The organism is Mesorhizobium sp. LEGMi-168a, from assembly GCF_058312955.1.
On the sequence record NZ_JBZEGV010000008.1, the window covers coordinates 54,030 to 109,060 of the forward strand.

A 55,031-nucleotide genomic window follows, 5' to 3' on the forward strand; every position below is an offset into this window, starting at 1 on the left:
ACGCTGAGCCGAGCAGCCGGTGTTTCGATGTGCGGGTCTCCGTGTGAGCTTCCGTGTGAGCCATTTTGCTCTCCCGTTCCAGATGACGGTCCGAGCTTGTCACACACGCGATTTGCGGCTGTTCGGCCGGGCGTGAACCATTTCGGCAAGTCCGGCGGACCGCCGTTAAATCCGCGTTAAATCGACCGCCGAAGGTGCTATTCTGCCGGCGCGTTCGAAATCTGGAGAGGGGTCGTGCGTATACGGCTGCTTGGCGGTCTCGAGGTGACATCCGCAGACGGCCAGCCCGTTCGCTTCGCAACGCGCAAGTCGGCGCTTCTTTTCGCCGCCCTGGTCCTGGCGGGCCGCCGCGGCCACCCTCGCGAACGGCTCTGCGAAGGGTTTTGGTCGGGACGAGGCGGTGCGCAGTCGCGCAACAGCCTGCGCCAGGCGCTGGCCGATATCAGGCGGTGGTTTCCGGCCGCCGGCAATGCGGCCATTTCCATCGATGGAGATCAGGAGACGGTAGCGCTGACGGCCGGCCCGGACGAAGCCGATATCTGGCTCTTTGAGCGCAAGCTCGCCGAAGGCAAGACGGCGGACCTCGCCTTTGCGGCCGATCTCTACCGTGGCGATGTGCTTGCGGGCGAAGCCATTCCCGACGGACTGGACGAATGGTTCGGCCCTTATCAGGCGAAATACCGGCAGAAGGCGCAGCAACTGGTGGAGCGTCTGAGCCTTGCGCCTCCCGAAACGGGATCAGCGGTTGAAGCCGCTTGCGAAGGGCTGGCGGAAAGGCTGCTTGCCTCGGATTCGACCGCGGAGCCGGCGCATCGGGCATTAATGCGCATCCATGCCGCGAGGGGCCATGAAAACGCGGCCTTGCGTCAGTTCGAGAGCTGCCGCGCGCTGCTGAAGAAGCATCTGGGCGTGGAACCCGAGGCTCAGACGCAGTCGCTGGCGGCGTCGCTGCAGATGCGGGATGGAAATCGCCAGACGGCGTCGACGCTCGGTACCGCCCAGCCGGCCCAGCCCATCGCCGCGTCGGCGAGGCCGCATGACCAGCCGTCGGTGGCGGTGATGCCTTTCGACAACCTTGGCGGTGCGGATGACGAGTATTTCGCCGACGGCGTCGTCGAGGAGATCACCGCCGCGCTTTCGCGCATCCGCGACTTCTTCGTCATCGCGCGCCAGTCCGCTTTCACCTACAAGGGGCGTTTCGCCGACGTGCGTGAGGTCGGCCGGGAGCTCGGCGTCAACTACGTGGTCGAAGGCACCGTGCGGCGGGGCGGCGACCGCCTGCGCATTTCCGTGCAGCTGGTCGATGCCGAGACGAGGACACAATTGTGGTCCGAGCGCTACGAGGGCGCGACCGTGGACGTTTTCGACTTCCAGGACAGGATCGCGGCGCAGGTGGCCGGTGCCATCCATCCGGCCATCCGCGGCGCCGAGATCGAGCTGGCCAAGCGCAAGCCGCCGGCCAGCCTGCGGGCCTATGACCTCGTCATGCGGGCCTTCCCGAACCTTTGGGGCCGCCGCAAGGACACCAACGACCAGGCGATAGAGCTGCTCAAGAAAGCGATCGCCATCGATCCGGCCTATGGCCGCGCGCATGCGCTCCTAGCATGGTGCCACGCCTCGAACGCCGCATATCTGTGGGCCGAGCAGCCGGAAAGGGAGCTGGAAAAGGCGCTCGCGGCGGTTGAGGCTGCCGGGTCGATCGGCGACGATCCAACCGCGTTGACCGCCGCCGGCTCGGCATTGAGCATGGCCGGCGAACAGGAGCGTGCCGCCTCCTTTATCGAAAAGGCCCTCAGCCTTGACCCGAACAACGCGTGGGCATGGGCTCGCCATGGCTGGATCGCGATCTACAAGGGTGAAGCCGCTCAGGCTTGGGAACGATTCCAGCGGGCGATGACACTAAGCCCCATGGACCCTCTTACATTCAACATGAGGCTGGGAATGGCCACCGCCATGGCCAAGACAGGTTCCCTTTCCGAGGCTGTCGCGATCGCCCGCGAGGTCGTCGCCGCCCATCCCGACATCATCATGTCCTATCGATATCTCGCCGCCTGGTCGGCGATGAGCGGCGACCTGGAGACAGCCCGCTGGGCCGCGCAAAAGTTGCTCGCCGCTCAGCCGGGCTTCACGATCGAGCGGTACCGGGCATTGCCTATCTTCCGGAACACGCCGGAATGGGCGGACCAGGTGGTCGAAGCCTTGATCTGGGCGGGATTGCCCAAACGCTGATCGCCGCATGCATGACCTGTAAGGAGCGATCGCAATCGCGGCCGGCATCCGGGGCTGAAGAATACTGTCGCGACCAAGGCAGCCGCGCGCCGGGCAGGGTGCGCGGCGGTCCGTAACTGCGCCGCGCACGATTGGGAGCAATCAACCCTGTCAGATGACCAATCTGCGCTATTTGCGCTGTTTGTTCGCCGCGGCTCGAGATTTCTCAATTGCTTCCGCGTTGAGGGAATGCCGCGCGTCGCAGCAAGATCCCGATCGGCAAGGGGTGCGTGACCGTGGCGAATCCGTGCGCGTCGCCGTAGTCAGGCGTCTTTATAGGTTTGGCCGGGTCGTTCACGACAACCTGCGTTCACGGTCTCCCGCACGTTAGCCGCACTCGCTCGGCGATACCAAAGCGACCGCACGAGTTTCCTCGCCTGCAGGAAATTCCCCCATATGGACCGGACTACAACCCTCCTGCGTCTCAGGTCGCATCGTTCTCTTTCCAGAATGGATCCACCGAGTTCGAAGCTTACTTCGTCGACCAGATTGGGAGAAGTCGACCACACGCGCATGGAAAACTCCCACGGATGAGAAAAGTCCTCATCGACAGGCCTGAACAAATGACGGCGATGTAGAAGCGATTGAGCTGCCTGCCTGTTGATCAGATAGGCTACCGCACCCGAGGCCGGGTATTTGTATCCGACCAACTGCGTTGCTCCAATCTTGACCGACTCAACTACTTTCTTATGGTTGAAATCGAAGAACTTTACGATGCTCCATACGTCTCGGCGAGAAATGGCATCGTTTATCGCCAGAATGAATTGCTCGTCATTACAGATCTTGAAATCGTCCTCAAAAATCAACGCGAAATCCAGCCCTCTGGACATCGCTTCCTGCCAGATCTTCCGATGTCCGAGATAGACGGAAATCTCGCCCCTCGTAAGTGAGCGCTTGTGAAGAGCCAAATTCAGAAGGCGTGAGTATGCCCGGTCAATGTCGGCGCTGTTTTGATCGATGCCCTGCACGAAATCAAAGGAAATGCCGACGCGGTCCAATTCGTTGGCGGCGTGCGTCCTGCGGGTCCCGCCTGGCGGCTCTACCGTAAGAACGAATACGCCCAGGTTGGGAAAGTCGATTGCACGAAAAGAAGAGCTATCCATGGTCTTTGGCCGCCGACGCCTTCAGAGCCCTTAGCTTTTTCCTTGCGGAGGACGCATAGAGCGAGCGGGGAATTTCGCGAATTTTGGCAAATAGAGATCTGAATCTGTAAGCGCCCGTTGTTTCTCCGAATTTCTGATGGGCATATATTTTCCCTGACCCGGTGTATTTTCGACCAAGGAAATGCTCTGGAATAAGGGTGTGAGACGGCCAGATAACAATCTCGGGGCGGAGTTCTTCTATGAGCTCAGCAACGAAAAGGTTGCCTGTTTGGCGCCAAGGATGATCAAGCTGCTGCGGCGGTACTTCTGACAGACGGTCGATGATTTCCTTCAGGAAAGGATGGTTTGGCGCTGACGCCACGATGGGGGCAACCAGTTGTCCCCTTAGAAACTCGTTCTCATAGACGGTGTAGAGTTTGCCACCGTCGTCGAACAAATCATCGATGGGATTAACACAAATACTGTCTGCGCCGGCGACGTATCCGCCATATTTATACAGTATTTCATACCGCAACAAATCTGCGGCACCCGCATACCATCCCCGCTTCATGTACTCGTTGATCTGAGGCCGAGTCCTAAAGGTCCCGCCGCTCAAGAAAACATTGTCGTATCGCGTGTAGTTCCAGTTGGGGTGCCTGTCGATCCACGTCTGCATCCACTCTACCGGAGCGACCTTGGGCCCAATCCAGATGTGACCGAGATTCCTGGGTACATTCATGGCACAATATTCACCTTCTGATCCGCCCTTCTGCGAGGTGGAGCGGCCGCTATTTCGCCAAGCGGGATCTTCTCGTTCGCCATGGCGCAGCGGTGATCGGCAGGTTTGTGCCAAAGAGGCAGTATCTCCGTCGCCCAGGCGCCGGGTCGTCGGATGACACGCTTGTCATGTAGCCGGAAGACGGAGGGGGCATCCCCGGCGTCCCACTCGACAAATGTTTCGTCGAAGCCGCAGACCGCACGTGCATCGGCTTTCCGGCGCGCGAGATTGCAGCCCTTGAGACGCCGCCAAATGAATGAGCGACGGTCCGGCAGTTGATGCGAGTGTAGGCGTACGAACGACGCCGCAACTTTCGCTAAGTCGATAAATTGTACTGCATCGCGCCAAAAAATGGCACGATCCGCCCCCGCAGGCATTTGCTTTGCCACCACCCCAAATTAATCCCCGCTAAATCAATATTGCCGACGGCAGCTGCAGTCAACCGGCGGTTGGTTATTTAGGCATTGCAGCATGCATCAAAACAAAGGCCTAAAGCGCGTCGCCTGAATCCGTTTTCAACGCCACGCGCTTTAGCCGTCAGTCGAGCGAACGCGCCATAAGCTGCTGAAATCCTTAACGTGATTTTCATTCCGCTCCATTAGCTATTTGGCATTATGAGACATTCCAAGCAGCCTGGCCCGGGTTCCACGCCCAAGGGGCAAAGCGAATCCGTGGAAGCGGGAATCCTGCGGGATCAGTTCGCTGATCTGAGGATGGGGCTGTTTATCTCGATGCCCATCGGCACAGTGCTCTCGGTCCTGATCCTGGCCGTTCAGCTGCTGTCTGGCGCCGGCCTTGCGGCGGTGCTGTGGTTTGCAGCGGTCAGCGTCATAAATGGCACGCGCATAGGACTTGCCATCGCCCAGTCCGACATTCCCGCCCAGCCGGACAATCCCGACAATCGGCTGAAGCCGGTCGCCGCCCGACTTTCTCTTTACGGGCTGTTGGCTCTGGCGTCCGGCATCGCGTGGTCTTTCCTGGCCGTGCTGTCGGATGGCTACACCACGCCCCAGGCGCCGCTCTATCTGATCGTTCTCGCAGGCCTGTCGGCCGGTTCGGTCACCTACGGATCATCATACGCGCCGGCTTCGATCAACTTCATGACGCTGCCGCTTCTGCTCGCCGCCGGATGCGTGTTGGCGAAGGGCAATGTTGAAAATTACGTCCTTGGCTTCACCATCCTGCTGTTTCTCGCAGGAATGATCAGAAGCTCGCTTCTCGGACAGGCCCGCTTCTGCGAGACGAGCCGCCTCAAATACGAGGCGAGGGAATTCGCTGCCCGGATGGAACTGAACTCCAGGCGCGATCCGCTGACGAACTTGCTCAACAGGTACGGGCTCGAGCAGGCTATCGGTCAGCTCGGGCATTCCGATGGTCCGTTCGTGGCCATGCTGATCGACCTCGACGGCTTCAAATCCGTCAACGACACCTATGGCCACAATATCGGCGACGACCTGCTGGTTCGGGTGGCGCGCAGGATAGAGAACCGTGCGCCGCCGGGGGCAACGATCGCGCGCATCGGCGGGGACGAGTTCGTGCTGCTCTTTCCCGCCAGCGGGTCCCGGCATTCGACCGACGGACTTGCATCCTTGATCATTGCGGCCATCGCGGATCCGGATCCGGCGCTGAATTCGGTGCGCGTCGGCGCGTCGATCGGTATCTACGTGTCGGAGAAACCGCAATTGACGGAGATGCTGCTGCGCGCGGATTTCGCGCTTTATGCGGCCAAGCGCAGCGGCAGGAACGAATACTGCCTCTTCGATGCCGAACTCGATCACGGGCTCGAACGCAAGCACTGCATCGAGCGCGATCTGCGCGGAGCCGTCGAAGCAGGCGCTCTTTGCTCATGGTTCCAGCCCATCGTGCGGCTGGACACGCATGCAGTCGTCGGCTTCGAAGCACTGCTGCGCTGGCGACACCCGGTCCATGGGGCCATTCCCCCGCCTGAGATCGTCACGGCGGCGCGGGAAACCGGTCTGCTGTCCTTGCTGACCGAGACCGTATTTCTCAATTGCTGCTCGATGATCGAAGAGCTCGCGAAGAGCGGGCGCCAGGATGTGCGCGTTGCGATGAATCTGTCGCCGCGCGAACTCGAGGCAGGCAGTGTTGATGATTTGATACTGGACATCTTGAAGACGAAGAATGTTCCAGCCGCCATGCTCGAGATCGAGATTACGGAAGAGGCGCCCGTGGATCGCGACCGGGTTGACGAAAAGCTGGAGCGCCTGGCGGACGCGGGCATATCGATCGTGCTGGATGATTTCGGCACCGGCTTTTCGACCCTGGTTTCACTGAAAGACAGCCGTATCCGCAAGATCAAGATCGACAAGGACTTCGTTCGCGATCTGGCCAAGTCCGTCGAAGATCAGGCTCTCGTCAGAGCCGTCATCGATCTCGGGCGAACGCTGGGAATAGAGGTGATGGCGGAAGGGGTCGAAACCGACGCCGATCGCCTGATCCTGCGCTCGCTCGATTGCACGATCGCGCAGGGTTTTCTCTTCTCGGCAGCACTTCCCATGCATGATGCGCTTGCCTTCGAACCGAGGCATTTCGAGAGTTCTGCCGCCAAAGCCGACCTTGATCCCGCGCGGCTCCCCTCGCGCCGAACCGGCAGCGCTGCCTGAGCGATCAGACCGGCAACCCGAGCTGCTTTCGCAGGCTTTTGTCGAATGCGGATGCGGGGACGAAACGGCGCAGGACACTGACCTGGCGCGCCATCTTTCCCGCCGCATAGCGCCGCTTCGGGCTGGGATCGGTCGCGGCCGCCAAAACGGTGTTGGCCACTACGTCGGGCGTGTCGCCTTTTTCCATCGCCTTCCGCACGGCTATGGCCATGCCGGCGCGCGCGGCGTCATAGATATCGAGCAACCGGTCCGGCCTGACGAGATTGTCTTCGAACGATGTGTGGGTATAGGCCGGCTCGACCAATGCGACGCGAATTCCGAACGGTCGCAGTTCGTGGTCAAGCGATTCCGAATAGCCTTCAACGGCATGTTTGGTCGACGAATAGAGCGCGAAATAGGGGGCGGGGATGAACCCCTGCACCGAGCTCAAGTTGACGATTCTGCCCTTTCCTTGACGCCGCATCGTCGGCAGCACCGCGTTGATCATCCGGATGACGCCGAAGACGTTCACGTCGAACAGAGCCTGGGCCTGTGCGGTCGAGGATTCCTCCGCACCACCAAGCAGGCCCATGCCGGCATTGTTGACGAGCAGGTCGATGCGCCCGGCCTCGGTCAGCACCTCGTCGACCAGTTTTGATACGGACGCGTCGTCGGTCACGTCACAGGTCAGCATCGTAATGCCGTCGGATTTTTCAGGGACAGCGCGACGGCTGGTTCCGAAAACACGAAAGCCCGCGCTGCTCAGTGTGTTGGCCGTCGCGCGCCCGATGCCGGAGGATGCCCCCGTGACGATGGCGACGCCAGGATTGGTCTTGCTCATGGAAATCACTTCTCTCTTTGGATTGGAGTGGGACGAAGTGCGAAATGTTGGAGCGGAGGCGTCAATCATGTGACGCTGGCACTCGCGCGATCGGCATGTTCATCCCAGCGTCGGAACAAGGCGCTGGCGTTGACGCCGCCGAAGCCGAACCCGTTGGCGATGGCGTAATCCGTCTCAATTGGCCGCGCCTGGTTAGCAACGAAATCGATTCCGTCACCGGCTGGATCGGGAGCGCTCAAATTGAGAGTGGGTGGTGCCACCTGGTCCCGAAGCGCCAGGATGGTGAAGATCGCGCCAAGCCCGCCGGCGGCGCCGAGCAGGTGTCCGGTCGCCGACTTCGTCCCGCTGACAGCTATGGTGAAATCTGTGCCGAAGACGCTTTTGATCGCCTCGATTTCTCCCAGATCGCCGACCGGAGTAGAGGTTGCGTGCGCATTGAGATGGCCAATCTCACGCGGTGAAATGCCGGCCTGGGCAATCGCGGTCTCCATGGCCCGGCGCGCGCCATCACCATCTTCGGGACCGGACGTGACGTGATGAGCATCCGCCGATGTGCCATAGCCGACGACCTCGGCGAGCGGCTTCGCACCGCGCGCGAGCGCATGGCTCAATTCCTCGATGACCAGGATGCCGGCTCCTTCGCCCATGACGAAACCGTCCCGCGATATGTCGAACGGACGAGAGGCCTGATCAGGACGGTGATTGAAGGAGGTCGAAAGAGAACGAGCCGCTGCAAAACCGCCAAGACTGACGACATTCATGCATGCTTCCGCTCCGCCGCATGTGGCGATGTCGGCTTCGTTGGCGCGGATAAGACGAGCCGCATCGCCGATCGCCTGGATACCGGCCGCGCACGCAGTCACCGGCGCGCCGAGCGGACCTTTGAAGCCGTAACGAATCGAGATGTGGCCCGCCGCGAGGTTCACCAGAAAGGATGGCACCGTGAACGGTGAAAGACGGCGAACACCGCGCTGGTCGACCGTTCGCACGGCTTCGGTTATGGCGGGGAAGCCTCCGATGCCTGATGCAATGATCGTCGCGGTGCGGACCCGATCATTTTCTGAGGCCGGCTTCCATCTCGCTTGAGCAATTGCCTCTTCCGCCGCTGCCAGGGCGAAGAGAATGAAGCGGTCCACTTTACGCTGGTCCTTCGGCGCCAGGAAAGCATTCGGATCGAAGCCGGCTTCGGGGTCTTCTTCCAGCGAGGGAACCACGCCGCCGACCTTCGCGGGGAGGTCTCCCACCATTTCGTCAGGAAGCCTGCGGATGCCCGAACGACCGGCCAGCAGGCGCGCCCACGATGTTTCGACACCTGCAGCCAGGGGCGTGACCGCACCCATGCCTGTAACAACAACCCGTCGCATCGATACTCCTGTTTGGTATTCAGTCGCGGCTGGCGAGGCCGGCGCCGCAGCTCCATTTCGTGCGGACATCACTGCCTTGCGCGCAAGATCAGGCAGGTCGACGTGCCATGAGCGTAGAGCCTGCCTTGCGAATCCTCGATCCTGCCCGCCAGCGTGATGACGGTCCGGCCGCGCGAAACGACATGGCCGATGACGCACAATACGCCGGAATCGACGGGTATTGGGCGGACGAACTTGGCGGAGGTTTCGTGCGACGGGCACAATTCGCCAGGGGCGAGGGTCGTCTGCGCGGCAAGCGACATGGCGGTATCGAGCATCGTCATGGTCCAGCCGCCATGGATGCTATTCGTCAGATTGCAAAAACGCGGCTCGGGGGTGACCAGAAGCTCGACCTTGCCTTCCTCCGGCGGAAGCAAGGTGAATGGGAGCGCCTCCGCCATTGATGGGCGGCGGATACTCCCGTCGGCCAGCCCGGCAACAAGCTCGAACCCGGAGCACCCCGTCAACTCGGTGATGGAGGTTGGAGGACCCATCGTCATTGGGGTGGCTCTTGTCGGGCATTGCCGGCGGACGACATCATCAGCACACCGTCAGCGGCCGCATCCAGGAACTGCTTCGACAACTGCTCGTCGTTGACCGCGCGCGAGAGGACGACCGCGCCGACCATCATCGAGAGAATGGCCTTGCCCTTGGATTCCTCGCCGTCGGCCTGGCCAACCCAAGGGCCCAGCATCTCGAGATATTCCCTGATTCCGGCTTCGAATGACGCCTTCACCTCGACGCCCTGTCTGGCCGCATCCGAGCCGAGCGCCACGACCGGGCAGCCGTCCATCTTTTCTTCGCGATGGCCAGTGCTGAGATAGAAGTCGATCACCGCGCCAAGCGGATCCTCAGGTTTCTGAGCGACCGCAGCCGACCACCGGTTCGCGGCGCTCTGCAATGCCCGCCTGGATGCCTGTGCAGCCAAGTCCTCCTTGGATGCGAACTGCTTGTAGAAAGCGCCTTGGGTCAGTCCGGCGCCTTTCATCAGATCCTTAAGGCCGATGCCATCAAACCCGCGCTCCCGAAAAAGCCGGCTTGCGACATTGATCACGGTTTGGCGGTTCTCCTCGGCTTGGGTGCGACTTACGCGCATATCGGTCTCCTTTTAGATTTCGTTCGACATCTTAGAGCACATATAGAAGTCGAATGCAATCTATCAAGGGGAGATGATCAGCAGGACCTTAGCTCTCGCTGTTCCCAGCGACGCTGGCTTTGCCCGAGTCATCATCGGGCACTCCGTTGAGGCGGAGTCGCCTGCCGAAGGGGTTTCCCACGTCGATCACGTTTTCGTGAACTGCCTGTTTTAGATTGCGATCGAAATCTATATGGCGCATATAGATGTCATCCATAATCTATTGAAGGAGAAAACGATATGATCCGCATGACCCTGGGCGCGCTGCTCCTGGCCGCGCCGTTTTTGACGACCCCGGCCGTTGCCGAGGAAGCCACCATTGGACACCCCATCCAAGCCGGCAGCCTTCATAAGGGAAACCTTGACATGGTGGCCTACTACGTCCCCGCCGACGGCGGCCTATTAGAGGTCACTGCCACGCTGGCGCCGAAGGGGGGAGGCGATCCGCTGCGCGTCGTCATGGCCCTCGCCGACCGCGACTCCGTGGCCTTCTCAATGCCCGGCTACCAGGATTCGCTCTACGCCTTCTCGAGGTCCGGCGAGAAGGTGACGGTGTCGACCGAGACCGCCACGCATCTGCGAGAGGTGCGCTACTGAACTGCTGTGCAAACCGCGGCCTGCTTGCTGCCGGCCGACGCTCGTGTCGGCAGCGCCGGCCCGGGGCAGGGACCGCGGCCTGAATGGAACCGCAATCGAAGGCGACGGGCATGAAAAAGAGACTTGTTATTGGGCTAGGGAGCATCCTGCTCGCGGGGTTAGGGGTGGCCGCATTCGTCGCGCTTCCTATTCGCATGCAGGCAACCGCTGCCGCGGGTGACCCGAGGCAGGACCCACCGATCGTCAGGCTGGTGACGGCAGCGCGGGTGACCGGTTCCGAACGTGGCTTCACCGGCATCATTGGGGCGAGGGTACAAAGCAGCCTCGGTTTTCGCGTGCCAGGCAAGATCGTTCAGCGCCTTGTGGATGTCGGTGAGCAGGTCAAGGCGGGCCAACCCCTCATGCGAATCGACGAGACCGATCTGCGGCTGGCGCTCACGGCGAAGCGCAACGCCGTCGCTGCGGCGCGCGCCGTCCTGGTTCAGGCGAGCGCGGACGAAAAGCGCTATGCGGTTTTGGTAAAAAACGGACTGGCCGCAACCCCGCAGCGCTACGAGCAGGCGAAGGCCACGCTGGACACTGCCACGGCACAGCTTGCCGCCGCGGAAGCGGACGCGAAGGTCGCGGAGAACGAGGCGACCTACTCGGTCTTGGTGGCGGACGCGGATGGAACGGTGGTCGAAACGCTTGGCGAGCCGGGACAGGTCGTTTCCGCCGGCCAGACAGTGGTTCGGATCGCCCAGGCCGGTCCCCGCGAAGCGGTGGTCGCGCTTCCCGAAACAATCCGACCGGCGATCGGCTCGGCGGCCGAAGCCGGGGTATACGGGGCCGACAGGCGCTATATGGCGCATCTGCGGCAGTTGTCGAACGCCGCCGATCCCCAGACCCGTACCTATGAGGCCCGCTATGTGCTCGATGGGGAAGCCGCGGCAGCACCGCTGGGCGCGACCGTCACTATCCGGATTGCAAGCCAGGCGAGCCAACCGGAAGTCCAGGTGCCGTTGGGAGCGGTGCTCGATGACGGTGGCAAGACCGGCGTTTGGGCCTTGGATCGCGCTACCTCGACCGTCCATTTTCGGCCCGTCAACCTGGTTCGTGTGACCAGTGAAACCGCCGTGATTTCGGGACTGAGCACTGACGATTCGATTGTTTCGCTCGGCGCTCATCTCCTGAAGGAGGGCGCTCGCGTGAGGACTGCTTCCGAAAGCGGGAGCAACTGACCATGGACCTCAATCTTTCCGCGATCGCGGTCCGCGAACGGGCCGTCACACTGTTCTTCATCCTCCTCCTGGTCGCCGCTGGCGCCTACGCCTTTGTCATGCTCGGACGGGCGGAAGACCCCAACTTCACCATCAAGACACTCACGGTCACGACAGTGTGGCCGGGCGCAACGGCGCGCGAGATGCAGGACCTCGTCGCCGAACCATTGGAAAAGCGACTTCAGGAGTTGACCTGGTACGACCGTGTGGAGACGACCACACGGCCAGGCTATGCGTATTTGACGGTCACGCTGAAGGACAGCACACCGCCGTCCAGCGTGCAGGAAGAGTTCTACCAGGCCCGTAAGAAGCTCGGGGATGAAGCCCGCAACCTGCCGCCTGGTGTGCTCGGCCCCTTCGTCAACGACGAATATTCGGATGTGAGCTTCGCCCTCTATGCCCTCAAGGCCAAGGGCATGCCGATGCGGGAACTGGCGAGGCAAGCCGAGACCATTCGCCAGGACCTTCTCCATGTGCCCGGCGTCAAGAAGATCAACATCCTCGGTGAACGTCCCGAACAGATATTCGTCGAGTTTTCCTATGCCAAGCTGGCGACCCTCGGCGTGTCGGCGCAGGATATTGTCGCCGCCTTGCAACGGCAGAACACCGTCACACCGGCTGGCTCGATCGACACGCGGGGGCCTCAGATCTTCATCCGGGTTGACGGTGCCTATGACAGTGTCCAGGCGATCGCCGACACGCCGATCGTCGCCGCGGGACGAACGCTGAAGCTCTCCGACGTCGCCGAGGTCCGGCGCGGCTACGAGGATCCTGCCACCTACGTCATCCGACACCAGGGCGAGCCGACCATCATGCTTGCGGCGGTGATGCAGGAGGGCTGGAATGGTCTGGAACTCGGTAAGGCGCTGCAAGAGAGGTCCGCAGCTATCGCACAGACGCTGCCGCTAGGAATGACGCTGGCCAAGGTCAGCGACCAGGCCGTCAACATCTCCTCGGCGGTGGACGAGTTCATGATGAAGTTCGCGATGGCACTCGGCGTGGTGCTGCTGGTGAGCTTGCTCAGCCTCGGCTGGCGCGTCGGCATCGTCGTGGCGGCTGCCGTCCCTCTGACGCTTGCCGTCGTGTTCCTCATCATGCTGGAAAGCGGCCGGTTCTTCGACCGCATCACGCTCGGCGCCCTCATCCTGGCGCTTGGCCTTCTCGTGGACGACGCCATCATCGCCATCGAGGTTATGGTGGTGAAAATGGAAGAGGGCATGGACCGCATCAAGGCGGCGGCCTATGCGTGGAGCCACACCGCCGCGCCGATGCTGTCCGGCACGCTCGTGACGATCGCCGGTTTCGTGCCGGTGGGCTTCGCGCGCTCGACGGCCGGCGAATACGCCGGCAACATCTTCTGGGTCGTGGGGTTCGCCCTCATCGTCTCCTGGATCGTCGCGGTGGTCTTCACGCCCTATCTTGGCGTGAAGATGCTGCCCGCGATCAAACCGGTCGAAGGCGGCGTCCACGCCATATACGACACACCGAATTATCGGCGCCTGCGACGGTTCATCACCTTTGCCGTGCGCCACAAGTTCGTAACCTGCGCTATCGTCGGCATCGTCTTCGCGCTTTCGGTTGTCGGCATGGGCGGTCTCAAACAGCAGTTCTTCCCCACATCCGACCGCCCGGAAGTGCTGGTCGAGGTTCGCCTGCCGGAAGGCACCAGCATCGAGACGACGACCGCTACGGTCGAGAAGCTGGAACACTGGCTGGGCGCTCAGCCAGAGGCCAAGATCGTGACGAGCTATGTCGGTCAAGGCGCTCCCCGCTTTTTCTTCGCGATGGCGCCAGAACTGCCTGATCCCGCCTTCGCCAAGATCGTCGTGCTGACGCCAGACGCGGAGGCGCGCGAGGTGTTGAAGCACCGTCTTCGGGAGGCGGTATCGCAAGGGCTCGCGCCCGAGGCCAATGTACGTGTCACTCAGCTCGTGTTCGGACCCTACTCGCCGTTCCCGGTCGAGTTCCGGGTCATGGGACCTGATCCTGTGCAACTGTACGCCATCTCTGAAAAGGCTCTCGACGTGATGCGGGGCGTTCCGGACGTGCGGCAGGCCAACCGCGACTGGGGCAACCGCACGCCCGTACTCCGCTTCATTCCGGATCAGGATCGACTGAACCTCATCGGGCTTTCGTCAGCCGAGGTGGCCCAGCAGCTCCAGTTCCTCCTCACCGGCATCCCCGTCACGCAGGTCCGCGAGGACATTCGTAATGTCCCCATCGTGGCACGCAGTGCCGGTGGTGAGCGGCTGGATCCGTCGCGCCTATCGGATTTCTCGCTGATGAGCCGGGATGGCCGCCAGATTCCACTCGACCAGATCGGTCACTCGGAAATCCATCTGGAAGAGCCGATCCTGAAGCGCCGCGATCGCACATCGGTCATCACGATCCGCTCGGATATCAACGAGGCAACCCAGCCTCCAGAGGTCTCCAAGCAGATTATGACGGCCCTTCAGCCGCTGATCGCATCCCTTCCGGCCGGCTATCGCATTGAAATGGGTGGATCGATCGAAGAAGCGACCAAGGCCAATACCGCGCTCGGTAAAGTCTTCCCGGCCATGATCGCGGCCATGCTGATCGTCATCATCCTGCAGGTGCGATCCTTTTCAACGATGGCCATGGTCATGTTGACGGCACCGCTCGGGCTCGTCGGCGTCGTGCCGATGTTGCTCACTTTCAACCAGCCCTTCGGCTTCAATGCCATTCTGGGCCTGATAGGGCTGGCTGGCATCCTGATGCGCAATACGCTGATCCTGACCGAGCAGATCAAGGAGAACCGTGCTGCCGGCCTTGACGACTATCACGCCGTCATCGAGGCCACGGTGCAACGGACGAGGCCGGTGATCCTGACCGCTCTTGCCGCCGTGCTGGCCTTCATCCCCCTGACGCACTCCGTGTTCTGGGGATCGATGGCCTATACGCTGATCGGCGGCACGGCTGCCGGCACGGTGCTGATCCTGCTCTTCCTTCCTGCTCTCTATGCCGCGTGGTTCCGGATCAAGCCGACTGCAGATGTGACCCATGAGGCTTCGACGGAAGAACCGGAATTGCAAACAGCGATGGCTGCCGAATAGGGCGCTGTTGTCGGAGGAGAGGTTCAACTTCGTCTGCTGGCTTTGCCTGACGTAGGCAAGGCCAGCTGCGCGACCTTACCGCCTACCGATCGTTCGCGCGAGCCCGGCAGGTTGGATTCATCAGTTCTGGAGATATCCATGAATCGTCCGGTCAGAACGCGAACTGATCCCGACGAGGTGCGCGCGCGCATTCTGGAGGTGGCGGAGGAGCGTTTTCGCCGCATCGGTTACCATAAGACGTCGGTGGCCGATATCGCCTCCGACCTCGGCATGAGCACGGCAAACGTCTACCGTTTCTTCCCCTCCAGGGATGCGATCAAAGAATCCGTCTGCGGGCGAGTTGTGAACGAGGTTGCTGACATCGCCCTTGCGATCGCACACACGAACGCGCCGGCCATGGAGAAACTCGGCCACCTCCTGACTGCCGTTCACCACCACAACAAGATGATGCTGGTCAGGGAAAAGCGCATGCACGACCTGATTGTCGCCGCTACGCAGGAGAACTGGGCGATCATCAAGGCGCACATCGAGCAGATGGTGACGATCTTCGAGGCGATTATCCGCGAGGGCATCGAATCTGGTGAATTCAAGGTCGAAGATCCCGCGGAGGCGGCGCGTGCGGTCAACACCGCGTTCATGCCGTTCCTCCATCCGATTCTTATCAAGCACTGCCCTCAACACGGCGAAGACAGCGAAGCGGGCCTGCGCGCGCAGATTCGATTTAGCCTGAAAGCTCTCGGCAAGGCGGACTAAGATGCGACGTGAGAGGCTTCAGCCAATTCCGATCGTTTGCGATGTTTCACCGAAAACGAACGCGGCTGACGACCTGTCCGCGACCTGTCAGAATCCTTCCGTCGTGGAACTGGGCCGAAAAGCGCGTTTCCACTGGCATCTCAGCCCCTATGCCGCAGCGCGTCGACGACCACCGCCATCGCCGGGGAGAGCTGCCGCCGGCTTGGGTAATAGAGGTGATAGCCCGGGAAGGGCAGGCTCCAGTCGTCGAGCAATAGCCTCAGCCGCCCCTCCGCGACGTGGTGGCTGACGAGGTCTTCCGGGACGTAGGCGATGCCGTAGCCGTTTAGCGCCGCGTCGACCATGGGAATGGTCGTGTTGAACGTGAGCTGGCCTTCCACCCGGACCCTAAGCTCGCGGCCCTTTTTCTCGAACTCCCAGGCATAAAGCCCGCCGAAGGTGGCCTGCCGCAGGCAGATGCAGTCATGTCCGACCAGATCCTGCGGTGTTCTCGGGGGAGGGCGGCGGGCGAAATACTCTGGCGAGGCGACGGCCACCAGCCGCCAGTCCGGGCCGATCCGCACCGCGATCATATCGCGGTCGACGCTTTCGCCGAGACGCACGCCGGCGTCGAAGCGCTCCTCGACGATGTTGCGCATGCCGTTGTCGCTGTAGAGCTCGATGCGGAGATCCGGATAGTCGCAAAGCACCGGCTCAAGCTTCGGCCAGACGATCATCTGCAGCGCGTGGTCGGACAGCGTGATGCGCACCGTGCCCGCCGGTTTGTCGCGGAAGGCGACCAGGCTCGACAGGTCGGCCTCGATGCCTTCGAAACGCGGGAGGAGCGACTGGTAGAGCCGCTCGCCCGCTTCCGTCGGCGCCACGCTTCGCGTCGTGCGGGTGAGCAGCCGCACGCCGAGTCGTGCCTCGAGCTGCTTGATGGTGTGGCTGAGCGTCGACTGCGAGGTGCCGAGCTCGGCCGCCGCCTTCGTGAAGCTGCGCTCCCGCACGACCGCCAGGAACCACAGCAAATCCTTCAGATCCTCGCGCTGCATGGCAACGTTCCCAGTTCACGCCAATTCATATCAAGAATGGATAAGTCCATGCAGATTGCAACGGCTAATCGAGATAGTGCCGGTGATTTATATAGCCGCCAGTGAAACGACTGGAGGGCTCGACGGCGGGCCGGAACACATGGATACAACCTACGACAGCCAGTTGGTGAGAGCGCCAAGCGCCTGGGGAGCGGTGACGTGCCTGTCGCTGCTCACCTTCGTGCTGGTGGCGTCGGAGTTCATGCCGGTCAGCCTGCTGACGCCCATCGCCAATGAACTGGCCATCTCCGAGGGGCAGGCCGGCCAGGCGATCTCCGTCTCTGGCTTCTTCGCGGTCCTCACCAGCCTGTTCGGCAACGCGCTGCTGTCGCAGCTGGACCGGCGCACGGTCGTGCTCGTCTACACCGCCGTCCTCGTGGTCTCCGGATTGGCGATTACTTTCGCGCCGAGCTATCTGGTCTTCATGCTCGGCCGCGCCCTGATCGGCGTGTCGATCGGCGGCTTCTGGTCGCTGTCGACCGCCATCCTGGCGCGCATCGTGCCCGGCGCCGACCTACCCAAGGCGATCGCCATGCTGCAGGGCGGGACGGCTTTCGCCTCGGTGATCGCGGCGCCGCTCGGCAGCTTCCTCGGCGGCCTGATCGGCTGGCGCGGCGCCTTCTTCAGCGTCGTCCCGATCGGACTTGCCGCGATCGTCTGGCAGCTTGCCGTCCTGCCCAGGATGCCGGCTGGGGAGCAGGCCTCGGTCGGCAAAATGGTCGGCCTGCTCGGCAATCGCGTGTTCGCCGTCGGCATGGCCGCCACCACGCTCGCCTTCATGGGCCAGTTCGCGCTCTCCACCTATCTGCGTCCCTTCCTCGAAGGCGTCACCGGCCTCGATGTGAACACGCTGTCGATGGTCCTGCTCGGCCTCGGCCTTGCGGGCCTGGTGGGCACATCGCTGGTCGGTTTCGTTCTTCGCACGCATCTCGGCGCCGTGCTAATCGGCCTGCCGACGGCGCTGGCGATCATCGCGCTCTCATTGATCGCGCTCGGTCCGTTCGCAATCGCAACCGCGGCCCTGCTGATCCTCTGGGGCCTGTTCACCACGCCGATCCCGGTCGCCTGGAACACCTGGATGACCAAGGTGATCCCGAACGATCTCGAGGCAGGCGGGGGGCTGCAGGTGGCGCTGATCCAGTTCGCCATCACCTTCGGCGCGTTCGCGGGCGGACTGCTGTTCGACAGCGCCGGCTGGTGGAGCCCCTTCGCGCTCGGCGCGCTGCTGCTTCTTGGGTCGGCGCTGTTCGCCGTCGCGGCGACGGTCCGCGGCAGCCATCAACGCATTTGACGAACCAAAAGGAGATCACCATGGACATTCTTCGTGCAGGCACGAGACCTTCCGGCAGGGGACCCGCGGACTGGTTCACGGGCACGGTCCGCATCGATCCGCTCTTCAACCCCTTCGACGCCGCGCGGGTGCAGGGCGCGCAGGTGACTTTCGAGCCGGGCGCCCGCACCGCATGGCACACCCATCCGCTCGGGCAGACGCTGATCGTCGTCTCCGGCCTCGGCCGCGTGCAGCGCGAGGGCGGTCCGGTCGAAGAAATCCGGCCGGGCGACGTCGTCTGGTTCGCGCCCGGCGAAAAGCACTGGCACGGCGCGTCACCCGGTACCGCAATGGTCCACATCGCCGTCCAGGAGACCAAGGACGGCAAGGCGGTGGACTGGCTGGAACTTGTCAGCGACGCCGACTACAGCGCCTGACCTTTCTCCCGCCTGACCTTTTCCCGATTGAATGAAAGGAAGCAAAAATGCTCGCAACCGTTCTTCACAAGCCCGGCGACATCCGCTGCGAGGAAGTCGCCGACCCGAAAATCCTGCGCCCGACGGACGCCATCATCAAGCTGTCGGCCAGTTGCATCTGCGGCTCGGACCTGTGGCCCTACCGCGGGCTGCAGCCGGTCGACGGCCCCATGCATATGGGTCACGAATATTGCGGCGTCGTTGTCGAGGTCGGCGCAGAGGTGCGCACGGTCCGTCCCGGCCAGTTCGTCGTCGGCTCCTTCTGCCTCTCCGACAACTCTTGCCCGCATTGCCGCTTCGGTTTCCAGTCCTCCTGCGAGCAGCGCGAGTTCATGAGCGGCGCGCAGGCGCCTTACGCCCGCGTGGCGCTGGCGGACGGCACCCTTGTCGCCACCTCCGAGGTTCCACCCGCCGAGCTGGTGCCTGACCTTTTGGCCGTCTCCGACGTGCTCGGCACCGGCTGGTACGCGGCCGACGCGGCCGAGGTCCGCGAAGGATCGACGGTGGTCGTCGTCGGCGACGGCGCGGTCGGCCTGATGGGCGTCTTGGCGGCCAAGGAAATGGGTGCGGAGCGCATCATCGCCATGAGCCGGCACGCGAGCCGCCAGAAACTCGCCCGCGAATTCGGCGCCACCGACATCGTGGCCGAGCGCGGCGAGGAAGGCATCGCGCGCATCAAGGAGCTGACCGGCGGCGTCGGCGCGGATTCGGTGCTGGAATGCGTCGGCACGGCCGAATCCTTCGACCAGGCGCTGGCTTGCTCCCGCCCCGGCGGCACGATCGGCTATGTCGGCGTGCCGCACGGCGTGAGCTTCGACGGCCAGCGCCTGTTCTTCGGCCAGAAGCGCATGCTGGGCGGTCCCGCGCCGGTGCGCCGCTTCCTGCCAGACCTGATGGATCGCGTGCTTCAGGGCAGGATCAAGCCCGGCAAGGTCTTCGACCTCAAGCTGCCGCTGGCCGAAGTGGCGGAAGGCTACCGCGCCATGGACGAGCGCCGCGCCATAAAGGTCATGCTCGAGGTGTAGCATCTGCAAAGGAGAGCCGGCGGCGGAGCTGGCAATCTCCCCCCTTGAGGGGGAGATGTCGCCGAAGGCGACAGAAGGGGGTCGCCGCGCGTCAAGCGCCAACCTCTTTTTCATTCCCACAAGGCGTCGGCGCTCTATGTGAGACGACCCCCTCTGGCCGCTTTGCGGCCATCTCCCCCTCAAGGGGGGAGACTACGCACTCTGCCGCTTTCGCCATTCTTCGGCGTTGCAAAGAGAGCGCCGCCGACAAAGCTGCCAATCTCCCCTTGTGGGGAGACCGAAGCTGGACGCTGGCGGCGCTCTTGCTTCGCCGCAAGGTGCAAGCGACAGGTCCGGGAACAAAGCGCGCCGCCGCTGGTTGAGCACGATCAGCAATCAAGGGGCGGAAAGGTCTCGGGCATGCCAAGACACGCGAAACTTGCGGAACTTGTCGAGAAGCGTGAACCGCTCACCTTCCGCTTCGCCGATGACGGCCTGGTGCCCAACCATCCGCGCTGGCCGATCATCGTCTACCCCGGGGCCGTGACGCTACCGGACGATGTCGATCCGGCGTCCGTCTTCGAGGATCTCTTCAGCACGAATGGCTGGGGCGACGGTTGGCGCAACGGCATCTACGATTACGTCCATTACCATTCGCGCATCCATGAAGTGCTGGGTATCGCGCGCGGCACGGCCGAGGTCCGCTTCGGCGGCGACAAGGGCGAGGTGCTTAACGTCAAGGCCGGTGACGTCGCGATCCTGCCGGCCGGCACCGGCCACCAACGCCTGTCCTCGTCATCCGATCTCCTGGTCGTCGGCGCCTATCCGCCTTTCGGCACCTACGATCTGTGCACGCGCGCCGAGCAGCACGCCGAGGCGTTGCGCACCATCCCCAAGGTCGGCCGTCCGGAGAAGGACCCGGTCTATGGCAGCGAAGGCCCCCTGCTTGCCGCGTGGCAGGAAGGCTGATGGCACGGATCGTCGCCATCGAGCATCTGACGCTGGACGGTGTGTACCAGGCACCGGCGCGCGCCGATGAAGATACGCGCAATGGTTTTGCCCATGGCGGCTGGGGCAACCCGGGCAGCGACCCCAAGATGCAGGAGGTCATTGGCCACGCCATGGCCGGCGGATGGTCGCTGCTCGCCGGCCGGACTACCTATGAGGACCTCTACGAAGGCTGGGTCGTCCGCCAGCCTGCCAGTCCGATGACCAAGGCGCTGACCGACGTGCGTAAGTTCGTCGTTTCGCATGATCAAGATTACGTGCTTCGCTGGGAAAATTCGACGCTGCTTGCCGGCGAGGCAGCCCTGCGCCAGCTCAAGCAAGCTCATGACAAGTCGCTGGTCATGTTCGGCAGCGGCAAGCTGCTCCGCGCGCTGATGCGGCACGGGCTTGTCGACGAACTGGTGCTGATAGTCCACCCGCTGGTGCTGGGCGAAGGTTTTCGCCTTTTCGAGGCGGGGCAGGCGCCCTCGACGCTGAAACTGTTGAGCCAGGTCGCGACCGAAACGGGCGTGGCAATCCTCACCTACGCCTTCGACAAGAAGGCTGCACGGCCGCAGTAGGGATTGGAACGCGCAGCCACCCGCTTATGGATACTGCGCCTTCTTTGGCGCGTAGATTGCCGGATCGAAATCCAGTTCCTTCGGCAATGGCTGGCTGGAGCACTGCAGATGCATCTGCCGGGCGAGAAGCCGTCGCTGCTGCTGCTCATGCTCCTTGACCGCCGCTACCATTCCCATGCTGTACGGGCCGAGCAAGACGCCGAAACCCCAGCCGGGGTGCTCTTTTTCGCGGGCGGCGTAGTCCGAGGCCGCCATACGGGCTTGCTGGCACTCCGGCGACGCCCATTTCGGGTCCTGCCGCGAGAGCGACGTTCCGTAGTCGACCGGAGAGCTCACGCATCCAGCCACCACCGCGCTCAACGCCACGACCATTGCAATTCTCATCCTCAAGATTCTCCTAGGTATGCCGGAGAAAACACAGAACTCTGCTTCCGGCAAGGAGACAGCTAGGAGGGGTATACCCGAAAGGACCGGCCAATTCCGGATACCGGCTTCCGGTCTGGTAGACGCGTTGTGCGTGCCGCTCAAAACCTGTGGCTGAGATAGAACGAACGGCGTCAGCCGTGTCAGTCAGGTTCTTCGACGATCGCCTCGACTGGAAGATCGAGCGCTGCCGCAAGCTTCAACAATTTCCAGACGCCCGCAGTCCGTTTGCCGTTCTCGATCTCGGAAAGATAGTTCTGCGTGATGCCGGCCTTCTTTGCCAGCTCGGTTTGCCTCATGCCGCGGTAGCCTCGCCAGAAAGCGAGCGGCGACACGGCATTGACCAGAGCGCGTGCTTCGTCGGGGGTGAGGCCGGGAATGCGGCCGGCGCGATAGTCCGCGACATCACGCGCATGCTCGGCGGCCTCAAGGGCCTCTTGCAGCGCTTCGAATTCGCGACGCGGCATAATCGCCAGTTCCTCGCCGCCCGGCGTCGTAAGAAAGGTCATCGTGCTGCTCTTACCCATGTGTCCAGCCTTTCCACGTCAGTCGTAGACGGAGCCGCGCGGCCCGATCTTCGTGACGATAATCTCGGTCTCCGTTTCCTCAAACACCACTCGGAAATCGCCGACACGAAGCCGCCGGGCGGTCGAGCCCTGCAAAGTCTTCACGTTGTTGGCCAACGTTGCCGGGTCGGCCGCATACGCTTCGATCTTGTCGAGAATGCGCGCGCTGTCGGCGGAATGTTTGCGAAGGGCCTTACCTGCAGCGGGGAGGAGGATGACCCGTTTCATGAGGGAAAGTATCGCAAATAGCGATATCTTCTGCAAGATAAATCGCAGCAAGCGACAATGTGGAATCGTAAATTGCGATCTCTCCGGCTTACCTGCCTTTGGGGGCAGCGCCAAGTTGTCAGGGCATCGCCGGCACCTCGCTCAAAACTTCCGGCTGAGATAGGGCGATCCGCCAAGACCGAACCTCCACTCGGCTTCCACGCCCCTGGAAATCCCGATCCTGCGTCCGCTGAGGATCGCGGCTGGATTGGTTTCGGAGCGGGCAAATTCGAAGGGCGGCGCGATCATCGACAGCCCGTTGTGCGAACCATCGATGCCGAGCGCCTTGCAGAGCTTGCCCGGACCGGAGCAGAGCAGCCTGTCGTCACCGGTTCCCCGCCTGCCGCGCATCGCCGCGATGCCGGATTGCGGCTGGATCGCGCGGATCAGCACCGCGCTGCCCGGCAGGCACACGGCGTTCAGGCACCAGTGCAGGCCGTAGGACCGGTAGACATAGGCGGTGCCGGGCGAGCCATACATCGCCGCGTTGCGCGGCGTGCGGCCGCGAAAGCTGTGCGAGGCTGGATCGTTGGCCAGATAGGCCTCGGTCTCGATGACGATGCCGCCGACGCCGTTGAGCCCAAGCCGCACGCCGATCATCTCGCGCGCCACGGCTATGGCGTCGCGCGCGAAGAAATCGTGCAGCGGAACAGTCAGCTGTCCTTCCCCGCAAAGCCGGCATCCGGGACGGCAACCTTCCCGGCGACGATCAGCGCCCGAACGGACTCCTGGATCGCCTCGAAGCTCGTATACCGAGGCTTGTAGCCGAGGCGCTGCCGGCTTTTCTCGATCGAGTGGCATGAGCTGCGGATAACATGCCCTCGGGAGCCCACGGCATCGTCGCCGTCCAGATCGAGGATCCATTCGTCGAAGGGTTTGAACGCGATGCGCGGCTCCTTGCCGAACCAGCGATAGACGGTTTCGGCATAACCCCGCAGGGTGACCGCTTGCTCGGAAACCGTGTTGAATGCCTCGCCGATCGAGGCCGCGCGGTTTTCGATCGCGCGGATGATCCACTGGGCGACATCGTCGGCGTGAACATGGTGCACCGTCTCAAGCCCCAGATTGGGCAGAACCAGTTCGTCGCCACGGGCGATCAACGAAAAGACAGCCGGATTGGCATTGCCGATCGGGTTGATCGGGTTCCATCCCTCTCCGACGATATGGCCGGGCCGGAAGCAGGTCGCCGGAAAGCCAGTCAGGCGTGCCTGCCGCAACAGCCAGGCCTCGATCGCGGCCTTGTTCGTCCCGTATGTGTCGATGGGGTTCGGAGGATCAGCCTCGGTCGACGGGACCGTGAAGAAGCGGCCGTACACCCAGATCGAGCTGCAGAACAGATAATGCTCGATCTTGCCGCGCAGCGCCTCGACCAGCTGTTGCGTACTCGGCAGATCGAATGAGATCATGTCGATCACGACGTCGGGACGCAGCTCCGCGATCCTTGTGCCGAACCGCCCCGTCTTCTCTTCGGCGGCGCGATCGATGGCGATGTTCTCGATTGCGCTCCAGGCGAAATGGGGGCGATAGGGCACCGCCCTGCCACGGCTCACATTCACGACCTCATGCCCGAGCTCGACGAGCCGAGGCACCAAATAGCTCCCGACGTGACCACTGCCTCCAATGACGACGATGCGTGCCATGGCCTGCTCCTTGTTACGCTGAAATTCGGGACGGAAAACCGCTACACGCTTTTCCTGGAATTGCGCCTCGCTGCTCGCACGATTGCTGAAATTTGAACGTCCTCCGAAGAGATGTTTCGGTCGGTCGCAGGAGATGCTCGCGCTGCCGCGTGAGAGTAGGAATGGCGGGCAGCGCAGGCAAGACCGTTGGCGTTGCTGCCCGTCGTCGCCGAAAGTCAATCGCTGGCAAGCCCTAAACCTTTGGGCTTGGAGGACGATCGCGGTTGCCTGGATTGCGGGCGCGCGGCCCTGCTGGCGACGGCAAAGACAATTCGTCCTATGGCAATCCCCATCAAGCCGGCCGCAGCTTTGACGAGGGCATCTTGGAGGCGGGCATGTCGGCCGGGATCGATCGCCTGGAGCAGTTCCAATACGCCGGCCACGGTGCAGACAAACAACATTGCCTGCACCAGGCGGGCGCGGAATCCAAAGGCCAGGGCAAGGCCGAACAGGGCATAGGCCAGGGCGCGCTCCAGATTGGCGTCACCGAGGTGCGGCCGCATTTGGATCGGCGAGAGCGTGGCGAATGCAATGGCCGCAAGCAGGACGAGCGCGGCAAGACGGGAGATCGAGGTCATCCCCGCTCATACAGGCGGTGAGGCGGCATAACAATACAGGCGCGCTGGCGGCACGCGCGGAGCGCGCCGGGTCGGTGGCGGCGAGAGGTGTCCGCCCGACCCTCACGCACTAGATGAGAGGCATGGATACGCTCTTTGCCTTGCTGCTGTTCGCAGCGGCCATCGCAATCATCTTTCTCGCCGGCAGATGGAACACCTCGGATGCCGACCACTATTTGGGCTTCGACAATCTCCGCAGGCCCCGCAGGAAAGCTCCGAACGGCGGCAAGGATGCGAAAGAGGAGTGAGCGCCGCGCTTTTCCTTCAAGCTCTCAACCGAGAAGATTGCGCGCCGTGCGCATGAAAATCCTCGAGCCGATCGGGATCAGGTCGTCCGGGAAATCGTAGTCCGGATTGTGCAGCGCCGGGTAGCGCTCGCCCGCGCCAAGGAAGAACATCGCCGATTTGGCATTGTGCCCGAAGATGCCGAAATCCTCCGAGGCGCGCATCGGTAGCGCTTCCTCGCCGCGCGGCACGCCTTCCTCGTCCAGCGCCCGGTTCAGATGCTCCACCGCGTCCGGCGCATTGACGCTGGCCACGAAAATCTCGTGATAGTCGAAGCGCACGGAAAGGCCATGCCCGGCCGCGATCTTCGTGCCCAGCGCTTCAGCGGCGGCGACCAGCTCCGCCATGCGCTCGTCGCGCCTTGTGCGCAGCGTCGCCCACACTTGCGCCGAGCCGGGCGCGATGCCGAACACAGCTTCGCCCATCGCGGCATGGGTGACGGTGACCATGCTGAAATCATCGTCGGCGAAAGTGCCGCGCCCGAGCGCCGGCAGCTGCGGCATCAGCCGGCTCACCGCCAGCATCGGCGACACGCCGGTTTCGGGCATGGAGGAATGCGCGGTCTTGCCCTCGAGCATGATCCGCATGCCGCGCGAGGCGCAGTTGACCACGCCGGCCTTGAGCCGCACCTCGCCGAAAGGCACGCCCGGCAGATTGTGCAGCGAGAAGGCGAAGTCCGGCGCGATCTCTGAAAAGCGCGGATCGGCGACGACGCCGGCGGCACCATTGCCGGTTTCCTCCGCCGGCTGGAACATCAGCACCACGCGACCGCGCGCTGGCCTTTGCCGCCCAAGCTGGCGGCCGAGCGCGGCCAGGATCGTGGTGTGCCCGTCATGGCCGCACATATGCGACTTGCCCGGCACCTGCGAGGAATGCTCGACGTCCGAAAGCTCATGGATCGGCAACGCGTCGAGCTCCGAGCGGAACAGCACCGTCGGCCCTTCCTGCCCGCTGTCATAGACCGCCGCCACGCCATGGCCGCCCAATCCGGTCAGCACTTTGTCCGGGCTTGTATCGGCGAGGAAGTCGACGACCTCCTTCGCGGTCTTCTCCTCCTCGTTGGAGATCTCCGGCTGCCGGTGCAGCTTGCGTCGCCATGCCGTCAGTTCGACGAGGTCTCGATTGGTCAGGGTCATGGTGTTCGGCTCCGCTTGTGCTTGCAGCTCACACAAACACAATAGGGTTTTGGCCGTGCCGTGCCATGCCGATCAATTCAAATAGTCCATGGAGTGAATTCTCTCCAGCGCCTGCGTCGGGGCCGGACATTGCCCCGACCTCAAACCCGGTGGGCTGCCGCGCCGCCAGCGCGTCCGCGCTGGCCGGAGCTGGCGAGCTAACGCGACATTAGATTAACGGTTGCTTGGCTCGGGTCGGCGAAGGCGCGTTGCGGATCTTGGCGAGTTCGTGACCATATGCGCAAATAATGATATAGTCTGTATTGCCGTTACTTAATACGTTTGCCCATGGACGCGGGGACAGGCCGTCATGGATGTCGAGCTGCTTAAGGTCGTTGGACAAATAGCCGGTATCGGCGGGCTTGCCTTGGGGGTGTTTCTACTGCTTTTCCGTGAGATTATTCGCAAGAAGATCTTTCCCATGCTCCCGCCAGCACAGGCCTATCGGCTTTTGCAGATGATCATCGTCGCAGTTTGGTCAGTGGCAATTCTGGGAATTGCAGCCTGGGTCTATGTCGGCCAAGGGGCCGCGATATCCGCGGAGAACAGCGGCATCGCCATCGGCGGGGATGTATCCAGTTCAACCATCAGCAATTCAGGCAGTAGCGCCACCAACAAATAGGTTGGTTATGCGAAGCGCAATCTCGGGCATGGCCGTCACGATTTGTTTCTGTTTGCAGCCAGGCTTTGTTCCGCCTGCGGCCGCGCTAGAGGACAATGAAGCGAAGAACTGCGCGATTGCGATTTCCGGCTCTGTCGGTGCCAGCCAGATTTCGAATGTCTGCGGCGTTCCGCCCGAGCTGCTTGCAACGATTGTCGAGGAGTTCAAGGAGGCAAGAAAGGCATACCTGACCACCAACGAAACGCTTCGGGAACTGGCCAACGAGCGCGAAAGGACCGTCGAGAATGTGCGGCAAACTCTCGACCTGACCAACGGTCAGATACGGGCCGTCTTCGAAATCCTCGGTGAGAAAAACATCCCGCCCGAGCAGCTTGCCAGCAAGCTTGTCGAGATAGCAATAAGGTTCAAGGAGTTGCAGGCGGTCGCCGCAGCCAAGCCAGGCGATACTGCGGAGATCGCCTCGCTCAAGAATGACGCCGAGGCGGCGGTGAAGGCTGGCGAGCTCGACCGGGCCGATACCCTGCTCGCCGAGATCGAGGACAAGCAGGCCCAGGCGCAGGAGAGTCTGGCGATCAGCCGTGCGGCGACCCTTGCCAGCCGCGGCGACCTGGCGCTTGGCCGTCTGCGCTATATGGACGCCGCAAAACATTTCGCGAGTGCGGCGCAGGCGCTTCCCTCGACCGATAAACAGTCCGGCGCGAGGCGGGATTACCTCAAGAAGGAGGCTTCAGCGCTCCGTCAGCAAGGGGACGAATTCGGAGACAATGCCGCACTCAAAACTGCGATCGAACGATGGCGGCGCCTGCTCGATCTCACTCCTCGCGCTCAACTACCGCTCGATTGGGCCGCGACACAGCATGGTCTCGGCGTTTCACTTCGACTCCTTGGCGAGCGGGAGAGGGGGACGGTGCTGCTGGAGGAAGCCGTCGGCGTGCTTCGTGCGGCGCTTGAAGAACGGACCCGGGCGCGGGTGCCGCTCGACTGGGCCGCGACGCAGATCAATCTGGGCGTCGCGCTGGCGAGGCTCGGCGAGCGCGAAAGCGGCACGGCGAGGCTTGAGGAAGCCGCCGACGTCTTCAGTGCCATTCTCGAAGTGTGGACGCGCGAACGGGCACCACTCGACTGGGCCGCCACGCAGCTCGATCTCGGCAGCGTGCTTCTGACCCTCGGCGAGCGCGAAAGCGGCACGGGTCGGCTGGAGGAGGCGGTCGCAGCTTACCACGCCGCACTTGAGGAGCAGACCCGCGAGCGAGCGCCGCTCGACTGGGCGATGACCGAGATCAATCTTGGCAATGCTCTACATGTGCTCGGCGGGCGGGAGCGTGGCACGGCGCGCCTGGAGCAGGCCGTCGCTGCCTACCGCGCAGCGCTGCAGGAATCGACCCGCGAGCGCGTGCCTCTGCTGTGGGCGACCACGCAGGTCGGCCTCGGGAGCGTGCTTTTGACGCTCGCCGAGAGAGAAAGTGGGACGGCGCGGCTGGAGGAAGCCCTCGCCGCCTATCGCGCCGCGCTGCAGGAAGAGACCCGAGAGCGCGTGCCCCTCGATTGGGCGACGGCACAAGGCGGTATCGGACACGCGCTTCTGGAACTCGGCAAGCGCGAGGCCGGCGCAGAGCGGTTGCAGGAGGCCGTCGCCGCCTATCGCGCCGCCTTGGAAGAGGAGACCCGCGAGCGGGTGCCGCTCAGATGGGCCGTAACGCAGAGCAACCTCGGCCACGCCCTTTCGACGCTAGGCGAGCGGGAGAGCGGCACGGAACGACTGGAGGAGGCGGTGGCCGCCTTCCACGCTGCGATCGAGGAGCAGACGCGCGAGCGAGCGCCGCTCGACTGGGCCAACACGCAGTGCAACCTCAGCGCCACGCTTCTGGCGTTGGGCTGGCGTGAAAGCGGCACCGCGCGGCTGAAGCAGGCCGCGGCCGCGGCCGACGCCGCGCTGCAGGAATCGACCCGCGAGCGGGTACCGCTCGATTGGGCAACGGCCCAGAACAATCTCGGCAACGCGTATTTGGGACTTGGTACACGCGAAGCCGGCACAGGCAGCCTGGAAAGGGCCGTAGCCGCATATCGCACAGCCCTTGAGGAGCGGACACGGGAACGCGTGCCGCTCGGCTGGGCGCAGACACAATACAACCTCGGCATCGCACTCCTGATGCTCGGAGTGCGGGATAACGACACGGCGCGATTGGAGGAGGCCGTCGCCGTCTTCACCTCTGTTCTCGACGTGTGGACCCGCGAACGTGTGCCGCTCGACTGGGCCAAGACGCAAAACAATCTCGGCGTTGCGCTTGAAGCGCTCGGCAAGCGTGGGGGCGGCACCGAGCGGTTGCAGGAGGCAATCGCCGCGTATCGAGCTGCGTTGGAGGAATGGACCCAGGAGCGGGCGCCGCTGGACTGGGCGAGAGCGCGGAAAAATCTGACCGAGGCGCTCCAGGATCTCGACAGGCAGGAGGATGGGACGCTCCAGCCCACAGGGCGCTCTCTTCCGTCATCAAGCATCTCAACGACGGTTCGGTGAACGCAATCGCCGGTCAGTGGCAAGCAAAACGGCCGGTTGGCCCGTGCCGTTTTCAGGCTGGCCTGCTCTGGGCTCTTTGTTTTCCGGCCGCCGCAACCAGAAATTCCGCAAGCCGTCGCGCATCCTCCGATAGGGACGACTGGTCGTCGCGGCAGAGGTAGTATCCTCTGTTGGTTCGCAGGATATCCTTCGACAAAAGCACGAGGCGCCCGGCCTGCAGTTCGGATTGCAGCAGCCCGACGCTTCCCAAGGCGATGCCGTTGCCGCGAATGGCTTCGCCTATCGTCTGGGAGTAGGTGCTCATCATTTCCACCCGCCAGTCTTTCAAGCTTCCTACGGAAAGCGAACTGAACCAGACGCGCCAGTCCACCCAGTCGGGCGCGCCTCGCGCATAATTCAGGATCGGCGGCCCGTCCTTGGACCGAAGCGACGAAAACGAGGCTGTCGGATCGGCGTTCAGTTTTCGCGCGAGTTCCGGGGATGCCATCGGCGCCATCTCCTCATGCAATAGCAGCGTGGTCTGCCATCCGGGGATCACACCGTTGCTGTAGACCACGAGCAGGTCGTTCCTGGCCGCGAGCAGGCCGTTGGTGTTGTCGGAGGTCGTCAGGCGCGTCGGGCATGCGTCGCCGGACAGGCCGAAAGCCTGCAGTTGGGGCGCTAGCCAGAACATGCCGACAACGGTGTTCGCGGCGATCGACAGCGGCCTGCGCGCGTTTTCGCGCAGGTTCTCAAGGCCAAGGCGCAGAAACTCCAGCGCCGTGCCCACCGATTGATAGAGCTGGTCGCCGCTCTCGGTGGTCTGAAGCCGCCTGCCGTTGCGGATGAACAGCGGCTCTCCAACCCACTCCTCGAGCTGGCGTATGCGTTTGCTGACTGCTGCCTGCGACACATGCAGTTCGGTCGCGCAGCCGGTGAAGCTGCCGACGCGGTGGGCGGCCTCGAAGAAGATGAGCAGGTCGAGCGGGGGAAGGGCGGTCCGATATTTCCTCATAACCAGAGGTTATTAGAGAGGCCGAGTTTTTTCAACGTTTTCAGCCTGATGTCCCGGATGCATCTTTCGTGGTCAGATAGCTCTCGCGGAAGGGCGACAGACTTTGATCGGCATCACCGGAGATAAAATCAGATGACGGCTTTCCCTCGTGTCGGATTCGTCGGACTGGGCAACATGGGTGGCCCCATGTGTCAGAGGCTGGTGAAGGCGGGTTATCCGGTCACTGCTTTCGACCTCAATCCGGCCGCCCTCGAAAGAGTGGTCGCCGCGGGTGCCAAGGCCTGTTCCTCGGCGGCGGACTGTGCCGCGCAAGCCGACATCTTCCTCACCTCGCTTCCGCGACCGGATCACGTCGAAGCCGTCATGGCCGGCGACAGCGGCGCGCTGAAGAGCCTGAAGGCGGGAAGCCTTTGGATCGACCTCACCACCAACCGCAACGAACTGGTCTTCCGCCTTGCCGCCGAAGCACCCGAAGGCGTGACGATCGTCGACTCTCCGGTCACCGGAGCGGTGGACGGCGCAAGGAACGGCAAGCTCACCTTGTTCGCCGGCGGCGACCAGGCATCGTTCGACCGCGCCGCGCCCGTCCTTGGCCATCTCGGCACGGTCATCCATTGCGGCGCGCTCGGGACCGGCAATGTGGTGAAGCTGGTCACCAACCAGCTCTGGTTCATTGCCGCCGCGGCCATCGGCGAAGGCTTCGCGACGGGCCTCGCCAACGGCGTCGAGCTCGGTACACTGTGGCATGCGATCCAGAACAGCGTCGGCGACAGCTTCGTGGTCCGGCACGACGCGCCTTCGATCTTCGCCGGCCATCACGACCCGTCCTTCTCGCTCGACCTGTGCCTCAAGGACTTGCGACTGATCCAGGAATTGAACCGCAATGTCCGGTCAGCACTTCCCATGACGACCGCGGCCGAAGGCGCCTTCGCTCTCGCGGCGAGCCGCTATGGCGCCCAGGCGGCGGAGCTGCATGTCGCGAGACGCATCGAGGATGATTCCGGCCTCTCGATGCGCCTCGATGGCGATTGGGTTCCGCCATGGGAACAGTAAGCGATAAAATTTGGAGGAGAGGAAAGCGATGAAGGTTGGGTTCATCGGCCTTGGAACCATGGGCCGGAACGCCGCGCTGAACGTTGCGCGCGCCGGTTTCGAGATGGTCGTTTACGACGTCAGACCGGAAGCTCTGAAACCGCTTGTCGAACGGGGCGCCAAGGCAGCAGACAGCCCGGCCGATGTGCTCAGCCAGGTCGATGTCGTGGTGACGATGGTGTTCGGCCCGAAGGAGATCGAGGCCGTCCTCCGGGGCAAGGATGGTTTTCTGTCGGTCGATTGCCGGGGCAAGTACTGGATTGATCTCACGACCAGCAGCCCGGACCTGATGCGCGCGCTCGGTGCGGATTTCCGCGCCAAGGGCGGCGCGCCGGTCGACGCGCCGGTGACCGGTTCCGTGGACTCGGCGATCCGCGGCGACATGATCATGTTCGTTGGCGGCGAAGATGCCGACGTCGAGCATGTGCGGCCGGTGATCGAGGCGATGGGGGAGATCCGAAAGGTCGGCGGGCACGGCAATGGCTATGTCGCCAAGCTCGTCAACAACCAGCTGTGGAAGATCCACGCCGCCGCCATCGGCGAGGCAATGGTCGCTGCCAAGCTTGCCGGGTTGGATCCCGACGTCTGGTGGAGCGCGATGAAGGGCGGGGCGGCCGACAGCTTTGTCATGCAGCATGACGTGCCCTCGATCTTCGCGGGGCATTACGATCCATCCTTCCCGCTGGCGCTTTGCCTGAAAGACCTCGGCCTCATCGAGGAATTGATGACGGCCACCGGCACCCGCAACGAGCTGACGCGGGCAACACACGACCGGTTCAAGGAAGCAGCCTCGCGCTACGGCAAGGAGGCCGGCGAAATGACCGTCTGCAAGGTCATCGAGGACGATGCGGGCGTTGAACTGCGCGTCGCCGGCGATTGGGTGGCGCCGTGGGAGGTGAAGGCTCCCGCCGCCTGATCACTTGCGAGCCCTGGCTTGCGCAAGGAACGAATGCGCAAACTCAAAGACGGAGCTATATCTTAGCGGCTTCGCCCGATTGAGCTCGTGCTCATAGGCGCAAAGAAGCACGCCCATCTCATCGTGAGTTTGCCCACCCGATTGGTCGGCACCAACATCTCGCAGATATGGTATCGGTCGTCCGGGGCAACTTGGACGCGCTCTTTGGGAATAAACCATTCCCCTGTTGGCGGCTCATTGCGATAGTAAGGCTGAGGTTGCTTGACGTAGAAGCCGCCCCCCTCGGCCGGCCTTACGTCGTCGGCATCGAGCGGATGGCAATCTCGATTTCCGCAACATTTCCAATGCAGAACAGGGTCAGTCTTGTCGGTGTACCAATCGTGGGCGTCTGCCTCGACGATCAGGATAAACCATATCAACGAAGCAATGCCTGTATGCGAATGCTTCATGGGGAACCCCTCGCACTCGCTTATAGCATATTAGTGTATTCTAAAATATGTTTCAGCGGTCGAGATGACGCGGCCGGACAGCTGGTTAGCGCCCGCCGTCGCGCAGACCGACAGCTTCGGCGGCCGAACCACGACGGTGACCAAGTGTCCAGATAGCCCGGCCTGCTTTGGCGGATAAGATCGGCACATGGCAGCAAGCCGGGCTGTGCGCCGGCGTTGGGCTGGGGGCGGGGTAGCCGGCGCAGGGGGAAGGTGTTCGTTTGCCGGCGATTCGGCAATTGCAACAGAGGTCTGTTATCTCTGAGCAATGGTCTTAGCGCGCGACGGACGAATATCTTGATTGTCGTGGTCAACCGTACGGCGCAGTCACCGCTTCCGTCGCGTGTCCGATGAGAAGTTAATCGCTCCCTTCAGTAAAAAAGGCCGTCCCGGACGGATGGAACGGCCTTCTCATGCTACAGCGGAGTCTCAATAAGATGTTTTGGGCGCTGCCGTTGCGGGAGCTGCCGTCTTGGCCGCGGCCTTGGCAGCGTGCTTCTTGTGCTTCACCGGGCACTTGTGCGTCTTGGTCACCTTGCAGACCTTCTTGGCGGCAACCTTCTTCGGGGCGGCCTTCGCCGGAGCGGTGGCAGCCGGAGCGGCGGTCGTGGTGGCGGCTGCGTTGCCGAGGACCGGCATGGCGAAGGCGAGAGCAACAGCCAGACCTAGGGCGGAAAGGAGGGACTTTTTCATGGCTTTTTCTCCTTACTGTGCAGGTCGGTTTTGGGTGTCACTGCATCCGGGTCGATCGGTGTTACTCCAAGCAGCTTCAGAGCATTCGCGAGCATCCGGATTCCCTGTGCCTGCTTCTTGTTGGCGCAGAACCGGTTTCCCTTTCTTTGCAGTGCTTTCGCCGCGGTGACCTGCGTTGACGCGGCATGCGTTTCGAGGGCTTCGTCAACTTGGCGGCTGAGATTGGTGCAGCGCTCGGTCCGGGTGGTCGCAGCCTTTGCCCCGCCAGCTTCAACCGGGCCGGTGATGAGCGACATGCCGAGCAACGCACCCATCAAGCTGATCGAGAACCTTTGCATCGCTTGTCGCCAATCCGAACAAGTGCTGCAGTGCTGCAGCCGATGAACGACCCTCTCGCGTCAATTTTACGCCCGAACGATTTCTGGAGTTTTTCTGAAGTGTTTCTGGAGTGTTTCTGAATTGTGTCTGAGGCGCCGGCTGAGCGCCTTTGCCGAGCTCATCGCTCATTAGCCCCGAAGCCGCGAGACCGCGCGGTGAAGCGGGCCTGCTGTTGATGGAGAAGCAATCTCCAGGAGAAGGCGGCGTCTTACGAAATCCGCTGCCCGCTCTCGTCGAGCAGAACGCAGCCGCCCGGATCGAACCCGACCTCGATGGTCTCGCCCTCGCGGACGACGCGGCCGTTGATCGGGGCGTTGGCCCGCACGCTCGTCTTGCCGCCGATGTCGATCTCGTAGATGGCGCTGCCGCCGAGATAGGAGGTCGACACGACGCGGCCGGACAGCCGGTTGGCGCTCGCTGCCGCACCGACCGACAGTTTCTGCGGCCGGACCACGACGGTGACCTTGCTTCCCTGCGCCAGCGGCCGCGGAGACGCCACATGGACTGTCTGGCCAGCGGCAAGCGTGACTGCTGTCGGCCCGTCGGACTTGCTGACGGTGCCGGCAAGCATGTTGGCCTTGCCGAGGAAATCGGCGACGAAGGCGGTGGCAGGCCGCTCGTAGACCTCCTCCGGCGTGCCGATCTGCTCCACCGAGCCTGCGTTCATCACCACGATGCGGTCCGACATGGAGAGCGCTTCTTCCTGGTCATGCGTGACGAAGATGGCGGTGATGCCGGTTGCCTTCTGGATCTTCTTGATCTCGACGCGCATTTCCTCGCGCATATTGGCGTCGAGCGCCGACAGCGGCTCGTCGAGCAAAAGCACCTGCGGCTCGAAGACGATGGCCCGCGCCAGCGCGATGCGCTGCTGCTGCCCGCCCGACAGCTGCGAGGGCAGTTTCTTCTCGCTGCCCGGCAGCCGCACCATGTCGAGCGCCTGGCCCACCTTGCGCGCGATCTCGGGCTTGGGGACGTTGCGGTATTTCAGGCCGAAGGCGACATTGTCGAACACGGTCTTGTGCGGGAACAGCGCGTAGCTCTGGAACACCAGCCCGATATTGCGCTTGTAGATCGGCACATCGTCGACCCGCCGCCCGTCGATCATGATCTGACCGCTCGAAATGTCGACCAGCCCGGCGATGGAGCGCAGGATCGTCGTCTTGCCGCAGCCCGACGGCCCGAGCAGCGTGACGAAGCTGCCCTTGCGGATCGACAGCGAGAAATTGCGCACCGCGACGAACTTGCCATAGGCGATGTCGATGTCGCGGAACTCGACCGCCGGCTTTTCCGCGCCCATGCCGAAGGCAGGTCCGCCGGCGGCGGGGGAGGGTGCCCCGGCCGAGACCGGCCGGGGATCTGATGACGACACGCGGCTGTCAGGCACCTTTCGCGATCCTGTCCCACTGCTTGGTCCAGGCGTCCTCGTTGGTCGCCCAGTAGACCGGATCGGCGAAGGTCAGCGCCTTCATCGAGCCGGTCTTGTCGAAGGCCGGCAACTTCTCGATCTTCTCGGTGAGCTTGACCTTGGTCGGGTCGAGCGACGGCGGATAGCTCTGGCCCTCGGCCACCGCGATGGAAGTCGCCGGATCGAGCATGAAATTGATCAGCTCCTCGCACTCGGCCATCGGCGAGCCTTTCAGGATCAGCATGTCCTCCATCCAGGCATAGGAGCCGGCCGGATCGAGATAGCCGATCGGATGGCCCTGGTCCTGCAAGGCGGCGACGCGGCCCGACCAGGCATCGGTCACCACGATCTCACCCTTGGAGAGCAGGTCCATCAGCTCCGCACCGGAGCTCCAGAACTTCTTGGCGAGGTCGCGCGTCTCGCGCACCTTGGCCCAGATCGTGTCCATGTCCTTGATGTTGTTGGGGTCCTGTCCGGTGGCCAGAGCCGCGTACCAGACGCGCGTGGTCATGTCGGCATAGCCGCCGACCTTGCCGGCATATTTCTTGTCGAGCAGCAGGCCGGCGCCTTTTTCCTTCGCCTCCTCCGGCGAGATCACCTTGGTGTTGTAGGCGATGCCGGTGGTGCCGTAGTCGTAAGGCACGGCCGAGAGCTTTGGCGTCAGCTTGCGGAACGGCTCGATCATCGGCTGCAGCACATTCGCCATGTTGGGAATGTTGGCCTCGTTAATCTCCGAGTTCATGCCGGCATTGATGTATTTGATGTAGTAGTTGACGCCGGACGAATGCACGATCTGGAAGTCGCCGGGCTTGGCCGTCTTGATCTTGGTGATGATCTCGTTCTCGTCGCCGAACGTGCCTTGAACCACCTTGATCTTGGTCTTGGCCGTGTAAGGCTGGAAGGCATATTTGTCGATCGCGTCCTGCACCGTTCCGCCCCAGCCGTCGAAGCGGACCTGTTCGACCGCGGCGAGCGCCCGGCTCATCCACGGCATGGAGAGACCGGCCGAGGCCGCGGCGGCGGCAGTGAGAGACAGGAACGTGCGGCGGCTGAGATCGCCGTTGACGTAGCGGTCGTGCAGCCGTTCCAGCCGCTTGGTGGTGGTCAGTTTCATCGTGCTTCCTCCTTGGGTTCGCCGCGTCTTTTCAATCTGGTCAGGCTTTGCAGGATCAGGCCGCCGATCAGCGGGATGCCGACGGTCACCAGGATCATGACGGTGCCGAGCGCGTTGATCTCCGGGCTGATCGAGATTTTCAGCATCGAAAGGATCTGGGTGGGCATGGTCTCGACGCCGGCCGGCCGCCAGAACAGGCTGGCCGAGGTGTTGTCGAACGAGATGGTGAAGGCGAGCAGCGCGCCCGCCACGACCGCCGGGATGAGCAGCGGCAGCGTGATCTCGCAGAAGGACGAGAAGCGCGAGGCGCCGAGCGAAAGCGCGGCCTCCTCATAGACGCGCCGGATGCCGACCATGCGCGCCTGGGTGATCAGCACCACATAGGGCACGGCAAGCAGGATATGGCCGAGCACCAGGAGAAGCAGGGTCCTCGGCTGGTCGACCGCCTTGATCAGCACCAGGAGGCCGACGCCCAAAATGGTTTCCGGCACCAGCGCCGGCAGGATCACCAGCGTGCTCAGCGTCTGCTTGCCGGGGAAATCGAAACGCACCAGCGCGAACGACGTGACGACGCCGATCGCGGTGGTGGCGACCGCGGTGACCAAGGCGATCCACAGCGAGGTGCGGAAGGCGGCCAGCACCGCTTCGTTGGCCATCAGCTTACCGTACCATTGCAGGCTGAACCCGGTCATCGGGAAGCCGCCGAACATCGAGGCGTTGAACGACAGGATGACGGTCGCCACGATCGGCGCGAACATGAAGATGTAGACGCAGAGCGTGACGAAGCTTGTGAGCCGCCACGCCCATTTGCCTTCCTTGTTCGGCCTCGCAGGCTTCATCATCCACCAAGTCCTTTGACGATCTGCGACATGCCCATGTAGCGGGTGTAGATGGCGGCGAAGAAGCCGAGAACGACGAACAGCACGATCGAAAGCGTTGCGCCCATCGGCCAGTTCAGCTCTCCCATGATGGTGTCGTAGATCAGGTTGCCGAACAGCGCGTCGCGGCCCGAGCCCAGAAGCTGCGGCGTCACATAGCTGCCGGCCGCCAGCACGAAGCAGAGCAGCAGGCCCGCCGCCAAGCCCGGCAGCGAGAGCGGCAGCGTGACCTCGCGGAACGCCTGCGCGCTGGTGCAGCCCATCGAACGCGCCGCCGCAATCAGCGTGCGGTCGATGCTCTCCAGGCTGACATAGACGTTGAGGATCATGTAGGGCAGCAGGAAATGCAGCAGCCCCATGATCACCGCGCCCTCGGTGTAGAGCATCGGCAGCGGCTCGCTGATGATGCCCATTTTCAAGAGCGCGACGTTGATGACGCCCTGTTCGCCGAGGATGTTGATCCAGGAAAAGGTGCGGATGGTGAAGCTGATCCAGAACGGCACGATGAGCAGGAGAAGCAGCAGCCATTTGTGCTTGAAGCTGGTGGCCCAGATGAAATAGGCCGGAAAATAGCCGAGCACGCCACAGAGCAGCGCCGTCATGGCGCCGACACGCAGCGTCTTCAACAGGAAGCCGTGATAGTAGCTGTCGGTGAGGAATTCGTGCCAGTTGGCGGCCGTCAACGCGCTGGTCTCCACGCCGGCGGTGACGAAGGTGAAGAATGTATAGACCGCCATCACGGCGATCGGCAGCACCAGGAAGAAGATCAGCAGCAACAGCACCGGCGCGATCAGCATCCAGGCCAGCCGTGGATCATACAAGGTCCATCGATTTTTCATGCGCACCCGAAGGTCCGCGCTTTCTTCGAAGCGCTTGGTGTTCCCGCAGTGAAGATTGTTTCATTGCCGCCGCGATGTCCACAGGCGGCGGTCCAAATTCCATTCTGCCAGACGGGTGCTCGCGATTGCGCCAAAGGCCGTGCAGGGGAGCCGGGGCAGATCATGCCGCCAGCGGCTCACCTTGGCAAATCGGGTTCATCAACGACGAACGGAGCGGCGGCCCTTACCTCAGCCCGATGCTCATGCCGCTGAGATCGGCGTTGACCTGCAGGCCTACCTGCCGGCCGGTGAGTTCGAGTCGGGCGCCCTTGTCGTTGGTCATGACGATCACCTGGGCGCCTCTGCCGATCGCGCCGCCGCCGCCGGCTGCGCCATACACCCCCGTCACGTCTCGGACGCGGCGTATGTTGCGCACGGTGCCTTTGAAATAGGTTTTGGAGGCACCGAAGGCGAGGCCGCCCGAGATGCCGCCGATCGAGATCGGATAGTGGCGGCCATGGAAGGTCAGCGTGCCCTCGCCACCCGAACCGCCGATGAAGAAGGCCGCCTTGTAGACAGAAAAGCGGATCGAACCGCTGTCGGCATGCGCAACACTGGCAAGGCTAACGCCAGCGGCCGCGATGACGGCAACCGCGACTGAACGAAACCTGGATGAAAACTTCATGGTGAAAGACTCCTCAGAAGCGCCCGCGTGCGCAACCGGCCGGGGGCGTCAGCGTCGTATCAAAGCTATAGCTGAACAGTCTCGCACGTCTTTAGTTCCAAGGCTCGCGGACTGAATCCTGCCGCGAGAAGACCGCCACGAAACGAGGCCGATGGCGAACACGGTCTTGGCTGTGAGAACGGTGGCCAGCGGCTTGTCGCTGCGCCCACCGCTCCGTGAACGCCCGCGCAAAATAATCCAACATTGCCAGGCGACGTGCTGGAAGAAAGTCCGGTCGACGGCTCAGCTATCAGCCACCCAATTCTGCAATGTGCGCCTTCACGAGGTCCGCCATGCTGTCGAAGCGGAAATCCACCTTCGGCATGTCGCCGGGGTGCATCGTGGCGCCAAAACCCTGGTCGGCGTGACGGCGATAGATCCAGCACGACGCCAGGCCAATGCGGCTGGCGGGAACGTGATCATGGAACATGCTTTCGGCCGTGTGCAGGATCTGTCCCTTCGCGACGCCGATGGTCCCGAGCTTTTCCAGCATATAGTCGAAATTGCGCTCGGAAGGCTTGTAGGAGCCGATATCCTCCGCCGTGTAGATCGCATCGAAATCGACGCCGAGCTTCTTGTTGCTGAACGAAAAGCTTGCGTTGTCGACATTGGACAGGATGATCAGCTTGTAGTGCCGCTTGAGATATTGCAGGGCTTTCGCGGAGTCGGCAAAGGCCGGCCAGTCCTTCACGCTTTCGCCATAGGCCGTGCATTCCTCTGGAGTGACGACGACGCCCCATTCCTCGGCGAGCCGTTTGTAGACGATAGCCAGAAGCTCGCGGTAGCGCTTTTGCGGGGTCCATTTCTGCTGGCTGGCTTCGTGCCGGGCGTGGGCCTCGAGTATCTCGTTGCGGGTCAAGCTGCGGCCAGCCCGCTCGGTCAGCGGCTTCAGGCCGTCGATCATGCCGGATTCCCAATCGATCAGGGTGCCGTAGCAGTCGAACGTCAGGGCCTTGAAATCTGTTAGCTTCACGGGGTTTATCTCCTTGAGGTCCATGATTATCCGATAGGCTGCTCGACCGAGCTCAGACCCGCCGCGACCTTCGATGCTGCGCTGCGCGATGACGTGAGCCAGACACCGAACAGCGTCACCGCAAGTCCGAAAAACATCGCCGTCGACAGCGGCTCGCCGAAGATCAGCCACGCCCAGAGCATCGTCACCGGCGGGCTGAGATAGATCACGCTGCTGACCTGCGCGGCGCTGTAGTGGCGCAGGCTCATGTAGTAGACGCCATAGCAGAAGAAGGTCGAAAACAGCACCAGCCATGCCATGCCAAACTGGAAACGGCCATCGAGAGGCGGCGTCAGCCCGCCATTCCATTCGGCGCAGAAAGCAAAGAGGCTAGCTGCCGTCAGGCATTGAATGCACAGGCTCTGATGGATGGGCATATCGATCGTGCCTATGCGCTTCTGCACCACGGTCGCCAGGGCGAAGACCATCATGGAAGCGACGGTGAGGACATATGCCCAGACCGGCGCCGTCCCGAGGCTCAGGCTGTCCAGCGAGACGATGAGGACGCCTGTCACCCCCAGCGCCGTTCCGCTCCATTGCCTCCCGGTCAAGCGGTGGCCCAGAATGGGCTGCGACAAGGCTGCGATGGCGAGCGGGACGAGATCGGAAATCAGTGCGACAAGGCCCGTCGGCACGCGCTGGCCGATGGCTAAAGCGAACCCGCCCAGATAGAGGAACATCGTCGCCACGCCGAACGCCATCTGCTGGATCAAGGCACGCACGCTGATGCGCGGCCCGATCAGCAGAGCAAAGGGCAGGAGGATCAATCCGGACAACAAGGTTCGCCAGAACAGGACCAGCATGACATCGGCGTCCTCGCTGGCGTAGCGGATGCCGACGAAGCCGGAACTCCAGCTCACGACCAGGGCGGCCGCCACGATCGGCCATATGAGGGGATGGGTCTTGTTCTGCGGGAGTGTCACGGGGCTCTTCGTTCATGCGACGTCCGTGTTCCGGAAGCGGATCACGGGCAATGTTTGGCGCAGACTTATGGCGACACGTATGCGCCGTTGCACATGACAAATTTCGATACGCTCATGAAATAGCCGCGAAAGATGGCATACTCGTTTGCCTGAAAACCGGTTCTGCGTCAGAAGTTGGCGCGTCGCTTTCATTCCGAACGAGGATTGTCATGGCTGGAGTGATGAGCCGCCGCCTGGATGTCGATGCCTTGCGGGCGCTGGTCGCGATCGAGAAGCATGGCGGCGTCACGCGTGCGGCCGAGGTTCTCGGCTTGTCGCAGTCGGCTGTCAGCCACAAGGTCCGGAGGCTGGAAACCAGCCTCGACTGCGAGATCCTCAGCCGCAAGGCAAACGCGCCGATGTTCACCACGGCCGGGCACGATCTCCTGGGTTATGCGCGGCGCATCCTGGGCATTCATGACGAAGCGATCCTGAGCCTTTCGAAAAGCACGCTGCAAGGCAAGATCGCGCTTGGCATGACCGAGGATACGACCTGTACGGATCTCTCACGCATTCTTGGCCGGTTCCGCCGGCTTTACCCCGAGGTGAGCGTGCGCACGCAGGTGCGCATGAGCCTCGTCCTGCGGGAGCAGCTCAGCCAAGGCGCCCTTGATGCGGCAATCGTCCAGGTGTTCCAGCACGAGGTGCGCCCCGCTGACATCGTCCTGTTTCGCGAAACGCTGCACTGGGTGAAGTCTCCCGACCTGGTGCTGTCGAAGGACAAGCCGATCCCGTTCCTTTCCTTCGATGAAGACTGTTTCTATCGGCGTTGGGGCCTCGATCTTGGGCAGGATGAGGGAACGGTGTTCGAGACCGTGTTCGAATGCTCCAGCGCGGCCGGCATCATCGCAGGCGTGATCGCGGGGCTCGGCGTCGCGCTCTTGAGCCAGCGGCACCTGCAACCCGGCATGGAGATTGTCGACAAGGATTTCCCCAAGCCTCCGGACCTCGCCTATGTGGTCAGGCGCGCGCGCAACGCCCGAAATCCCGCGCTGGAGACTTTGGTCAGGGAAATCGAAGCCGAAGTAAAACGTTACGGCGCGCTTCAGATCGCCGTCTGAGCGGGGCACGTTGCTGCTGGGGGGAGGAAAGCTGCGCATGCATGGCGACCGCCCCTCTTACCGCTCCGCGAACGCGGCGCGCGCATGGCGTCGCGCGCCTTGGCTGCCGGGAAACATCCGGCCAAGGGGCAGGGAAGGGCGGCTTTCGACCAGCCGCAACGGAGGATTTTAGCCGTTGCTGTCGGGACTTAACATCATCCATTCCATCTTGGGTTCAAGCCACGGGGCAAGCTTGAGGAACCGAGGCAAGGCTCTTGCTCTGACGATGTTGCGGGCGAGTTCCGCAACGCGCGGCCCGAGCGTGACGAACTCCTCGCGGCGGGTGACGAAGGTCAACTGGCGCGAAAATCCCGGTCCCGGCAGCGGCATCACCTCGACGCCGTCGACAAAGGCAGCGCCCTGGAGCAGGCAGAGCGGGGTCGTGATGGCGACGCCGACGCCGGTCGCCACCATAGCGACCAGCGCGTCGGAAGTGTCGAATTCGAGCATGCGCGGTGGCTCCAGGCCAAGTCGGCGCAAGTGCCGCTCGATTTGCGAGCCGCTGTGCGAGCGCGCGCTAAGTCGTATCAGATGGCGACGGGATAGGATTTCGCGCAGGTCCTGGTCCCTGCAATCGGCGCCGAGATTTTTCGGCACCAGCAGCAGATAGGGTTCGCGAAACAGCGGATAGCGCACGACGTCGTCGAGGCCCTCCATCGGGTCCGAGGTGACGGCCGCGTCGATAGCGTGGCGCATCAGCGCCTCGGTATGGGAATAGGCGAGGCCCGACCATGCGGTGAGCCGCAGCGCCAGCGCCCCGTCCACCAATTCTTTGACGAGGTAGGCGCCGATGGTGCCGGCAAAGGAATCGACCAGGCCGAGCCGCAGGTCCAGCCGCTCCGGCATCGCCACCGCCGAGCGCACCGCGTCGACCGCCCGGCCTACCCGCTGAACAACCTCCTGAACCTGGACAGCCAGCACGCTTCCCGCGTGGGTCGGAGCCAGCGGCCGACGCTCGCGGTGCAGAAGCTTGGCGCCAATCTCCTTCTCGACACGGCGCACGGCCTGCGACACCGCGGATTGGGTCAGGCCGAGGCGTGATCCGGCCGCGCTCATGCTACCGCTTTCAATGGCCACCGCGGCAATTTCAAGCATCCTGAGGTCGATGCCGCCCTTCATCGGAATTTTCTCTCTTCATTAATTGAGATCATACTTTCCATTAATCTGAGTACATACGCCGAAAAGCAATTGCGGCCAACCGTCCGTGGCGTCATTCATGTCCGCGAAGGCCGCAACGGGAAGGAGCCTTCGCGAAACAAACCGACAAAAAAGAAAAGCGCCCGCGAAGCCGTCGCTTCGCGGAGGCGAGGGATATTGAACACTCACGGACGGAGATGACGATGAAAGCGTTGAAAACCTTCGCATTCGGGTTGATCCTCGGGCTTGGCGCGGCCGTCGCGCACGCCGAGACGCTCGACTGCGGCGACGACACCTTGTGCAAGATCGAGGCGACGAAGGTGCTGAAAGTCGGCACCAAGGACGACTACAAGCCGTGGTCCTACCGGGCGGCGGACGGCAGCTTCGCCGGCATGGAAGTGGATCTCGCCAAAGCGCTCGGCGAGCTCCTCGGCGCCAAGGTCGAGATCGTCAAGGTCAACTCGGCCAATCGCTTCGAATTTCTCGCCCAGGGGCAGATCGACCTGATGATCGCCTCGGCGACCGACACGGCCGAACGCCGCCAGGTCGTCGGCTTCGTCCATCCGAACTACTATTCGTCGGGCTACAACATCCTGCTGCCGAAGAAAGTGAAGGCGACGAAGTGGGACGAAATGGCCGGCCAGACCATCTGCGCCATCCAGGGCGCCTGGTACAACAAGCCGGCGCAGGAGAAGTTCAAGCTCGAGCTGCTGGCCTTTGCCGGCACCGCGGAGGTCGACAGCGCCTTGCAGCAGGGCCGCTGCATCGGCGTGCTATCCGATGACAATATGATCAACGTGCAGCTCGCCGACCCGAAATGGGCGGACTATTACATGCCGCTGCCGACCCAGGACGACGCACCCTGGGGCATTGCCGTCCGCAAGGCCGATCTCGACAAGCCGTGGGGCGTGCTGGTCGCTGGCGCGATCGCCAACTGGCACCGCTCCGGCAAGCTGCTTGAACTCGAAAAGGCCAACGGCATCGCCGAATCCGCCTATCTGCGCAAGATGCACGAGGCGCTGAAGGATCACCTCGCCACGCAGTGAGCGAAAGGTTCCTCAGGCCAGGATGACGTCCCGATAGGCCGCGTCAATCTCGTCGGTCATGCTCTGATCGCGCCGGTTCCCCCGGGGAACCGGTTGCCTCTTCACGGGAGCGGGCAATGCTTGAAGTCTTTCGTCAATTCGCGCTCGACCTGAAGGCGTCGGGCATCAACCTGACGATCCTCTACGACGCGTTCGATTTCGAACGCTTCGTCTCGGGGCTCGCCACCACCTGCGCCCTGGTCGTCGTCTGCACGTTCTTCAGCATCGTGATCGGCGGCATTGGCGCAGCGATACTCGGCCTGTCCAGGGGGCCGGCCGCGATGCTGGTGCGCGCTTATGTGGCGCTCATCCGCAACACGCCGCTCCTGGTGCAGATGTACTTCTTCTATTTTGCCGTCGGCAGCCTGATGCCAGTCGGACAGAACGCCATCGGCCTGCCAGTGCCGCTGATTGGAAACTTCACCTGGGCGGTGATCGCGCTATCGCTCTACGCCGGCGCCTTCAACGTCGAGACTTTCCGCTCCGGCATCGGCGCCGTGCACGGTTCCTACGAGGAAGCGGCGCTGGCGCTGGGCTACTCGCGCTTCAAGGCGTTCCGCTACGTCGTGGCGCCGCTGGGACTCCGCTTCTCCTTTGCCTCGCTGGCCAACAACCTGGTCGATCTGACGAAGTCTACAACGGTCGCCTATGCGATCGGCGTGGCGGAACTGCTCTACGTGTCCAACCAGATCTGGTCGGACTCCCTCAACACTTTCGAGATGATGAACGTCATGCTGGCCATCTACCTGCTTTTGACCGGGATCGTGGTGTGGATCATCGGCCGCGTCCAGGCAGCGATGCGCCTGCCTGGCTTTGGCGCGAGCTGAAGGGGAGTGGGCTCGATGTCAGAGACATCCATCTTCGCCGATGTTCTCCGCTGGCTACCCTTCGTGGTCTGGGGCTTTGGGCTCAACGTGCTGATGAGCGTTCTGGCGATCGTGCTCGGCACGGCTGCAGGAGTATTCCTGGGGCTTGGCCAGATCTCGCACGTCCGCCTGGTCGGCGGTTTCTCGCGTCTCGCCACCCAGCTGTTCCGCAATGCTCCCTGGTTGGTGTTGCTGTTCTACTGCATCTTCCTGATGCCGTATTCGATCACGATTTCCGGTGCTGCCTACAACGTGCCGAGCTGGCTGCGCGCCACACTTGGCTTCAGCGTGCCGGTGGCGGCCAACTTTTCGGAGATCGTGCGCGGCGCGATCGGGTCTATCCCGAAGGGCCAGTGGGAGGCCGCCGAGGCGCTTGGCTATTCCAGGTCCGTCACGCTGTTCCGCATCATCCTGCCTCAGTGCATCACGCGCATGCTGCCGCCGTGGATGAACCTTTATGCGCTGCTCATCACGGCGACGCCGCTGGCTTCGATCGTCGGCGTCGAGGAAGCGCTGGCACGCACCCAGGCGGCGGTGCAGTCCGAGGCGCAGGCCAGCTTCCTGATCCCGATGTATGTCACCCTGCTGGTGATGTTCTTCCTCTACACCTATCCGATTTCCCGCATCAGCAACGCGCTCGAGCGGCGCTTCCGAACCGTCTGAGGAGTTTCTCATGCGAATCGCGACTGAAGGTCGAACCTTGGTCTCGCTGAAGGGCGTTCGTAAGGCGTTCGGAAGCTTCGAAGTGTTGCGCGACGTCGAACTCGGCGTCGCCAAGGGCGAGGTGGTGGCCATCATCGGCCCGTCCGGCTCCGGCAAGTCGACGATCCTGAGGACCATCAACGGGCTGACCCCGGTCGACCATGGCGTCATCCAGGTGGGTGACATCACGGTAACGGACCCCAAGGTCGACAAAGTGGCGCTGCGGCATCGTGTCGGCATGGTGTTCCAGCAATACAATCTCTTTCCGCACAAGACCGTGCTCGAAAACGTCGCCATGGCGCCGATCCAGGTGCTCAAGGAGCCGCGCAAGGACGTCGAGGAGCGGGCGCGCGACCTTCTTGCCGGGATGCGTCTCACGGAGAAGGCACTTTCCTATCCGGGCGAGCTGTCGGGCGGACAGCAGCAACGCGTGGCTATTGCCCGCGCGCTTTGCATGCAGCCGGAAGTGATCCTGTTCGACGAGGTGACGGCGGCGCTCGATCCGGAAATGGTCAAGGAAGTGCTCAGCGCCGTCAGGAAAGTCGCCGAGGACGGCATGACATGCATCCTGGTGACCCATGAGATGCGGTTTGCGCGCGAGGCAGCCAACCGCATCTTTTTCACAGACAAGGGCGTGATCGTCGAACAGGGCGAGCCAAAGGCATTTTTCGCCAACCCTCAGGATAAGCGGACCAGGGAATTCCTGGACAAGGTTCTCTAACCTCGCCGCTATCCAAACCAAGGAATTCGACATGAACGAGACTTTGCCAGGGTCGGCAGGCAGCGATGGCGAGCGCATCGAGACGGACGCGCTGGGCAGCCGGCGCATCGACAACGCCCATTACTACGGCATCCAGACGGTCCGCGCGCACGAGAATTTTTCCATCTCGGGCAAGACGATTGCCGACATTCCAGGCTTTATCGAGAGCGTCATCCGCATCAAGCAGGCCGCTGCGTTGGCCAATCTGGCAGCCGGCGGACTGCCCAAGGAAATCGCCGAGGCGATCGTCGCGGCCGGCAAATATTGCCTGGAAAACTTCGAGCCGTCGCAGTTCTGCGTCGACATCTACCACGGCGGCGGCGGCACCGCCGCCAACATGAACGTCAACGAGGTTCTGGCGAACCGGGCCAACGAAACCCTGACCGGCCGCAAGGGTTATGACCGTGTGCATCCCAACACGGATGTGAACATGGCGCAGTCGACCAACGACGTCATCCCCTCGGCGATGAAACTCGCCGTGCATGAATTGCTGGCGCGGCTTGAGGGCACCGTGTCGATGCTGGTCGAGGCGCTGGCCGCCAAAGAGTCGGAGGTCGCCGACGTAATAAAACTCTCGCGCACCTGCTTCCAGGATGCACTGCCGATCACCCTTGGCCAGCAATTGTCGGGCTACAGGCATGGGTTCCAGCGCATCTTGCGCGAGCTGGGCGCCGTGAAGCAGAAATGTCTGCACCTGCCTCTCGGCGCCACCGCGGTCGGGACCGAATTCGGTGCGCTGGCCGGCTACAAAAGCGAAATCTACGCTGAGCTCAGCCGCATCACCGCGCTTGCGTTGGAGCCGGACGAGAACTTCTTCGACGGGCTGCAGAACGCCGACCAATGGATAGCGGTCTCCGGCGTGCTGAAAGCGCTGGCGCTGTCGATCGCCAAGATGTGCGCCGACCTGCGGCTGATGTCGTCGGGTCCGCGCGCCGGCCTGTCCGAGATCACGTTGCCCGCGGTGCAGCCGGGCTCGTCGATCATGCCCGGCAAGATCAACCCGGTCATTCCGGAAATGGCCATCCAGGTCTATTTCCGCGTCCTCGGCAACGACGCCACCGTCACGCGCGCCTGCGAGGGCGAACTCGACCTCAATGTCTGGGAATCGATCATTCTCAATGCCGTCACCGAGTCGATCGTGCTGATCGACCGAACAATCCCCTTGCTCGTTTCGAAGTGCATCGCGGGGCTTACGGCCAACGAGGCGACATGCCGCAAGGCGGCAGAGGGGTCGCTGGCATTGTCCACGGCAATCGCGGCGGTCTTCGACTATCCCAAAGCCGGATCCGTGGCGCGCTTCGCCGCCGAGCGAGGCCTGCTGGTTAAGGATGCGGCGGTCGAGATGGCGCTTCTGTCGCGGCAGGAGGCCGAAGAACTCTTCGAGGTCTCGCTTTTCGCTGATCCTTTGCGCTATCAAACGGTGATCCAGAAATATCGCCTGCTGGCGCAACAAGGTGTGCTCGGCGGCGCCGCGACGGAATGACCGCAGCATATGACAAGTGTAGTGCCTGAAGTGGCGTTCATCGGAACCGGCGGAACGATCGCCTCGATCGGCAAGGATGCGTTCGATGTCCTGGATTACGGAAACAACGACAACAGACTTCACGCCGAAGACATCATCGCGAAGGTGCCGCCATTGGGCGGTTTGGCCCGCGTGACGCCGGTTCGTTTCAAGAATATCGAGAGCACCGCGGTCACCGCCGACGACTGGCGGGATCTGGCGCTGCTTTGCACCAGGCTCGCCGGTGATAACCCCGAACTCGCGGGCATCGTCATCGGCCACGGCACCGCAACACTGGAGGAGACCGCCTACTGCCTCTCGCTGACGCTGAAGCTCACAATTCCCGTGGTTGTCGTGGGGTCGCAACGGCCGCTGAACGGCATTTCGTCGGATGCGCAGGCGAATCTGGTCAGTGCGATCAGGGTTGCTGTGTCGCCTGAATCAAGCGGTCGCGGCGTTCTGGTCGTGCTGAACGACGAAATCCATGCGGCGCGTGATGTTAGCAAACGGTCGACTTTCCGCCTGCATGCCTTCCAGTCCACGGATTTCGGCATGCTCGGTCAGGTCGACGGCGAGACGGTCCGCTACTATCGCCGAACCGAGCGACTGCACACTCTGGAAAGCGAGTTTTCGATTGCGGACATCGTTGCAATGCCGCGCGTCGATGTGGCCTACAGCTATGCGGGCTCGGACGGAACGGCGATACGTGCGTTCGCGGCTGCCGGCGCCAAAGGCATCGTGCTTGCGGGCTTCGCACCGGGCATGGGCACCCCGGCGGAAGTCGAGGCGCTCGAAGAGGCGATCTCGAACGGCGTCGTGGCCCTGCAATCGTCCAGGGTCGGAAGCGGAGCGGCGCTCGACAGCGCCAGGCACCGCGCCATCGGCATATTCGCCGCCGACAACCTCTCGCCGCAGAAAGCGCGAATTCTGCTCGGCCTCGGCCTTGCAAGAACGCATGACCACGGCGATCTGAAGAGAATATTCGCCACGTATTAGTCGTAGATCGGCCAGTCGAAGCGCGGACTCCTACCGCTCCGCAAACGCCCGCGCGAAGGAGTCTATCATCGGCCGTGCCAGATATTCGAAGAAGGTCCTGTCGCCGGTGTTGATGAAGGCCTCGACCGGCGTTCCGGGATAAAGCTGCTCGGCCTTGACGCCGGGCGGCAGGGCGTCGGCGATCTTCAGCTTGGCGCGGAAATAGGGTTCGCGCGTCGCCTGGTCGATCAGGCGGTCGGCGGAGATCTCGCTCACGGTGGCCGAGACTTCGGGCGTCAGCCGCATGTTGAGCGCCGACAGCCTGAGTTTCGCCGGCTGGCCGACGCGGACCTGGTCGACGTCCTTCGGCCTGAGCTTGGCGTCGACGTTGAGGCCCGACGTCGTGGGCAGGATCTCCATGATCTTCTCGCCGGGGGCGATCACGCTGCCCTTGGAATTGTAGGTCGACGACACGACGATGCCGGCCGCCGGCGCCTTGATCGTCGTGCGTTGCAGCACCGCCTCGGCCGCCCCGATCTGCTCCTCGATGTCGGCGAGGTTGGTGCGGACGTCGTCGAGCTTGGTCAGCGCTTCCTCGACGCGTTGCGTGGTCAGGCGCTCGACCTGCACCTGGGCTTCGACGATCTGGCTGTTGGCGGCGGCAAGATTGGCCTCCAGCGCGCCGGCCTGGCCGACGAGGTCGGCCTCTGAGCGCAAAAGCTGCGAATATTCGGTGCGGTTGGTGAGGCCCTTGTCCAGGAGCCCGGTCTTGATGCCGAGCTCCTTCTTGACGACTTCCGACTGCTGCTCGATGGCAAGCTTCTGGGCGTTCAGGCCCACGACCGACTCGCGATGCATGGCGACCCGTTGCGCCATGATCGACTGTTCGGAGCGGAAGCGGGCGAGTCTTGCGTCGAACTCCTTCTGCTGTTCGCGAAGTAGGTTCTGGAAGTCCTGCTGGAACGGCGCGGGTGCCGCGTCAGTGATCGGCGCCAGCCTGTCCAGCCCGTCGCGCTCGGCCTCGAGCCGCGCCGCGGTTGCCTTCAGCGCGATCGACTGCCTCGTCAGCCGATTGAGATCGGCTTGCGCGGCCGTCCGGTCAAGGAGGATCAGATCCTGGCCCTGCTGCACGCGGTCGCCTTCATGGACCAACAGTTGCTGGATGATGCCGCCCTCGGGCTGCTGGATCAGGATGTTGCCGCCGGTCGCGGAGATCGTGCCCTGCGTGATCACCGCGCCGGACAGCGGCGCGCTCGCCGCCCAATAGCCGAAGCACCCGACGAAGAGCGCGATTGCCGCATATCCGGCGAATGCCACGCGCCGGAAGTCGGTGCGCGGCTGGCCGTCCCAGGTTAGGCTCTCGACCGTCATCGCCTACGACCCGAAGCGGATGCCGGGGGCGCGGATCGTCGGCGTGAACGATCCGGTCACCACCGTGCCCTGCTGCGCGGGAGCGCCCTTGCCGGCAACCGGCTGCCTTAGCATCTCGCCGCTCGGGCCGAAGGCCTCGATCATGCCGCCGCGCAAAAGCATCACGCGGTCGCAGGCCGCGGCGATCGAAGGGCGGTGCGTGATCACGATGGTGGTGACGCCCGCCGCGCGCGCGGCGACAAGCACCGCTTCGAGCGCCGTTTCGCCGCTGCCGTCGAGATGGGCGCTGGGCTCGTCGAGGACGAGGATGCGCGGATTGCCGTAGAAGGCGCGCGCCAGTCCGATCCGCTGGCGCTCGCCGCCCGACAGCGTCCTGTCCGACGGGCCGATCCTGGTTTGGTAGCCGTCGCGCAGCGCCAGGATCAGCTCATGCACATCGGCGCGCCTTGCGGCCTCGATGATCGCGCCGTCCTCCGCCTGCGCGTCGAAACGGGCGACGTTTTCCGCGATCGATCCGGGAAAGAGCTCCACCTCCTGCGCGAGGTAGCCGATCTTTCTGCCGAGCTGAGTTTCGTCCCATGTCCTGAGGTCGGCGCCGTCGATCCTGACCGAGCCGCCGGTCGGCTGGGTGGCACCGACAATGAGCCGCGCCAGCGTGGATTTGCCGGCGCCGCTCGGGCCGATGATCGCCAGCGCTTCGCCGGCGCCGATTTGGAAATTCAGCCGCTTGAGGATGGGTTCGGTGCCGGGCTGGGCATTCGGCGCCATGAAAAAGACGTCCTGCACGGAAATCGCGCCGGACGGATCGGGGAGCGTCAGCTTCCGCGCCTCGGCCGGCTGCGCCGCAAGCGCCGTCTCCAGCCGCTTCCAGGCTCGCCGGGCGTCGACGATCTGGCGCCAGGCGCCGATCAGCTGGTCGAGCGGCTGCAGCGCGCGCGACGACACCAGCGAGGAGGCGAAGATCATGCCCGCCGTCATCTGTCCCCCGATCACCAGCCACGCGCCGGCGCCGAGGATCGCGAGTTGCAGCATCATGCGCAGCGCCCGCGCAGCGCCGCTGAAAATCGCGTTGGCGCTCGCGGAGCGGTCATGCAGGATAAGCGCTTCGCCGACATGCCGTCCCCAGACCCGCGCGGCGCCATCGACCATGCCCATAGCGCGCAGCGTTTCGGCGTTGCGGGTAAAGACCTGCTCCGCCTGGCTGGCTAAAGCCGAACGCTCCGCCGACAAGGCATCCTTCCTGCCGATCGCAAGCTGGTTCGCCACGACCAGCAATAGCAGAACCACCGCGCCGGCGACCGTCACCCAGAACAGCACCGGATGGATGAGATAGAGCAGGGCCAGGAAGACAGGAGCGAAGGGCAGGTCGAACAGAACCGCCACGCCCCGCGACCGGATGAAGGCGCAGACCGAGGCGAGGTCGCGCAATGGCGACAGGCCGCCGGCATATTTTGCGCCGAGCGAAATGGCGAATGTCCTGGCGCCCAGCTTGCGGTCGACGGTCGCCGCGACGCGCTGCGTGTAGACGGCCCGCACCGCGTCGAGGAAGCCGAGGAACGCGAGCGCCAGCACCGCGATGGCCGAGAGGTAGGCGAGCGTCTCGACGCTGGAGGAGGGCAGGACGCGGTCATAGACCTGCAGCAGGTAGAGCGGGATCACCAAGAGCAGGATGTTGATCAGCAACGAGAAGACGCCGACATCGGCGATGGCGCGCAGGAACACCGGCCGCAGGCCCGACGGTCGAGTCATTTCCGCATTCCCCGCCGCTGCATGATCCCGAGACCTTACGCGTGGCCCCCAAACTCGGAACCGCCGTGAAGCGTGCTGCTGGCGGTGCTGTACGTGGCGGTGCTGGCGCTGGCGAGGCTGCTGCTGGCGAGACTGCTGCTGGCGAGGCTCAGGGTGCTCGCCGGCGCGTCGGCCAGCGTATAGGCGTGGATGTAGTCGATCTTCATCTGAGCCGGCGTGGCTAGATGATCCGGAGGCGCGCCGGCTTGACCGCCGATCGCGAGGTCGACCAGCATGTACATGGGTTTGTTCATGTCGGACGGCGTCGCCGCTTCCGCCACCTGCACGCCGTCATAGGTCCAGACGAGCTTGTCCGGCGTCCAAAGCAGGCCATAGGTGTGGAAGCCCTGGGTATCCAAAACGTTCACCGTCGATCCAATCTTGGTGTGCACTCCCGTCTCAAGGGTGTGCGCGGTCATCAGAAGCGAGTTCGGGCTCTGTCCGTACATTTCCACGACGTCCAATTCCGGCGGCCACGAGCCGTCTTCGGGAAGCAGCCAGAAAGCCGGCCAGGCGCCGGTGTTTTCCGGCAGGTCGGCCCGCATTTCGAAATAGCCATAGGTCTGCGAGAAGGTGTCGTGGGTCGTTAGGAGGCCGGAGGTGTATTCGTAGTTGTTGATCAGCGGCTTGATGTCGGCCGGCGTCTGCGCCGCGGTGATGGTGAGCACGCCGTTTGCCACGCTGAACGGATGGACGGAGCTCGTCGGCGCGTAATTGGCGTCGATATACCACTGCAGTTCGCCGTTCTGGGTCAGGGTGCTGCCGTTCGGCGCCCCCCACCAGAAGTTGGAATCCCAGGTGCCGCCCTGGCTATTGTGAAGGCTCAGCGTGTTGAAGTCGTCGTTGAAGGACAGCGTCATGCCGACCTTGTTGATCGGCAGCTCGAACTGGCTGGGCTGGAACTTGTCGATGGTCGTGTCCTTGAACATGAGGATCTCGCCGGATCCGAGGTTCAGCACCACGTTCGGTCCCGCCTGGACCATGTTCGACCGGATGGCATCGAAGGACATGAAGCCGTAGCCATTGAGGCGAACGGTATCGGTCGCTGCAAAATTGGCGATCAGGTCGCTTCCGTTGCCGTTCGTGATGCTGAAAGTGTCGTAGCCGCCGCCGCCGTCGATCAGAACGTCGTTTCCCGCGCCGCCGTCCAGCGTCTGATGACCGGCCTTGGCGGTGATGATGTTGTCCAACGCATTGCCGAAAGCATAGTTGTTGGCGTTGGTGACGACGAGGTTTTCGACGTTGTTAGGGAGCTTGTAGCTCATCCATGTGCTGATCGTGTCGATGCCTGCGCCGTACCCCTCGGCCACCTTGTTGCCCGCGGCATAGAGGTAATAGATGTCATCGCCGTAGCTACCGTGCATGGTGACATTGACACCGGAGGCTCCATAGAAGGTGTCATTTCCGGAGGTGCCCCACAAGTCCGGCCCAGAGCCTGATGCCGAGAACCAATGGGTGGACGTGCCGCTATAGGGAAGAGGAACGCCTACCGCGTTGACGATGCTGGTCATCGGACAATCTCCTCGTGCTGCACGGCCTGTTTGAATCGGGCGATACGAGTTCAACCGATCGATGCCGGATCAACTTGTAATTCAGGTTATCGTTCCAAGGAATCGCCATATAGTACAGAGAAAAGTTATATTTCAGCGATCAATTCTTTAAGTCAGAGAGAATAAGGGGGCTCTAATGCAATTTAAGCGCGAAGATCGATAAATTTTACTTAATATTGCAGGAATTTCTGCCGAAAGATTAGGCATATCGAAGCGAATGGATGCATTTTGCTTCTGCTGTCCGAGCGACGGTTCGAATCGGCCAAGCCATGGAAGTTGTCGCTGAGGTCCGCTTCAGCCGACCGTGGTGGACATTTGAGCCGATCTGCTATCCCACTTGGTCCATTCCGTTAGGAAGATTGTCATGTGGGTTCAATTTCACGGATTGCATTTCGAGCTTCCGCCAGAATGGGTGGACATAACCGACGACCTGGATGACAAGTGGCCGCCGACACTGGCTGGTCCCTTAGTTGGCGGGGCGCTCCAGTTCTCGATAGCTCGCTACAAGAACGGCGAACTTCCCGATATCACCATCGGTGACCTGCGCCAGATAATCACAAACTTCTGTGCAAACCTGCCTCATAAATTCAATGAGCCGGTTGAGAATGCCGGACCTATCAATTCGGTCGAGTGCGTCTCCGATGGGGAAGAAGAGCTGATCGCCGTGTGGCATCTTTCCAACGGTCGCGATTATGTCATGGCGACCTATACCGGTTTCAGTCCTGAGGATCCGGAAACCGCGCATGAATTGAGCCAGGCTAGGCAGCTGGTGCAATCCATCGAGTTTTGACCGATTGAGATTGGCGGCTGCGTGCGCGCCCGCTCACGCCTTCCCAATCGCGATCGACTTCAGGAACGCCGCCGCCAGCCCCTTGGCCACGGCCTCGTCGAAGCCGGCTTCGCGCATCGTCTCGATCGCCGCGGCGGTGGTGCCGCGATAGTCGAGGAGGGCTTCCACCGTGTCGGCCGGTGAGGCGTCGTTGAGCTCCAGCAGCCGGCCGGTGCCGGTGAGCACGGTGTTGACGGCGCGGCGCGCGACGTCGGCCGAGAGGCCGAAGGCAATCGCGTCCCGCATCATCGCGTTCGCCAGCAGGGCAGGGAAGGCCGGGCCCGAGCCTGTCAGACCGGTGAGGTAGTCGATGTCGCGCTCGCTGCCGACCTCGTCCTCAACGCCGCAGCCGGCGAAGATCGCGCGCACGATGGCGCGGTCCTGCTCGGTCGCTTCGCTGCTCGCGATCCACGGCGTGTAGGATTTCGCGACCTCGGCCGCAGCGTTGGGCAGCGTGCGCACGACGCGGCCTGTGCCGTGCTTCTCGCCGATCTCGGCAAGCCGAATCCCGGCCATCACCGAGATCACCAGCTTGCCTTTTGCATCGATACTCAGCGACG

At 62.9% G+C, this 55,031-nt stretch carries 55 protein-coding genes (2 of these 55 cut by a window edge); 24 read left to right on the plus strand and 31 right to left on the minus strand.

Annotated features, from left to right (window positions below; genetic code table 11):
- Positions 1 to 64 carry the beginning of a DUF1127 domain-containing protein gene (locus AC4FWB_RS13455; RefSeq protein ID WP_491026567.1) on the minus strand. 185 nt of this gene lie to the left of the window's left edge, so only the first 64 of its 249 coding nucleotides appear in the window; its start codon is at positions 62 to 64; its stop codon lies beyond the left edge, outside the window.
- A 170-nt stretch (positions 65 to 234) separates the two neighbouring features.
- Here AC4FWB_RS13455 and AC4FWB_RS13460 point away from each other — a divergent pair, with 170 nt between their 5' ends.
- Complete coding sequence (locus AC4FWB_RS13460; protein ID WP_491026568.1) at positions 235 to 2,229, plus strand: BTAD domain-containing putative transcriptional regulator; 1,995 nt, start codon at positions 235 to 237, stop codon at positions 2,227 to 2,229.
- Between the two features lie 302 nt (positions 2,230 to 2,531).
- Here AC4FWB_RS13460 and AC4FWB_RS13465 read toward each other — a convergent pair whose 3' ends face one another.
- On the minus strand, positions 2,532 to 3,371 hold the full coding sequence (locus AC4FWB_RS13465) for a glycosyltransferase family 25 protein (protein ID WP_491026569.1): 840 nt from the start codon (positions 3,369 to 3,371) through the stop codon (positions 2,532 to 2,534).
- A complete protein-coding gene (locus AC4FWB_RS13470) occupies positions 3,364 to 4,026 on the minus strand; it encodes a glycosyltransferase (RefSeq protein WP_491026570.1) in 663 nt (220 codons plus the stop codon). Before AC4FWB_RS13470 ends, AC4FWB_RS13465 begins: the two co-directional genes overlap by 8 nt.
- A gap of 1,202 nt (positions 4,027 to 5,228) precedes the next feature.
- Between AC4FWB_RS13470 and AC4FWB_RS13475 the strand changes: the two genes are divergently transcribed.
- Positions 5,229 to 6,752 carry a putative bifunctional diguanylate cyclase/phosphodiesterase gene (locus tag AC4FWB_RS13475; protein WP_491026571.1) on the plus strand — a complete coding sequence of 508 codons (1,524 nt, stop codon included), beginning with the start codon at positions 5,229 to 5,231 and terminating at the stop codon, positions 6,750 to 6,752.
- Positions 6,753 to 6,756: 4 nt separating this feature from the next.
- Here the strand turns inward: AC4FWB_RS13475 and AC4FWB_RS13480 are convergent, their stop codons facing one another.
- The 4 genes from AC4FWB_RS13480 to AC4FWB_RS13495 all read right to left on the minus strand — a co-directional run bounded on the left by AC4FWB_RS13480 (position 6,757) and on the right by AC4FWB_RS13495 (position 10,071).
- A complete protein-coding gene (locus AC4FWB_RS13480) occupies positions 6,757 to 7,572 on the minus strand; it encodes an oxidoreductase (protein WP_491026784.1) in 816 nt (271 codons plus the stop codon).
- A gap of 65 nt (positions 7,573 to 7,637) precedes the next feature.
- Positions 7,638 to 8,936: a beta-ketoacyl-ACP synthase II gene (gene fabF / locus AC4FWB_RS13485; protein ID WP_491026572.1), complete on the minus strand. Its 1,299-nt coding sequence runs from the start codon at positions 8,934 to 8,936 to the stop codon at positions 7,638 to 7,640.
- A 68-nt stretch (positions 8,937 to 9,004) separates the two neighbouring features.
- The gene (locus AC4FWB_RS13490; protein ID WP_491026573.1) at positions 9,005 to 9,475 is read right to left on the minus strand and encodes a PaaI family thioesterase; all 471 of its coding nucleotides are present in this window, start codon (positions 9,473 to 9,475) and stop codon (positions 9,005 to 9,007) included.
- Positions 9,472 to 10,071 carry a TetR/AcrR family transcriptional regulator gene (locus AC4FWB_RS13495; RefSeq protein ID WP_491026574.1) on the minus strand — a complete coding sequence of 200 codons (600 nt, stop codon included), beginning with the start codon at positions 10,069 to 10,071 and terminating at the stop codon, positions 9,472 to 9,474. Before AC4FWB_RS13495 ends, AC4FWB_RS13490 begins: the two co-directional genes overlap by 4 nt.
- Positions 10,072 to 10,350: 279 nt before the next feature.
- Between AC4FWB_RS13495 and AC4FWB_RS13500 the strand changes: the two genes are divergently transcribed.
- The 4 genes from AC4FWB_RS13500 (at position 10,351) to AC4FWB_RS13515 (ending at position 15,793) form a co-directional block, all read left to right on the plus strand.
- Positions 10,351 to 10,707, plus strand: coding sequence for a hypothetical protein (locus tag AC4FWB_RS13500; protein ID WP_491026575.1), 357 nt, complete (start codon positions 10,351 to 10,353; stop codon positions 10,705 to 10,707).
- A 110-nt stretch (positions 10,708 to 10,817) separates the two neighbouring features.
- On the plus strand, positions 10,818 to 11,927 hold the full coding sequence (locus AC4FWB_RS13505; RefSeq protein ID WP_491026576.1) for an efflux RND transporter periplasmic adaptor subunit: 1,110 nt from the start codon (positions 10,818 to 10,820) through the stop codon (positions 11,925 to 11,927).
- Between the two features lie 2 nt (positions 11,928 to 11,929).
- Positions 11,930 to 15,040, plus strand: coding sequence for an efflux RND transporter permease subunit (locus AC4FWB_RS13510; RefSeq protein WP_491026577.1), 3,111 nt, complete (start codon positions 11,930 to 11,932; stop codon positions 15,038 to 15,040).
- 138 nt (positions 15,041 to 15,178) lie between these two features.
- Positions 15,179 to 15,793: a TetR/AcrR family transcriptional regulator gene (locus AC4FWB_RS13515; protein WP_491026578.1), complete on the plus strand. Its 615-nt coding sequence runs from the start codon at positions 15,179 to 15,181 to the stop codon at positions 15,791 to 15,793.
- Between the two features lie 140 nt (positions 15,794 to 15,933).
- Here AC4FWB_RS13515 and AC4FWB_RS13520 read toward each other — a convergent pair whose 3' ends face one another.
- Positions 15,934 to 16,827: a LysR family transcriptional regulator gene (locus AC4FWB_RS13520; RefSeq protein ID WP_491026579.1), complete on the minus strand. Its 894-nt coding sequence runs from the start codon at positions 16,825 to 16,827 to the stop codon at positions 15,934 to 15,936.
- 139 nt (positions 16,828 to 16,966) lie between these two features.
- On the opposite strand from AC4FWB_RS13520, the gene AC4FWB_RS13525 reads away from it, so the two are divergent.
- From AC4FWB_RS13525 to AC4FWB_RS13545, 5 genes are all read left to right on the plus strand, one after another.
- Positions 16,967 to 18,157: an MFS transporter gene (locus AC4FWB_RS13525; RefSeq protein WP_491026580.1), complete on the plus strand. Its 1,191-nt coding sequence runs from the start codon at positions 16,967 to 16,969 to the stop codon at positions 18,155 to 18,157.
- A gap of 20 nt (positions 18,158 to 18,177) precedes the next feature.
- A complete protein-coding gene (locus tag AC4FWB_RS13530) occupies positions 18,178 to 18,573 on the plus strand; it encodes a (R)-mandelonitrile lyase (protein WP_491026581.1) in 396 nt (131 codons plus the stop codon).
- A gap of 47 nt (positions 18,574 to 18,620) precedes the next feature.
- Positions 18,621 to 19,637 carry a zinc-dependent alcohol dehydrogenase family protein gene (locus AC4FWB_RS13535; RefSeq protein WP_491026582.1) on the plus strand — a complete coding sequence of 339 codons (1,017 nt, stop codon included), beginning with the start codon at positions 18,621 to 18,623 and terminating at the stop codon, positions 19,635 to 19,637.
- Positions 19,638 to 20,036: 399 nt separating this feature from the next.
- A complete protein-coding gene (locus AC4FWB_RS13540; RefSeq protein WP_491026583.1) occupies positions 20,037 to 20,585 on the plus strand; it encodes a cupin in 549 nt (182 codons plus the stop codon).
- Positions 20,585 to 21,184 carry a dihydrofolate reductase family protein gene (locus tag AC4FWB_RS13545; protein WP_491026584.1) on the plus strand — a complete coding sequence of 200 codons (600 nt, stop codon included), beginning with the start codon at positions 20,585 to 20,587 and terminating at the stop codon, positions 21,182 to 21,184. The genes AC4FWB_RS13540 and AC4FWB_RS13545 overlap by 1 nt, the downstream gene beginning before the upstream one ends.
- 24 nt (positions 21,185 to 21,208) lie before the next feature.
- Here AC4FWB_RS13545 and AC4FWB_RS13550 read toward each other — a convergent pair whose 3' ends face one another.
- The 6 genes from AC4FWB_RS13550 to AC4FWB_RS13575 form a co-directional block, all read right to left on the minus strand.
- The gene (locus AC4FWB_RS13550; protein ID WP_491026585.1) at positions 21,209 to 21,568 is read right to left on the minus strand and encodes a hypothetical protein; all 360 of its coding nucleotides are present in this window, start codon (positions 21,566 to 21,568) and stop codon (positions 21,209 to 21,211) included.
- A gap of 182 nt (positions 21,569 to 21,750) precedes the next feature.
- A complete protein-coding gene (locus AC4FWB_RS13555; RefSeq protein WP_491026586.1) occupies positions 21,751 to 22,116 on the minus strand; it encodes a helix-turn-helix domain-containing protein in 366 nt (121 codons plus the stop codon).
- Positions 22,117 to 22,152: 36 nt separating this feature from the next.
- Positions 22,153 to 22,401 (minus strand): type II toxin-antitoxin system RelE family toxin, encoded by a 249-nt coding sequence (locus AC4FWB_RS13560; RefSeq protein WP_491026587.1) that lies wholly within the window; start codon positions 22,399 to 22,401, stop codon positions 22,153 to 22,155.
- A gap of 141 nt (positions 22,402 to 22,542) precedes the next feature.
- Positions 22,543 to 23,097, minus strand: a complete 555-nt coding sequence (locus AC4FWB_RS13565) for a DNA-3-methyladenine glycosylase (protein WP_491026786.1) — start codon at positions 23,095 to 23,097, stop codon at positions 22,543 to 22,545.
- The gene (locus AC4FWB_RS13570; RefSeq protein WP_491026588.1) at positions 23,094 to 24,080 is read right to left on the minus strand and encodes an NAD-dependent epimerase/dehydratase family protein; all 987 of its coding nucleotides are present in this window, start codon (positions 24,078 to 24,080) and stop codon (positions 23,094 to 23,096) included. Before AC4FWB_RS13570 ends, AC4FWB_RS13565 begins: the two co-directional genes overlap by 4 nt.
- Before the next feature lie 215 nt (positions 24,081 to 24,295).
- Complete coding sequence (locus tag AC4FWB_RS13575; protein ID WP_491026589.1) at positions 24,296 to 24,697, minus strand: VanZ family protein; 402 nt, start codon at positions 24,695 to 24,697, stop codon at positions 24,296 to 24,298.
- A 140-nt stretch (positions 24,698 to 24,837) separates the two neighbouring features.
- Here AC4FWB_RS13575 and AC4FWB_RS13580 point away from each other — a divergent pair, with 140 nt between their 5' ends.
- The gene (locus AC4FWB_RS13580) at positions 24,838 to 24,984 is read left to right on the plus strand and encodes a hypothetical protein (protein WP_491026590.1); all 147 of its coding nucleotides are present in this window, start codon (positions 24,838 to 24,840) and stop codon (positions 24,982 to 24,984) included.
- 24 nt (positions 24,985 to 25,008) lie between these two features.
- Here AC4FWB_RS13580 and AC4FWB_RS13585 read toward each other — a convergent pair whose 3' ends face one another.
- Positions 25,009 to 26,157, minus strand: coding sequence for an amidohydrolase (locus AC4FWB_RS13585; RefSeq protein WP_491026591.1), 1,149 nt, complete (start codon positions 26,155 to 26,157; stop codon positions 25,009 to 25,011).
- Positions 26,158 to 26,506: 349 nt separating this feature from the next.
- Between AC4FWB_RS13585 and AC4FWB_RS13590 the strand changes: the two genes are divergently transcribed.
- On the plus strand, positions 26,507 to 26,818 hold the full coding sequence (locus AC4FWB_RS13590) for a hypothetical protein (protein ID WP_491026592.1): 312 nt from the start codon (positions 26,507 to 26,509) through the stop codon (positions 26,816 to 26,818).
- 28 nt (positions 26,819 to 26,846) lie between these two features.
- Entirely contained in the window at positions 26,847 to 29,333 is a 2,487-nt protein-coding gene (locus AC4FWB_RS13595; RefSeq protein ID WP_491026593.1) for a tetratricopeptide repeat protein, read from the plus strand.
- A gap of 52 nt (positions 29,334 to 29,385) precedes the next feature.
- On the opposite strand, the gene AC4FWB_RS13600 is transcribed toward AC4FWB_RS13595, so the two are convergent.
- A complete protein-coding gene (locus tag AC4FWB_RS13600; RefSeq protein ID WP_491026594.1) occupies positions 29,386 to 30,327 on the minus strand; it encodes a LysR family transcriptional regulator in 942 nt (313 codons plus the stop codon).
- A 132-nt stretch (positions 30,328 to 30,459) separates the two neighbouring features.
- On the opposite strand from AC4FWB_RS13600, the gene AC4FWB_RS13605 reads away from it, so the two are divergent.
- Complete coding sequence (locus AC4FWB_RS13605) at positions 30,460 to 31,380, plus strand: NAD(P)-dependent oxidoreductase (RefSeq protein WP_491026596.1); 921 nt, start codon at positions 30,460 to 30,462, stop codon at positions 31,378 to 31,380.
- Between the two features lie 28 nt (positions 31,381 to 31,408).
- Positions 31,409 to 32,335 carry an NAD(P)-dependent oxidoreductase gene (locus tag AC4FWB_RS13610; protein WP_491026597.1) on the plus strand — a complete coding sequence of 309 codons (927 nt, stop codon included), beginning with the start codon at positions 31,409 to 31,411 and terminating at the stop codon, positions 32,333 to 32,335.
- Between the two features lie 62 nt (positions 32,336 to 32,397).
- On the opposite strand, the gene AC4FWB_RS13615 is transcribed toward AC4FWB_RS13610, so the two are convergent.
- The 10 genes from AC4FWB_RS13615 to AC4FWB_RS13660 all read right to left on the minus strand — a co-directional run bounded on the left by AC4FWB_RS13615 (position 32,398) and on the right by AC4FWB_RS13660 (position 40,768).
- A complete protein-coding gene (locus tag AC4FWB_RS13615) occupies positions 32,398 to 32,784 on the minus strand; it encodes a hypothetical protein (RefSeq protein WP_491026598.1) in 387 nt (128 codons plus the stop codon).
- A gap of 468 nt (positions 32,785 to 33,252) precedes the next feature.
- Positions 33,253 to 33,516 carry a hypothetical protein gene (locus AC4FWB_RS13620; RefSeq protein ID WP_491026599.1) on the minus strand — a complete coding sequence of 88 codons (264 nt, stop codon included), beginning with the start codon at positions 33,514 to 33,516 and terminating at the stop codon, positions 33,253 to 33,255.
- On the minus strand, positions 33,513 to 33,854 hold the full coding sequence (locus AC4FWB_RS13625; protein ID WP_491026600.1) for a hypothetical protein: 342 nt from the start codon (positions 33,852 to 33,854) through the stop codon (positions 33,513 to 33,515). The genes AC4FWB_RS13620 and AC4FWB_RS13625 overlap by 4 nt, the downstream gene beginning before the upstream one ends.
- Before the next feature lie 248 nt (positions 33,855 to 34,102).
- A complete protein-coding gene (locus AC4FWB_RS13630; RefSeq protein WP_491026601.1) occupies positions 34,103 to 35,278 on the minus strand; it encodes an ABC transporter ATP-binding protein in 1,176 nt (391 codons plus the stop codon).
- Positions 35,271 to 36,413, minus strand: coding sequence for an extracellular solute-binding protein (locus AC4FWB_RS13635; protein WP_059185515.1), 1,143 nt, complete (start codon positions 36,411 to 36,413; stop codon positions 35,271 to 35,273). The genes AC4FWB_RS13630 and AC4FWB_RS13635 overlap by 8 nt, the downstream gene beginning before the upstream one ends.
- Positions 36,410 to 37,255 carry an ABC transporter permease gene (locus tag AC4FWB_RS13640; RefSeq protein WP_491026602.1) on the minus strand — a complete coding sequence of 282 codons (846 nt, stop codon included), beginning with the start codon at positions 37,253 to 37,255 and terminating at the stop codon, positions 36,410 to 36,412. The genes AC4FWB_RS13635 and AC4FWB_RS13640 overlap by 4 nt, the downstream gene beginning before the upstream one ends.
- On the minus strand, positions 37,252 to 38,130 hold the full coding sequence (locus tag AC4FWB_RS13645; protein ID WP_491026604.1) for an ABC transporter permease: 879 nt from the start codon (positions 38,128 to 38,130) through the stop codon (positions 37,252 to 37,254). Before AC4FWB_RS13645 ends, AC4FWB_RS13640 begins: the two co-directional genes overlap by 4 nt.
- A gap of 223 nt (positions 38,131 to 38,353) precedes the next feature.
- A complete protein-coding gene (locus AC4FWB_RS13650; protein WP_491026605.1) occupies positions 38,354 to 38,794 on the minus strand; it encodes a hypothetical protein in 441 nt (146 codons plus the stop codon).
- A gap of 289 nt (positions 38,795 to 39,083) precedes the next feature.
- Complete coding sequence (locus AC4FWB_RS13655; RefSeq protein WP_491026606.1) at positions 39,084 to 39,806, minus strand: haloacid dehalogenase type II; 723 nt, start codon at positions 39,804 to 39,806, stop codon at positions 39,084 to 39,086.
- Between the two features lie 26 nt (positions 39,807 to 39,832).
- Positions 39,833 to 40,768, minus strand: coding sequence for a DMT family transporter (locus tag AC4FWB_RS13660; RefSeq protein WP_491026607.1), 936 nt, complete (start codon positions 40,766 to 40,768; stop codon positions 39,833 to 39,835).
- A 209-nt stretch (positions 40,769 to 40,977) separates the two neighbouring features.
- Between AC4FWB_RS13660 and AC4FWB_RS13665 the strand changes: the two genes are divergently transcribed.
- Positions 40,978 to 41,868, plus strand: coding sequence for a LysR family transcriptional regulator (locus AC4FWB_RS13665; RefSeq protein WP_491026787.1), 891 nt, complete (start codon positions 40,978 to 40,980; stop codon positions 41,866 to 41,868).
- A 168-nt stretch (positions 41,869 to 42,036) separates the two neighbouring features.
- Here the strand turns inward: AC4FWB_RS13665 and AC4FWB_RS13670 are convergent, their stop codons facing one another.
- Positions 42,037 to 43,026, minus strand: a complete 990-nt coding sequence (locus AC4FWB_RS13670; protein WP_491026608.1) for a LysR family transcriptional regulator — start codon at positions 43,024 to 43,026, stop codon at positions 42,037 to 42,039.
- Between the two features lie 221 nt (positions 43,027 to 43,247).
- Between AC4FWB_RS13670 and AC4FWB_RS13675 the strand changes: the two genes are divergently transcribed.
- The 6 genes from AC4FWB_RS13675 (at position 43,248) to AC4FWB_RS13700 (ending at position 48,954) form a co-directional block, all read left to right on the plus strand.
- Positions 43,248 to 44,090: a transporter substrate-binding domain-containing protein gene (locus tag AC4FWB_RS13675; RefSeq protein ID WP_491026609.1), complete on the plus strand. Its 843-nt coding sequence runs from the start codon at positions 43,248 to 43,250 to the stop codon at positions 44,088 to 44,090.
- A gap of 116 nt (positions 44,091 to 44,206) precedes the next feature.
- Entirely contained in the window at positions 44,207 to 44,956 is a 750-nt protein-coding gene (locus AC4FWB_RS13680; protein WP_491026610.1) for an amino acid ABC transporter permease, read from the plus strand.
- A 15-nt stretch (positions 44,957 to 44,971) separates the two neighbouring features.
- Positions 44,972 to 45,658, plus strand: coding sequence for an amino acid ABC transporter permease (locus AC4FWB_RS13685; protein ID WP_491026611.1), 687 nt, complete (start codon positions 44,972 to 44,974; stop codon positions 45,656 to 45,658).
- Between the two features lie 10 nt (positions 45,659 to 45,668).
- Positions 45,669 to 46,418, plus strand: coding sequence for an amino acid ABC transporter ATP-binding protein (locus AC4FWB_RS13690; protein WP_491026613.1), 750 nt, complete (start codon positions 45,669 to 45,671; stop codon positions 46,416 to 46,418).
- 31 nt (positions 46,419 to 46,449) lie between these two features.
- Positions 46,450 to 47,940, plus strand: a complete 1,491-nt coding sequence (locus AC4FWB_RS13695; protein WP_491026614.1) for an aspartate ammonia-lyase — start codon at positions 46,450 to 46,452, stop codon at positions 47,938 to 47,940.
- Positions 47,941 to 47,961: 21 nt separating this feature from the next.
- Complete coding sequence (locus AC4FWB_RS13700; RefSeq protein ID WP_491026615.1) at positions 47,962 to 48,954, plus strand: asparaginase; 993 nt, start codon at positions 47,962 to 47,964, stop codon at positions 48,952 to 48,954.
- Between the two features lie 30 nt (positions 48,955 to 48,984).
- Here AC4FWB_RS13700 and AC4FWB_RS13705 read toward each other — a convergent pair whose 3' ends face one another.
- Genes AC4FWB_RS13705 through eglC form a run of 3 tightly spaced genes read right to left on the minus strand, consistent with a single transcriptional unit; the run spans position 48,985 to position 53,603 of the window.
- Positions 48,985 to 50,304, minus strand: coding sequence for an HlyD family type I secretion periplasmic adaptor subunit (locus AC4FWB_RS13705; protein ID WP_491026617.1), 1,320 nt, complete (start codon positions 50,302 to 50,304; stop codon positions 48,985 to 48,987).
- A 3-nt stretch (positions 50,305 to 50,307) separates the two neighbouring features.
- On the minus strand, positions 50,308 to 52,053 hold the full coding sequence (locus AC4FWB_RS13710) for a type I secretion system permease/ATPase (RefSeq protein ID WP_491026618.1): 1,746 nt from the start codon (positions 52,051 to 52,053) through the stop codon (positions 50,308 to 50,310).
- 35 nt (positions 52,054 to 52,088) lie between these two features.
- Complete coding sequence (eglC, locus tag AC4FWB_RS13715) at positions 52,089 to 53,603, minus strand: endo-1,3-1,4-beta-glycanase EglC (RefSeq protein WP_491026620.1); 1,515 nt, start codon at positions 53,601 to 53,603, stop codon at positions 52,089 to 52,091.
- Between the two features lie 403 nt (positions 53,604 to 54,006).
- Between eglC and AC4FWB_RS13720 the strand changes: the two genes are divergently transcribed.
- The gene (locus AC4FWB_RS13720) at positions 54,007 to 54,432 is read left to right on the plus strand and encodes a hypothetical protein (RefSeq protein ID WP_491026621.1); all 426 of its coding nucleotides are present in this window, start codon (positions 54,007 to 54,009) and stop codon (positions 54,430 to 54,432) included.
- A 33-nt stretch (positions 54,433 to 54,465) separates the two neighbouring features.
- Here AC4FWB_RS13720 and AC4FWB_RS13725 read toward each other — a convergent pair whose 3' ends face one another.
- On the minus strand, positions 54,466 to 55,031 hold the 3' portion of the coding sequence (locus AC4FWB_RS13725) for a pyrroline-5-carboxylate reductase family protein (protein ID WP_491026622.1). Its footprint extends 226 nt past the window's final position; the window shows 566 of its 792 coding nt (coding positions 227–792); its start codon lies off the right edge, out of view; the stop codon is at positions 54,466 to 54,468.

Excerpts from the sequence above, each read along its gene's own strand:
- AC4FWB_RS13525 (WP_491026580.1), top strand. The coding sequence starts at position 16,967 with ATGGATACAACCTACGACAGCCAGTTGGTGAGAGCGCCAAGCGCCTGG.
- fabF (WP_491026572.1), bottom strand. The coding sequence starts at position 8,936 with ATGCGACGGGTTGTTGTTACAGGCATGGGTGCGGTCACGCCCCTGGCT.
- AC4FWB_RS13540 (WP_491026583.1), top strand. The coding sequence starts at position 20,037 with ATGCCAAGACACGCGAAACTTGCGGAACTTGTCGAGAAGCGTGAACCG.
- AC4FWB_RS13560 (WP_491026587.1), bottom strand. The coding sequence starts at position 22,401 with ATGAAACGGGTCATCCTCCTCCCCGCTGCAGGTAAGGCCCTTCGCAAA.
- AC4FWB_RS13575 (WP_491026589.1), bottom strand. The coding sequence starts at position 24,697 with ATGACCTCGATCTCCCGTCTTGCCGCGCTCGTCCTGCTTGCGGCCATT.
- AC4FWB_RS13595 (WP_491026593.1), top strand. The coding sequence starts at position 26,847 with ATGGCCGTCACGATTTGTTTCTGTTTGCAGCCAGGCTTTGTTCCGCCT.
- AC4FWB_RS13605 (WP_491026596.1), top strand. The coding sequence starts at position 30,460 with ATGACGGCTTTCCCTCGTGTCGGATTCGTCGGACTGGGCAACATGGGT.
- AC4FWB_RS13635 (WP_059185515.1), bottom strand. The coding sequence starts at position 36,413 with ATGAAACTGACCACCACCAAGCGGCTGGAACGGCTGCACGACCGCTAC.
- AC4FWB_RS13705 (WP_491026617.1), bottom strand. The coding sequence starts at position 50,304 with ATGACGGTCGAGAGCCTAACCTGGGACGGCCAGCCGCGCACCGACTTC.
- AC4FWB_RS13510 (WP_491026577.1), top strand. The coding sequence starts at position 11,930 with ATGGACCTCAATCTTTCCGCGATCGCGGTCCGCGAACGGGCCGTCACA.
- AC4FWB_RS13615 (WP_491026598.1), bottom strand. The coding sequence starts at position 32,784 with ATGAAGCATTCGCATACAGGCATTGCTTCGTTGATATGGTTTATCCTG.
- AC4FWB_RS13495 (WP_491026574.1), bottom strand. The coding sequence starts at position 10,071 with ATGCGCGTAAGTCGCACCCAAGCCGAGGAGAACCGCCAAACCGTGATC.
- AC4FWB_RS13470 (WP_491026570.1), bottom strand. The coding sequence starts at position 4,026 with ATGCAGACGTGGATCGACAGGCACCCCAACTGGAACTACACGCGATAC.
- AC4FWB_RS13530 (WP_491026581.1), top strand. The coding sequence starts at position 18,178 with ATGGACATTCTTCGTGCAGGCACGAGACCTTCCGGCAGGGGACCCGCG.
- AC4FWB_RS13535 (WP_491026582.1), top strand. The coding sequence starts at position 18,621 with ATGCTCGCAACCGTTCTTCACAAGCCCGGCGACATCCGCTGCGAGGAA.
- AC4FWB_RS13645 (WP_491026604.1), bottom strand. The coding sequence starts at position 38,130 with ATGAAAAATCGATGGACCTTGTATGATCCACGGCTGGCCTGGATGCTG.
- AC4FWB_RS13570 (WP_491026588.1), bottom strand. The coding sequence starts at position 24,080 with ATGGCACGCATCGTCGTCATTGGAGGCAGTGGTCACGTCGGGAGCTAT.
- AC4FWB_RS13690 (WP_491026613.1), top strand. The coding sequence starts at position 45,669 with ATGCGAATCGCGACTGAAGGTCGAACCTTGGTCTCGCTGAAGGGCGTT.
- AC4FWB_RS13720 (WP_491026621.1), top strand. The coding sequence starts at position 54,007 with ATGTGGGTTCAATTTCACGGATTGCATTTCGAGCTTCCGCCAGAATGG.
- AC4FWB_RS13600 (WP_491026594.1), bottom strand. The coding sequence starts at position 30,327 with ATGAGGAAATATCGGACCGCCCTTCCCCCGCTCGACCTGCTCATCTTC.
- AC4FWB_RS13610 (WP_491026597.1), top strand. The coding sequence starts at position 31,409 with ATGAAGGTTGGGTTCATCGGCCTTGGAACCATGGGCCGGAACGCCGCG.
- AC4FWB_RS13550 (WP_491026585.1), bottom strand. The coding sequence starts at position 21,568 with ATGAGAATTGCAATGGTCGTGGCGTTGAGCGCGGTGGTGGCTGGATGC.
- AC4FWB_RS13710 (WP_491026618.1), bottom strand. The coding sequence starts at position 52,053 with ATGACTCGACCGTCGGGCCTGCGGCCGGTGTTCCTGCGCGCCATCGCC.
- AC4FWB_RS13670 (WP_491026608.1), bottom strand. The coding sequence starts at position 43,026 with ATGAAGGGCGGCATCGACCTCAGGATGCTTGAAATTGCCGCGGTGGCC.
- AC4FWB_RS13545 (WP_491026584.1), top strand. The coding sequence starts at position 20,585 with ATGGCACGGATCGTCGCCATCGAGCATCTGACGCTGGACGGTGTGTAC.
- AC4FWB_RS13520 (WP_491026579.1), bottom strand. The coding sequence starts at position 16,827 with ATGCAGCGCGAGGATCTGAAGGATTTGCTGTGGTTCCTGGCGGTCGTG.
- AC4FWB_RS13625 (WP_491026600.1), bottom strand. The coding sequence starts at position 33,854 with ATGCAAAGGTTCTCGATCAGCTTGATGGGTGCGTTGCTCGGCATGTCG.
- AC4FWB_RS13675 (WP_491026609.1), top strand. The coding sequence starts at position 43,248 with ATGAAAGCGTTGAAAACCTTCGCATTCGGGTTGATCCTCGGGCTTGGC.
- AC4FWB_RS13590 (WP_491026592.1), top strand. The coding sequence starts at position 26,507 with ATGGATGTCGAGCTGCTTAAGGTCGTTGGACAAATAGCCGGTATCGGC.
- AC4FWB_RS13620 (WP_491026599.1), bottom strand. The coding sequence starts at position 33,516 with ATGAAAAAGTCCCTCCTTTCCGCCCTAGGTCTGGCTGTTGCTCTCGCC.
- AC4FWB_RS13640 (WP_491026602.1), bottom strand. The coding sequence starts at position 37,255 with ATGATGAAGCCTGCGAGGCCGAACAAGGAAGGCAAATGGGCGTGGCGG.
- AC4FWB_RS13505 (WP_491026576.1), top strand. The coding sequence starts at position 10,818 with ATGAAAAAGAGACTTGTTATTGGGCTAGGGAGCATCCTGCTCGCGGGG.
- AC4FWB_RS13475 (WP_491026571.1), top strand. The coding sequence starts at position 5,229 with ATGACGCTGCCGCTTCTGCTCGCCGCCGGATGCGTGTTGGCGAAGGGC.
- AC4FWB_RS13555 (WP_491026586.1), bottom strand. The coding sequence starts at position 22,116 with ATGACCTTTCTTACGACGCCGGGCGGCGAGGAACTGGCGATTATGCCG.
- AC4FWB_RS13665 (WP_491026787.1), top strand. The coding sequence starts at position 40,978 with ATGGCTGGAGTGATGAGCCGCCGCCTGGATGTCGATGCCTTGCGGGCG.
- AC4FWB_RS13650 (WP_491026605.1), bottom strand. The coding sequence starts at position 38,794 with ATGAAGTTTTCATCCAGGTTTCGTTCAGTCGCGGTTGCCGTCATCGCG.
- AC4FWB_RS13500 (WP_491026575.1), top strand. The coding sequence starts at position 10,351 with ATGATCCGCATGACCCTGGGCGCGCTGCTCCTGGCCGCGCCGTTTTTG.
- AC4FWB_RS13465 (WP_491026569.1), bottom strand. The coding sequence starts at position 3,371 with ATGGATAGCTCTTCTTTTCGTGCAATCGACTTTCCCAACCTGGGCGTA.
- eglC (WP_491026620.1), bottom strand. The coding sequence starts at position 53,603 with ATGACCAGCATCGTCAACGCGGTAGGCGTTCCTCTTCCCTATAGCGGC.
- AC4FWB_RS13585 (WP_491026591.1), bottom strand. The coding sequence starts at position 26,157 with ATGACCCTGACCAATCGAGACCTCGTCGAACTGACGGCATGGCGACGC.
- AC4FWB_RS13490 (WP_491026573.1), bottom strand. The coding sequence starts at position 9,475 with ATGACGATGGGTCCTCCAACCTCCATCACCGAGTTGACGGGGTGCTCC.
- AC4FWB_RS13480 (WP_491026784.1), bottom strand. The coding sequence starts at position 7,572 with ATGAGCAAGACCAATCCTGGCGTCGCCATCGTCACGGGGGCATCCTCC.
- AC4FWB_RS13685 (WP_491026611.1), top strand. The coding sequence starts at position 44,972 with ATGTCAGAGACATCCATCTTCGCCGATGTTCTCCGCTGGCTACCCTTC.
- AC4FWB_RS13515 (WP_491026578.1), top strand. The coding sequence starts at position 15,179 with ATGAATCGTCCGGTCAGAACGCGAACTGATCCCGACGAGGTGCGCGCG.
- AC4FWB_RS13680 (WP_491026610.1), top strand. The coding sequence starts at position 44,207 with ATGCTTGAAGTCTTTCGTCAATTCGCGCTCGACCTGAAGGCGTCGGGC.
- AC4FWB_RS13695 (WP_491026614.1), top strand. The coding sequence starts at position 46,450 with ATGAACGAGACTTTGCCAGGGTCGGCAGGCAGCGATGGCGAGCGCATC.